52 protein-coding genes, 2 pseudogenes and 1 CRISPR repeat array (1 of these 55 only partly in view) are annotated in these 56,361 nt (G+C 72.9%); of the genes and pseudogenes, 32 read left to right on the top strand and 22 right to left on the bottom strand.

The genetic code is table 11. The annotated features are described in order from the left end of the window. Positions 1-738, bottom strand: the start of a protein-coding gene (locus ABZ990_RS18825; protein WP_361232299.1) for an alpha/beta fold hydrolase. The gene continues 1,545 nt to the left of window position 1, outside the view; 738 of the gene's 2,283 nt are visible here — the first part of the coding sequence; it begins with the start codon at positions 736-738; the stop codon falls past the left edge of the window. Between the two features lie 158 nt (positions 739-896). Between ABZ990_RS18825 and ABZ990_RS18820 the strand changes: the two genes are divergently transcribed. The 5 genes from ABZ990_RS18820 to ABZ990_RS18800 all read left to right on the top strand — a co-directional run bounded on the left by ABZ990_RS18820 (position 897) and on the right by ABZ990_RS18800 (position 5,896). Beyond that, positions 897-1,091, top strand: a complete 195-nt coding sequence (locus tag ABZ990_RS18820) for a hypothetical protein (RefSeq protein WP_359881290.1) — start codon at positions 897-899, stop codon at positions 1,089-1,091. A gap of 190 nt (positions 1,092-1,281) precedes the next feature. After that, positions 1,282-2,292 (top strand): N-acetyl-1-D-myo-inositol-2-amino-2-deoxy-alpha-D-glucopyranoside deacetylase, encoded by a 1,011-nt coding sequence (mshB, locus tag ABZ990_RS18815; protein ID WP_361232296.1) that lies wholly within the window; start codon positions 1,282-1,284, stop codon positions 2,290-2,292. Continuing rightward, a complete protein-coding gene (locus ABZ990_RS18810) occupies positions 2,289-2,633 on the top strand; it encodes a DUF6113 family protein (protein WP_361232293.1) in 345 nt (114 codons plus the stop codon). Before mshB ends, ABZ990_RS18810 begins: the two co-directional genes overlap by 4 nt. Before the next feature lie 91 nt (positions 2,634-2,724). Next, positions 2,725-5,196 carry a hypothetical protein gene (locus ABZ990_RS18805; RefSeq protein ID WP_361232291.1) on the top strand — a complete coding sequence of 824 codons (2,472 nt, stop codon included), beginning with the start codon at positions 2,725-2,727 and terminating at the stop codon, positions 5,194-5,196. A gap of 136 nt (positions 5,197-5,332) precedes the next feature. Continuing rightward, positions 5,333-5,896 (top strand): Uma2 family endonuclease, encoded by a 564-nt coding sequence (locus tag ABZ990_RS18800; RefSeq protein ID WP_361232289.1) that lies wholly within the window; start codon positions 5,333-5,335, stop codon positions 5,894-5,896. Between the two features lie 918 nt (positions 5,897-6,814). Further along, positions 6,815-7,270: a CRISPR direct-repeat array (repeat unit 29 nt; unit sequence GTGGTCCCCGCGCACGCGGGGGTGGTCCC). A gap of 500 nt (positions 7,271-7,770) precedes the next feature. Here ABZ990_RS18800 and ABZ990_RS18795 read toward each other — a convergent pair. Further along, positions 7,771-8,589 carry a transglutaminase-like domain-containing protein gene (locus ABZ990_RS18795; RefSeq protein WP_361232286.1) on the bottom strand — a complete coding sequence of 273 codons (819 nt, stop codon included), beginning with the start codon at positions 8,587-8,589 and terminating at the stop codon, positions 7,771-7,773. Continuing rightward, a complete protein-coding gene (locus ABZ990_RS18790) occupies positions 8,586-9,644 on the bottom strand; it encodes a GNAT family N-acetyltransferase (RefSeq protein ID WP_361232283.1) in 1,059 nt (352 codons plus the stop codon). The genes ABZ990_RS18795 and ABZ990_RS18790 overlap by 4 nt, the downstream gene beginning before the upstream one ends. A gap of 112 nt (positions 9,645-9,756) precedes the next feature. Here ABZ990_RS18790 and fdxA point away from each other — a divergent pair, with 112 nt between their 5' ends. Next, on the top strand, positions 9,757-10,077 hold the full coding sequence (gene fdxA, locus ABZ990_RS18785) for a ferredoxin (RefSeq protein WP_010474859.1): 321 nt from the start codon (positions 9,757-9,759) through the stop codon (positions 10,075-10,077). A gap of 155 nt (positions 10,078-10,232) precedes the next feature. Next, a complete protein-coding gene (locus ABZ990_RS18780) occupies positions 10,233-11,327 on the top strand; it encodes a bifunctional succinyldiaminopimelate transaminase/glutamate-prephenate aminotransferase (RefSeq protein ID WP_361232280.1) in 1,095 nt (364 codons plus the stop codon). Positions 11,328-11,632: 305 nt separating this feature from the next. Here ABZ990_RS18780 and ABZ990_RS18775 read toward each other — a convergent pair whose 3' ends face one another. Both ABZ990_RS18775 and ABZ990_RS18770 read right to left on the bottom strand, forming a co-directional pair. After that, on the bottom strand, positions 11,633-12,106 hold the full coding sequence (locus ABZ990_RS18775) for an ATP-binding protein (RefSeq protein ID WP_361232277.1): 474 nt from the start codon (positions 12,104-12,106) through the stop codon (positions 11,633-11,635). 568 nt (positions 12,107-12,674) lie between these two features. Further along, entirely contained in the window at positions 12,675-13,655 is a 981-nt protein-coding gene (locus ABZ990_RS18770) for a hypothetical protein (protein ID WP_361232274.1), read from the bottom strand. A 38-nt stretch (positions 13,656-13,693) separates the two neighbouring features. On the opposite strand from ABZ990_RS18770, the gene dapE reads away from it, so the two are divergent. Continuing rightward, complete coding sequence (gene dapE, locus ABZ990_RS18765) at positions 13,694-14,824, top strand: succinyl-diaminopimelate desuccinylase (protein ID WP_361232271.1); 1,131 nt, start codon at positions 13,694-13,696, stop codon at positions 14,822-14,824. Positions 14,825-14,917: 93 nt separating this feature from the next. Next, positions 14,918-15,682, top strand: coding sequence for a TIGR00730 family Rossman fold protein (locus ABZ990_RS18760; protein WP_361232269.1), 765 nt, complete (start codon positions 14,918-14,920; stop codon positions 15,680-15,682). Between the two features lie 166 nt (positions 15,683-15,848). Here ABZ990_RS18760 and folP read toward each other — a convergent pair whose 3' ends face one another. Next, positions 15,849-16,709, bottom strand: coding sequence for a dihydropteroate synthase (gene folP, locus ABZ990_RS18755; RefSeq protein WP_361232266.1), 861 nt, complete (start codon positions 16,707-16,709; stop codon positions 15,849-15,851). Positions 16,710-16,813: 104 nt separating this feature from the next. Here folP and ABZ990_RS18750 point away from each other — a divergent pair. Both ABZ990_RS18750 and ABZ990_RS18745 read left to right on the top strand, forming a co-directional pair. Beyond that, positions 16,814-17,098, top strand: a pseudogene (locus tag ABZ990_RS18750) (DivIVA domain-containing protein); the annotation flags it as partial. A 212-nt stretch (positions 17,099-17,310) separates the two neighbouring features. Then, on the top strand, positions 17,311-17,901 hold the full coding sequence (locus ABZ990_RS18745; protein ID WP_361232264.1) for a DNA-3-methyladenine glycosylase I: 591 nt from the start codon (positions 17,311-17,313) through the stop codon (positions 17,899-17,901). Between the two features lie 93 nt (positions 17,902-17,994). On the opposite strand, the gene ABZ990_RS18740 is transcribed toward ABZ990_RS18745, so the two are convergent. Further along, on the bottom strand, positions 17,995-18,798 hold the full coding sequence (locus tag ABZ990_RS18740; protein ID WP_361232261.1) for an enoyl-CoA hydratase-related protein: 804 nt from the start codon (positions 18,796-18,798) through the stop codon (positions 17,995-17,997). A 319-nt stretch (positions 18,799-19,117) separates the two neighbouring features. Here ABZ990_RS18740 and ABZ990_RS18735 point away from each other — a divergent pair, with 319 nt between their 5' ends. Further along, positions 19,118-19,285 (top strand): DUF3117 domain-containing protein, encoded by a 168-nt coding sequence (locus ABZ990_RS18735; RefSeq protein ID WP_009997451.1) that lies wholly within the window; start codon positions 19,118-19,120, stop codon positions 19,283-19,285. A gap of 154 nt (positions 19,286-19,439) precedes the next feature. On the opposite strand, the gene ABZ990_RS18730 is transcribed toward ABZ990_RS18735, so the two are convergent. Further along, entirely contained in the window at positions 19,440-20,078 is a 639-nt protein-coding gene (locus tag ABZ990_RS18730) for a class I SAM-dependent methyltransferase (RefSeq protein ID WP_361232391.1), read from the bottom strand. A 186-nt stretch (positions 20,079-20,264) separates the two neighbouring features. Here ABZ990_RS18730 and sigE point away from each other — a divergent pair, with 186 nt between their 5' ends. The 5 genes from sigE to ABZ990_RS18705 all read left to right on the top strand — a co-directional run bounded on the left by sigE (position 20,265) and on the right by ABZ990_RS18705 (position 25,084). Beyond that, positions 20,265-21,023, top strand: a complete 759-nt coding sequence (gene sigE / locus ABZ990_RS18725) for an RNA polymerase sigma factor SigE (RefSeq protein WP_361232258.1) — start codon at positions 20,265-20,267, stop codon at positions 21,021-21,023. Further along, positions 21,020-21,748, top strand: a complete 729-nt coding sequence (locus ABZ990_RS18720; RefSeq protein ID WP_361232255.1) for a zf-HC2 domain-containing protein — start codon at positions 21,020-21,022, stop codon at positions 21,746-21,748. The genes sigE and ABZ990_RS18720 overlap by 4 nt, the downstream gene beginning before the upstream one ends. A gap of 388 nt (positions 21,749-22,136) precedes the next feature. Further along, positions 22,137-23,804 carry a trypsin-like peptidase domain-containing protein gene (locus ABZ990_RS18715; protein WP_361232252.1) on the top strand — a complete coding sequence of 556 codons (1,668 nt, stop codon included), beginning with the start codon at positions 22,137-22,139 and terminating at the stop codon, positions 23,802-23,804. 94 nt (positions 23,805-23,898) lie between these two features. Then, a complete protein-coding gene (locus ABZ990_RS18710) occupies positions 23,899-24,408 on the top strand; it encodes a sec-independent translocase (protein ID WP_361232249.1) in 510 nt (169 codons plus the stop codon). Between the two features lie 73 nt (positions 24,409-24,481). Next, positions 24,482-25,084, top strand: coding sequence for a hypothetical protein (locus ABZ990_RS18705; protein ID WP_361232246.1), 603 nt, complete (start codon positions 24,482-24,484; stop codon positions 25,082-25,084). A gap of 214 nt (positions 25,085-25,298) precedes the next feature. On the opposite strand, the gene ABZ990_RS18700 is transcribed toward ABZ990_RS18705, so the two are convergent. From ABZ990_RS18700 to ABZ990_RS18690, 3 genes are all read right to left on the bottom strand, one after another. After that, positions 25,299-26,432, bottom strand: coding sequence for an Mrp/NBP35 family ATP-binding protein (locus ABZ990_RS18700; RefSeq protein ID WP_361232243.1), 1,134 nt, complete (start codon positions 26,430-26,432; stop codon positions 25,299-25,301). Between the two features lie 44 nt (positions 26,433-26,476). Beyond that, positions 26,477-27,088 (bottom strand): DUF1003 domain-containing protein, encoded by a 612-nt coding sequence (locus tag ABZ990_RS18695; RefSeq protein WP_361232389.1) that lies wholly within the window; start codon positions 27,086-27,088, stop codon positions 26,477-26,479. A 214-nt stretch (positions 27,089-27,302) separates the two neighbouring features. After that, entirely contained in the window at positions 27,303-28,622 is a 1,320-nt protein-coding gene (locus ABZ990_RS18690) for a CBS domain-containing protein (RefSeq protein WP_361232240.1), read from the bottom strand. Between the two features lie 328 nt (positions 28,623-28,950). On the opposite strand from ABZ990_RS18690, the gene ABZ990_RS18685 reads away from it, so the two are divergent. Further along, positions 28,951-29,787: a hypothetical protein gene (locus ABZ990_RS18685; protein ID WP_361232237.1), complete on the top strand. Its 837-nt coding sequence runs from the start codon at positions 28,951-28,953 to the stop codon at positions 29,785-29,787. A 60-nt stretch (positions 29,788-29,847) separates the two neighbouring features. Here ABZ990_RS18685 and ABZ990_RS18680 read toward each other — a convergent pair whose 3' ends face one another. Together ABZ990_RS18680 and ABZ990_RS18675 are read right to left on the bottom strand one after the other, a co-directional pair. Next, complete coding sequence (locus tag ABZ990_RS18680; RefSeq protein WP_361232234.1) at positions 29,848-30,363, bottom strand: hypothetical protein; 516 nt, start codon at positions 30,361-30,363, stop codon at positions 29,848-29,850. A 72-nt stretch (positions 30,364-30,435) separates the two neighbouring features. Further along, entirely contained in the window at positions 30,436-31,599 is a 1,164-nt protein-coding gene (locus ABZ990_RS18675) for a magnesium and cobalt transport protein CorA (protein ID WP_361232232.1), read from the bottom strand. 470 nt (positions 31,600-32,069) lie between these two features. Here ABZ990_RS18675 and ABZ990_RS18670 point away from each other — a divergent pair, with 470 nt between their 5' ends. The 4 genes from ABZ990_RS18670 (at position 32,070) to ABZ990_RS18655 (ending at position 35,623) form a co-directional block, all read left to right on the top strand. Next, positions 32,070-32,660 carry a suppressor of fused domain protein gene (locus tag ABZ990_RS18670; RefSeq protein ID WP_361232229.1) on the top strand — a complete coding sequence of 197 codons (591 nt, stop codon included), beginning with the start codon at positions 32,070-32,072 and terminating at the stop codon, positions 32,658-32,660. A gap of 213 nt (positions 32,661-32,873) precedes the next feature. Beyond that, entirely contained in the window at positions 32,874-33,515 is a 642-nt protein-coding gene (locus tag ABZ990_RS18665) for a DUF6758 family protein (RefSeq protein WP_361232226.1), read from the top strand. A 303-nt stretch (positions 33,516-33,818) separates the two neighbouring features. Further along, positions 33,819-34,679, top strand: a complete 861-nt coding sequence (locus tag ABZ990_RS18660; RefSeq protein WP_361232224.1) for a PHP domain-containing protein — start codon at positions 33,819-33,821, stop codon at positions 34,677-34,679. 338 nt (positions 34,680-35,017) lie between these two features. Beyond that, positions 35,018-35,623, top strand: coding sequence for a MarC family protein (locus tag ABZ990_RS18655; protein ID WP_361232221.1), 606 nt, complete (start codon positions 35,018-35,020; stop codon positions 35,621-35,623). A gap of 113 nt (positions 35,624-35,736) precedes the next feature. Here ABZ990_RS18655 and ABZ990_RS18650 read toward each other — a convergent pair whose 3' ends face one another. Then, complete coding sequence (locus ABZ990_RS18650) at positions 35,737-35,889, bottom strand: hypothetical protein (protein ID WP_361232218.1); 153 nt, start codon at positions 35,887-35,889, stop codon at positions 35,737-35,739. 241 nt (positions 35,890-36,130) lie between these two features. Here ABZ990_RS18650 and ABZ990_RS18645 point away from each other — a divergent pair, with 241 nt between their 5' ends. Next, positions 36,131-36,970, top strand: coding sequence for an NYN domain-containing protein (locus tag ABZ990_RS18645; protein WP_361232386.1), 840 nt, complete (start codon positions 36,131-36,133; stop codon positions 36,968-36,970). On the opposite strand, the gene ABZ990_RS18640 is transcribed toward ABZ990_RS18645, so the two are convergent. Beyond that, a complete protein-coding gene (locus ABZ990_RS18640) occupies positions 36,861-37,910 on the bottom strand; it encodes an alpha/beta hydrolase (RefSeq protein ID WP_361232215.1) in 1,050 nt (349 codons plus the stop codon). The two genes, ABZ990_RS18645 and ABZ990_RS18640, sit on opposite strands and share 110 nt — an antisense overlap. Positions 37,911-38,076: 166 nt before the next feature. Beyond that, entirely contained in the window at positions 38,077-41,181 is a 3,105-nt protein-coding gene (locus tag ABZ990_RS18635) for a DEAD/DEAH box helicase (RefSeq protein ID WP_361232383.1), read from the bottom strand. Between the two features lie 517 nt (positions 41,182-41,698). Between ABZ990_RS18635 and ABZ990_RS18630 the strand changes: the two genes are divergently transcribed. Beyond that, the gene (locus ABZ990_RS18630; RefSeq protein ID WP_361232212.1) at positions 41,699-42,430 is read left to right on the top strand and encodes a ferritin-like fold-containing protein; all 732 of its coding nucleotides are present in this window, start codon (positions 41,699-41,701) and stop codon (positions 42,428-42,430) included. A gap of 221 nt (positions 42,431-42,651) precedes the next feature. Here ABZ990_RS18630 and ABZ990_RS18625 read toward each other — a convergent pair whose 3' ends face one another. The 4 genes from ABZ990_RS18625 to ABZ990_RS18610 form a co-directional block, all read right to left on the bottom strand. Next, complete coding sequence (locus ABZ990_RS18625) at positions 42,652-42,921, bottom strand: hypothetical protein (protein WP_361232209.1); 270 nt, start codon at positions 42,919-42,921, stop codon at positions 42,652-42,654. Between the two features lie 245 nt (positions 42,922-43,166). Then, on the bottom strand, positions 43,167-43,394 hold the full coding sequence (locus ABZ990_RS18620; protein ID WP_361232206.1) for a DUF3107 domain-containing protein: 228 nt from the start codon (positions 43,392-43,394) through the stop codon (positions 43,167-43,169). A 237-nt stretch (positions 43,395-43,631) separates the two neighbouring features. After that, positions 43,632-44,291, bottom strand: a complete 660-nt coding sequence (locus ABZ990_RS18615) for a TetR/AcrR family transcriptional regulator (protein ID WP_361232203.1) — start codon at positions 44,289-44,291, stop codon at positions 43,632-43,634. Positions 44,292-44,566: 275 nt separating this feature from the next. Continuing rightward, positions 44,567-44,878 (bottom strand): hypothetical protein, encoded by a 312-nt coding sequence (locus ABZ990_RS18610; protein WP_361232200.1) that lies wholly within the window; start codon positions 44,876-44,878, stop codon positions 44,567-44,569. Between the two features lie 218 nt (positions 44,879-45,096). Here ABZ990_RS18610 and ABZ990_RS18605 point away from each other — a divergent pair, with 218 nt between their 5' ends. The 7 genes from ABZ990_RS18605 to moeZ all read left to right on the top strand — a co-directional run bounded on the left by ABZ990_RS18605 (position 45,097) and on the right by moeZ (position 54,413). After that, a complete protein-coding gene (locus tag ABZ990_RS18605; RefSeq protein ID WP_361232197.1) occupies positions 45,097-46,086 on the top strand; it encodes an alpha/beta hydrolase in 990 nt (329 codons plus the stop codon). Continuing rightward, positions 46,083-47,501 (top strand): DUF3152 domain-containing protein, encoded by a 1,419-nt coding sequence (locus tag ABZ990_RS18600; protein WP_361232380.1) that lies wholly within the window; start codon positions 46,083-46,085, stop codon positions 47,499-47,501. Before ABZ990_RS18605 ends, ABZ990_RS18600 begins: the two co-directional genes overlap by 4 nt. A gap of 209 nt (positions 47,502-47,710) precedes the next feature. Further along, entirely contained in the window at positions 47,711-49,585 is a 1,875-nt protein-coding gene (locus ABZ990_RS18595; RefSeq protein WP_361232194.1) for a DUF3492 domain-containing protein, read from the top strand. A 229-nt stretch (positions 49,586-49,814) separates the two neighbouring features. Beyond that, on the top strand, positions 49,815-51,149 hold the full coding sequence (locus ABZ990_RS18590) for a hypothetical protein (RefSeq protein ID WP_361232191.1): 1,335 nt from the start codon (positions 49,815-49,817) through the stop codon (positions 51,147-51,149). A 304-nt stretch (positions 51,150-51,453) separates the two neighbouring features. After that, entirely contained in the window at positions 51,454-52,416 is a 963-nt protein-coding gene (locus tag ABZ990_RS18585) for an NAD-dependent epimerase/dehydratase family protein (protein ID WP_361232188.1), read from the top strand. Further along, positions 52,404-53,156 (top strand): spherulation-specific family 4 protein, encoded by a 753-nt coding sequence (locus ABZ990_RS18580; RefSeq protein WP_361232185.1) that lies wholly within the window; start codon positions 52,404-52,406, stop codon positions 53,154-53,156. The genes ABZ990_RS18585 and ABZ990_RS18580 overlap by 13 nt, the downstream gene beginning before the upstream one ends. A gap of 78 nt (positions 53,157-53,234) precedes the next feature. Continuing rightward, complete coding sequence (gene moeZ / locus ABZ990_RS18575) at positions 53,235-54,413, top strand: adenylyltransferase/sulfurtransferase MoeZ (protein ID WP_361232182.1); 1,179 nt, start codon at positions 53,235-53,237, stop codon at positions 54,411-54,413. Positions 54,414-54,428: 15 nt separating this feature from the next. On the opposite strand, the pseudogene ABZ990_RS18570 reads toward moeZ, so the two are convergent. Further along, a pseudogene (locus ABZ990_RS18570) lies at positions 54,429-54,648 on the bottom strand (IS5/IS1182 family transposase); the annotation flags it as partial. A gap of 163 nt (positions 54,649-54,811) precedes the next feature. Further along, positions 54,812-55,315, bottom strand: coding sequence for a hypothetical protein (locus ABZ990_RS18565; RefSeq protein WP_361232179.1), 504 nt, complete (start codon positions 55,313-55,315; stop codon positions 54,812-54,814). A 376-nt stretch (positions 55,316-55,691) separates the two neighbouring features. Between ABZ990_RS18565 and ABZ990_RS18560 the strand changes: the two genes are divergently transcribed. Then, a complete protein-coding gene (locus tag ABZ990_RS18560) occupies positions 55,692-56,267 on the top strand; it encodes an XRE family transcriptional regulator (protein WP_361232177.1) in 576 nt (191 codons plus the stop codon). The last annotated feature ends 94 nt before the right edge of the window (positions 56,268-56,361 follow it).

Here is a 56,361-nt window from a genome sequence, read left to right as displayed (position 1 = left end):
GACCCGCGCGACCAGCAGGCGGTCCGACGAAGGGGACCACCAGAAGCCGCGCGAGCGGCCCATCTCCTCCGAGGCCGCGAACTCCGCGAGCCCGTACGTGACGCCCTCCGCGCCCTCCTCCGGCTCGGCGAGAACCCGGTCACCCGTACCGTCCGCGCAGGTCAGCCGTAGTGTCCCGGCCGTCGCGTACGCCACGAGGCGACCGTCCGGCGAGGGCCGCGGGTCGATCACCGGCCCCTGGGCGGGCAGTTCGCGGACCGTGCCGGCCCGCAGATCGGCCGTGAACAGCCGACCCGACAACGCGAACGCCGCCGACTCCACGGCCCCGTCCACCGCGTACCCCACGATGCCCGCCGAACCCTCCCGGCTGCGCTCCCGACGGGCCCGCTCCTCGGCCGGCAACTCCTCGGCCGCGCCCGCCAGAAGCGTCTCCGGGTCGGCCACCAGACGCTCCACCGCTCCGGCCGGTCCGGTCAGGTCCAGCATCCACAGCCGGTGCGAGCGGTCCGTCCCCTGCTCCCGCCACTCCTGCCCGGCGGCCGGGTCCGAGGGCGCCCCCGAGGCCGTTCCGGCCCCGAATTCCGGGCCCGAGCGGACGAAGAGCACCCGCTCGCCGTCCGGCGCGACGGTGAAACCGCGCGGTGCGCCGAGGGTGAATCGCTGCGTCCGGGCGTACTGGCGGGGAAACGAGAGCGAGTTGTGCGCGAAAGGCAAGGGGGAAGACAGGGGCGAAGTCATGTGACCGAAACTAGCGGCCGTGCGCCCCCTCGTGCCCCCGTACACCAATCAATGTTCTGGCACGGATAGTTATGATCCGTAGCACTAGGTGGGTAGTAGACATCCACTGGCACATGCCAACCGAACGTCCGACCGAAGAAGTGTGGAGGTGAACCGCCGTGGCACTCTCGATCTCGGTGGTGGTGCTGCTGGCGATCGTCGTCTTCCTGCTGATCCGGAAATCCGGGCTCAAGGCTGGTCACGCGGCGGTCTGTGCTCTCCTGGGCTTCTATCTCGCGAGCTCCTCCATCGCCCCGTCGGTCAGCACGCTGACCACGAACGTGGCGAACATGATCGGCGGCCTCAAGTTCTGACGGGCGCGTCCCGGCCACCGCGTCCTGGCCGCCGCGTCCCGGCCACCGCGTCCCGGCCGCCGTCTCCCGGCGGTCGCGGTCCCTCGTCGTTTCGTGATCGCTCCATGATCGGCACATGATCGTTTCTGCCCGGTGGGCGCCAGGCCCGGCCTGCCGACCCGCCGGGGGCGCCGCCTCGTAGGCTGGAGCCATGACGGAACTCCCTGCCCGTCGTCTTCTTCTGGTGCACGCGCACCCGGACGACGAGTCGATCAACAACGGCGTCACCATGGCCAGGTACGCGGCCGAGGGTGCCCTCGTGACCCTGGTGACCTGCACTCTGGGCGAGGAGGGCGAGGTCATCCCGATCGAACTGGCCCACCTCGCACCCGACCGGGAGAACCGGCTCGGGGAGTTCCGCGTGGGCGAACTCGCCGCCGCGATGCGCTGCCTCGGCGTCACCGACCACCGCTTCCTCGGCGGCGCCGGCCGCTTCCGCGACTCCGGGATGATGGGGGTCGAGCAGAACCACCGCCCGCACGCCTTCTGGAACACGGACGTCGACACCGCCGCCGCGTACCTGGTCGAGGTGATCCGGGAGACCCGCCCCCAGGTCCTCGTCACCTACGACCCCGACGGCGGCTACGGCCACCCCGACCACATCCAGGCCCACCGGGTCGCCACGCGCGCCGCCGAGCTGGCCGCCGACCCCGCGTACCGGCCGGACCTCGGCGCCGCCCACGCCATCGCCAAGATCTACTGGAACCGGGTCCCGCGCCCCGTCGCCGAGGCGGGGTTCGCCCGGCTGCGGGCCGAGGGCTCCGGGTTCCGGGCCGACGCCTCCCTCGCCGACATCCCCGGCATCGTCGATCCGTCCCGGATCACCGCCGAGATCGACGGGGGTACGGAGCTCACGGACGTGGGCATGGACGCCGGTACGGGCCCGGGCGCGGGCCTCGGGGGGTACGCCGCCCGCAAGGCCGCCGCGATGGCCGCGCACGCCACTCAGGTGACCGTGGAAGGGCCCTTCTTCGGCCTCTCCAACGACCTTGGCCAGCCCCTCTTCACCACCGAGTACTACGAGCTGGTCCAGGGCGTCTCCGGCGCCCCCGCCGGCACCCGCGAGACCGATCTCTTCGCGGGCCTCGCGGATGCGAACGCCGACACGGGTGCGGATGCGGGTGCGGGGGCCGACGCGGGTGCGGGAGCGGCGGGCGCATGAAGTTCCGTTACGTCTGGTACGTCCTGCTCGTCGTCCTCGGCGCCCTCGTGGGCATCGCGGGCTCCCTCGTCCAGGCCGCCTGGTTCCCGGGCGGCGTTCTGCTGGCCCTGCTCGCCTCGTTCGCCGTCTTCTACGGCGGGCTGCGCGCCACCGGAACCCAGTTGGGCGTCCTGTCCGCGGGCGCGGGCTGGCTCGTCGCCATCGTGCTGCTCAGTCTCGGACGCCCGGAAGGCGACGGGCTGTTCGGCGGCGGCTTCGGCGAGATGGTGTTCCTGCTGGGTGGCATGGCGCTCGCTGTGATGTGTGCCACGATGTCCAAAGTGGCCCCACCAGCCCCGTGAACAGCCGGAGTTGACGTAGGAACGTCTTGACTTCCCCAGCTTCGTCCCGGCGGATTCCCGCCGGGTCGGGTAGGGACCGGCGGCGGCCAGTATGGTGGTGCGCGCCGCCGGACCCGCCCGGATCAGCATGAGCATCAGCAAGAGCGGGCGGCGGAGCCAACCGGGAGATCCTGCTTTGAGTCGTGAAACTGGTCGAGAGACTGACCGTTCCTCCTCCGGCGCCCAGGGGCGCGGAGGAGCCGCGTACCCCTCGGGCACCACGCCGTACGGGCTTCGCCCCGGCCAGGAGGCGGCCGAGGAGCCTGTCACCGCGCCGCCGGAGGAGCCCAAGACCGAGACGACGCTGACCACCCGGATCCGGATCAACATCCCGGGTTCGCGTCCGATCCCGCCCGTGGTCGTCCGCAAGACGGTCGGCGACGCCCCGGCCGGCGCCGCCGCCGAGGACGCCTCCGGTGCCGGTGCCGGTGCCGGTGTCGGTCCCGCCGGCGCGGGCCGTCCCGCGGCCCCGGCCGCCGTCCGCCCGGAGCCCACGCCCGTGCCCGCGCCCGAGCCGGAGCCGGTCGTCCCGGCCGAGCCCGTCGCGCAGAGCGGTGCGGCGGACGAGAAGCCCACCAGCGACTGGTTCGCCCCGCGCAAGCCCTCCGCCGCCGCGCCGCCGAGGGCCGCCGCGGCCATCGAGGCGAAGCCGGCGCAGGAGTTCGCGTCGGCGCCGGGTCAGGCCGGCCAGGCGGGACCGAACGCGGGCCCGCAGGCTCCCGCCCCGGTCACCGGAACCCCGGGCTTCACCGGCTCCGCCTCCGACGGCGTTCCGTCGGCCGCGAGCACCACCCAGAGCATGCCGGTGTTCACCCCGGGCATGACGGGCGGTCCCGGCCACACACCGGCTCAGGGCACCCCCGTCGTCACCCCGGAGGCCGCGGCCGCGGCCGCGCACATGCCGTACGACGACGGTCCGGGCAGCACTCCGGCCGCGGGCACGCCGATGATCGGCGGCCCGGAGGCCCCCATGGGCCCGACCGCCGCCGTCACCGGCTCCAGCCGTGTCACCGCCGCCCCGACCGGCCCCGGCGCGGGTCCGGCGCAGGGCGGAGGCCCGGGTGGGCGTCAGGGCGGTCCGGCGCAGGGCGGTCCGGCGCAGGGCGGACGGCAGGGCGGACGTAAGGGTGGACGCCAGGGGGGTCCGCAGGGCGGTCGTCAGGGTGGGCCGCAGGCCGGTCCTCACGGTCCCCAGGGCGGTCCGCAGGCCGGAATGGCGCAGGGCGGGATGGCTCGCGGCGGCATGAGGCAGGGCGGTCCGGGGCAGGGTGGTCCGGGGCAGGGCCGTCCGGTCCAGGGTGGTCCGGGTCAGGCGGGCATGGGGCAGCAGCATGCTCCCCGGATGTCCGACGACACCGCGATCCTGACCCCGCAGCCCCCGGTGCCGGTTCCGGTCGGCGGCCCGCTGGGCGGTGGCGCGCAGCGTGGTCCGGGGGCCCGTCCGGCGGACGGCGGCGAGCGCGGCAATGTCTCGGGCGCGACCCTCAACAGCGGTGTACCCAGCGGTCCCAAGGCTCCTCAGGAGCCGGCGCCCCGGCCCGCCCCGGCGCCCGCGGCGAAGGCGGCCAAGCCGGCGAAGAAGCGTTCCAAGCTGGTGCTCGCCTGCGTCGGCGTGGTCGGTCTGGGCGCGGTCGCGTACGGCGCGGGGCTCCTCCTCAACCACTCCGACGTCCCGAAGGGCACCACGGTCCTCGGTGTCGACATCGGCGGCGGCACGAAGGAAGAGGCCATCGCCAAGCTGGAGGGGACCCTGGGCAAGCGCGCCCATGGCCCGGTCCGGCTCAAGGTCGAGGGCAAGACGGTCGAACTGGCCCCGGACAAGGCGGGCCTCTCCCTGGACGCCCAGGAGACGGTGCGCGGAGCCGCGGGCAGCGACTACAACCCGGTCTCGGTCATCGGTTCGCTCTTCGGCGGCGAGCGGGTCGTCCAGCCGGTCATGCCGGTCGACGACGAGAAGCTCGGCGTCGCCCTGAGCGACCTGGCGGGTGCCTCGGGCTCCGTCCGGGAGGCGACGATCCTCTTCGAGCCGGGCAAGGTCACCCCGGTCGAGGGCAAGGCGGGCAAGGGCCTGGACGTCCAGCGCTCGATGATCTCGGTCAAGGACGCGTACCGCACCCAGGTGGCGACGGGCCATGCCAACCCCGTCGAACTGCCGGTGGTGACCCGCCGTCCCACGGTCAGCAAGGCCGAACTCGACAAGGCCATGGAGGAGTTCGCGCAGCCCGCGATGTCCGGCCTGATCACGATCCAGGCCGGCACGGCGAAGATCGACTTCGGCCCGCAGCGGTCGCTGCCGCAGATCCTCTCCGTGAAGGCCGTGGATGGCCACCTGATCGAGGTCTACGACAAGGAGGCCATCACCCGGCTGCTCGATGGCGTCTTCAAGGGCGTCATGGTGACCAAGGGCGACGGCAGCAAGCACGAGGTCTCCGCCGACGACGTGGCGTTCGTGATGCGCGACGCGCTGCGCGGCAAGACCCCGGCGGAGCGGACGCGGTCGATCGACCTCTCGGGCAACGGCTGACGGGCCGCCCGCCCCCGCGCCTGAACAGCGCCCCGCACGGATGCCCGGCATCGGTGCGGGGCGCGCTTTATGCTGGCCGTATGACGCCCGTCGAGGTCACGCCGAGACTGCCGGCCGGACGAGGAGGTGGTGGGAAATGAGTGTCGCCATTGATCACACGGGGCCCTGGACCGTCGCCGATGTCCTGGCACTGCCCGAAGATCGCACCACCCGCTATGAGCTGCTGGGGGAGTCCCTCGTCATGTCCCCTGCGCCCGGCATCCGTCACCAGCGGGCCTCTCTGAGGCTCGCGATGTTGTTGCATGGGGCGGCGCAGGCCGCCAAGGCGCCGGTCGAGGTACTGGAGGCGATCAACGTCATCCTGCCCTCCGGGCTGGTGGTGCCCGACCTGGTGGTGACGGACGCCGGCGCGACGGCTGAGGACGCCGTCAGTGTCGATGCCGAGGGGGTGCAGCTCGTGATCGAACTCGTCTCTCCCGGCAACCGCACAGTGGACCGGAAGTTCAAGCCGATGCTGTACGCAGAGGCGGCCATCCCGTATTTCTGGCGGCTTGAGTTCGACCCCGCTCCCATGCTCGTTGTTCATGAACTGGAGGGCGGCCGTTACGTGGAGCGGACGACCGCTCTGGCGGGCGCGACGACGCGTTTGGACACACCGTTCCCCTTCGAGATCGACCCTGCGAGCCTGACGCGGAGGTAGGGGAGACTCGGATTTGGGCGGGCGCGGGTCAGGGCGGGTCCTATGGGTGGGCGTGTGCAGTGGGTTCGGGTGGTGGCCCGCCCTCTTTCCGAGTGTGGCCCCCTTCGCCGGTCCCTCAAGGGCGCTCCCTTCGGTCGCGTCGCTGCGCGACTCCGCTTCGCTTCGCCCTTGACCGCCCGGCTGCGGGGGGCCTTTTCACACTCGGAGGGCGGGCCCGGGGGGAAGGGTCCACGCGGGGGGTTGTTTTGTCGGCGGGTCGTCGTGGGCGAGTGGCGGGCCGGTGGTCGGGGTGGGGTCCGGGTATCGCTCCGGTGGCTCTGTTGCCTGTGCGCCGGTGGGGTGGGGCTCGGTTTGTGGCCGGGATGGGCGGGACGGTGTCCGCTGGTTCGGGGTGCGCGGTCGTGGAGTGGGGCGGCCCGGGCCGTCTCGGCGGATGATCGCCGTCGGCGGGCTGGGATTCATGCCCCGCTGGTCACCCTTGGTGGGTGGGGCGGGGGGAAACCCCGCTCGCGCGGAGGGAAGGGCCCTGGAATCGCCTCTTGAGTCACACGAGTTCACACCCGCCCCACGGTGGGAGCGGAGTCGCGCCTTCCACCCCGGGTTGGGTGAGTAAGTGCGCTCGCGAGCGTCCGAAGGTGCCTCTGAAGTCACAGGAGTTCACTCCTGCCCCATTTTCGGCGGGGATTTCGACTTACCCATCCGCCGGACGAAGGAGCTGCGCACGCGAGCATCCCCGTTCGCCCCTGCCGTCACGCGAGTCCTGTGCGAGTTAGTGTGCTCGCGAGCGCCCGGGAGGGCCTTTGGAGTCACGGGAGTTCACAATTGCCCTATTTGAGGCTGGAATGCTGGCTTAAGTCGCGCCTTGGCGAAGTGGGTAAAATCCAAGGTCTGGTGATGTGAAGCCGCAGGTCAGCTCCTGTGGTCCCCGCGCACGCGGGGGTGGTCCCATCGCGGAGGCCGGCGCCGCGATCCAGCGTCGGTGGTCCCCGCGCACGCGGGGGTGGTCCCCCTCCACATCGTCGGCGGCGAGGATGGCACTCGTGGTCCCCGCGCACGCGGGGGTGGTCCCCGACGCTGCGGCCACCGCGAGGTCGTCCCGCTGTGGTCCCCGCGCACGCGGGGGTGGTCCCGATCTGGTCGGAAAGGAACTTGAGGTCAACGCGTGGTCCCCGCGCACGCGGGGGTGGTCCCCGAAGCAGCGATCGGTGCTCGCGCAGCAGCAGGTGGTCCCCGCGCACGCGGGGGTGGTCCCGTGTGGGCGACGGACTACACCCGCCGCGCGCTGTGGTCCTCGCGCACGCGGGGGTGGTCCCGGGCTCGCGACGCGCATGTCGTGCAAGGGCACGTGGTCCCCGCGCGCGCGGGGGTGATGTCCATGCGGGCGCTTGCCGGTTCTTCAGTGGCACCGGCGGTGACCAGCGGGGCAGGAATCCCAGCCCACCGACGGCGGTCATTCGCTGAGCCGTGCCGGGCCGCCCCATTGCACTGTTGCGCACCCCGGGTCGGCGGGCAGGGTCCCGCCGGCCCGGGCCGCAAACCGAGCCCCACCCCACCGGCGGACGGCCATCAAGCCGACCGGAGCGATACCCGGGCCCCTCCCCACCCACCGGCCCGCCGCCCGCCTACGGCGGCCAGCGCAAAAGCATCGCCCCCGCGTGGACCTTTCCCCTGGGCCGCCCTCCGAGAGTGTCTTTCGCGTCTGGAGGCGCCGGGTCAAGGGTGGGCGCAGCCCATCGCGCAGCGACGCGACCGAAGGGAGCGCCCTTGACGCGGCGCTGGAAGGCGCGACTCTCGGAAGGAGGGCGGACACCACGTCACACCCACCCGGACCTCGCGCTCAGACACGTACGCCCCGCCCGCCTCCCCCCTGCGGCTCAATTCAGCAGCGCCCGCGCCGCCTTCGCTCTCCGCCGGATCGCCTCCGCCGCGCTCGGCTCCACCGCGTCCATCACCTTCGCGTACGCCTCCATCTCGGCGGCCCCCGTGAGGAAGTCGCCGCGCTGCACGAGGAGTTCGGCTCGCTCGTACCGCAGTCGCGCCGGATGTGATGGCAGCAGTAGCGACAACTCGACCGCCCACAGCGCCACATCGGACCGCTCGGGCCTGGACGACGCCCACGCGCGGATGTTGTTGAGAATGCGCAGCACGATCGACGGCGCCGTCGCCGGCCGCAGCATCGACGGGTCGAGTGCCTCGCCGGTCGCGCTGGTCACGATGAGTTCGGCGTCCTCGCCCGTCATCGGCCGCCCGCCCGCGAAAGGGTCGGCCAGCCGGAGGTCGGCCGGGTCGCCGAAGCCGACGACGAAGTGGCCGGGCAGGCCGAGCCCGTACACCGGCGCCCCCGCCCGGCGGGCGACCTCTATCCACACCACCGACAGCAGGATCGGCAGCCCGCGCCGCCGCTTCAGCACCTCGTGCAGCAGCGAGGACTCCAGGCGCTGGTAGTCGGCCCCGATCCCCTGGAAGCCCTCCCGCCGGCCGAGCAGGTCCGACAGGGCCGCCACCCACGCCTCCGCGCCCCGCGTCCCGTACGGCACCAGCCCCGCGAGCCGGTCGAGTTCGACCTCCGCCAGGTCGAGATCGACCTGGGTCAGCGCCGGGTCCGCGACCGCGCCGACCAGCAGGCAGAGCCGGGCGAGGTCGGGCCGCTCGGACCGCGCCTCCTCCGCGAACTCCTGCCGCCAGTCCGTCACGCGTCCGTCCCCCGGTCGCCCGGCCCCCGATCGGACATCGTCGGGAGGTCCGCCGTCGCGGACCGGTCGAGGTAGTGGTGGTAGTGGTGGTGCACGGTGAAGCCCATCCCGTCGTACAGCGCCCGGGCGCCGTCGTTGTCCGATTCGACCTGGAGCCAGGCCGCCGAGGCGCCCTCCTCCAGAGCCCGGCGGGCGAGCGCCGTCATGACGGCCGTCGCCAGGCCCCGGCGGCGCTCCCCGGTGGCGACCTCGACCGCCATGAAGCCGGCCCAGCGTCCGTCCACCACGCAGCGTCCGATCGCCGCCGGTACGTCTTCGGTGCCCGCGACGGACGCGAACCACACACTCGGGCCACTCCCGAGCACCTTCGTCACATGCGGCCCGGGTTCCGCGGACCGCTGGTAGCGGGCCAGCCACGGAGCGTCGATCGACCGGTCCAGCCGTACCTCCGCGAGGTCGGCTCCGTTGTCGGCCAGCGGGGCGAGGCCCGCGATCCGCACCTCGGCGGACACCTCGCGCACCCAGCCGCGCCGCTCCAGCTCCGCGCACAGCACCTCCTGCGTGCCCTCGGCGCCGGTCGCGGCCTGCACGTACGCGGGAAGCCCGCGCCCCGCGTACCACTCGCGCACGCGATCGAGCGCGGCGTCCAGCGGCAGACCGGGATCGCCGAGCGGAAGCACCGAGTTGGCCCGCCGGGTGAAGCCGCCGGCGGCCCGCAGCGTCCACTCGCCGAGCGGCTCGCTCTCCAGCGGCTGCCAGCCGCGCGCGGTGACCCGGGCCAGTTCGGCGAACGAGGCGGCGGGGCCGCGCCGGCGCGCGGGCGCGGCCGGGACGACCTTGCCCGCGGCGAGGCTCTCCTCGGCGACGCGGACGATCTCCCCCGTCCTCCGTGTGATCACCAACACACCGGACTCCCAGGAGGTGAGCACCCCGACCGCGTCGGCGAACCGCTCGCCGGGAATCCGTGAGTCTGTCACGTACCGAACTGAGACACGTTTTCCCACGTCAGCAGTGGTAATGCGGACATACAGACGTCCGCCACCAATGAATTCCACGCCTTCTGCGCCCCTCCTGTTCGGATCGCCCCCGAGAACGGAGATACTAGGGGCGGGCATCGACGACGCCGCGCTCCCGCGCAGACCAGCCCTATCGAGGAGGAATGACAGCGTGACCTACGTCATCGCGCAGCCTTGTGTCGACGTGAAGGACAAGGCGTGCATCGAGGAGTGCCCCGTCGACTGCATCTACGAGGGCCAGCGATCCTTGTACATCCACCCGGACGAGTGCGTGGACTGTGGCGCCTGTGAGCCGGTCTGTCCGGTCGAGGCGATCTTCTACGAGGACGACACCCCGGAGGAGTGGAAGGACTACTACAAGGCGAACGTCGAGTTCTTCGACGAGCTCGGTTCGCCCGGTGGCGCCTCCAAGCTGGGCCTGATCGAGCGGGACCACCCCTTCATCGCCGCCCTGCCGCCGCAGAACGGCTGAGCATCTCCGATATTCCGCCCGGTCCCGTACGGCCTCGCCGCTGTACGGGACCGTTGCGTTTCCCCCGTCCCTCGTTCTCCGACCTCAGCCCTCCGACCTCAGCCCTCCGACTTTCGACCTTCGTCTTTCGTACGTACGAGGAAGTGAGCCACACCGTGAGCGCCGTCTCTTCGCGTCTTCCCGTCTTTCCCTGGGACCGCCTCGAGCCCTACAAGGCCACCGCGTCCGCCCATCCGGACGGCATCGTGGACCTGTCCGTGGGCACCCCGGTGGACCCGGTCCCCGCGCTGATCCAGGAGGCGCTGGTCGCCGCGGCCGACTCCCCGGGCTATCCCACGGTGTGGGGGACGAAGGAGCTGCGGGACGCGCTCACCGGCTGGTGCGAGCGGCGGCTCGGCGCGGTGGGCTTCGCCCACGAGAACGTGCTCCCCGTGGTCGGCTCCAAGGAACTGGTGGCCTGGCTGCCCACCCAGCTCGGCCTCGGCGCGGGCGACAAGGTGGCCTACCCGCGGCTCGCCTACCCGACGTACGAGGTGGGCGCGCGGCTGTGCGGCGCCGAGCCCGTCGTCTACGACGACCCCACCGAGCTGGACCCGGCCGGCCTGAAGCTGCTGTGGCTCAACTCGCCGTCCAACCCGACGGGCAAGGTGCTCGGCAAGGACGAGCTGACCCGGATCGTGGCCTGGGCCCGCGAGCACGGCGTGCTGGTCTTCTCCGACGAGTGCTACCTGGAGCTGGGCTGGGAGGCCGACCCGGTCTCGGTGCTGCACCCGGACGTGTGCGGGGGCTCGTACGAGGGCATCGTCGCCGTCCACTCGCTGTCCAAGCGCTCCAACCTGGCCGGATACCGTGCCGCGTTCATCGCGGGTGACGCGCAGGTCCTGGGCGAGCTGCTGCTGATCCGCAAGCACGGCGGGATGATGACCGCGGCGCCGGTGCAGGCGGCGACGGTCGCGGCGCTCGGGGACGACGCGCACGTGGCCGAGCAGCGGGAGCGGTACGCGGCCCGGCGCGCGGCCCTGCGGGGCGCCCTGGAGGCGCACGGCTTCCGCATCGAGCACAGCGAGGCCAGCCTGTACCTGTGGGCCACGCGGGACGAGCCGTGCTGGGACACGGTGGCGTACCTGGCCGACAAGGGCATCCTGGTGGCGCCCGGCGACTTCTACGGGACGGCGGGGGAGCGCTTCGTGCGAGTCGCGTTCACGGCGACGGACGAGCGGGTCGAGGCGGCGGTCAAGCGCCTGGGCTGATGCCGGGGCCGGCGGTTCGGGCCGGGCGGTCCGGGCCGGGCCCGCGCCGTCCGGAGGCGGGCGCAGGGGTACGTCCGAGCGTCCCCGCGCCGTCCGGAACGGGCGAAACGGGCCCCGGCCGCCCCGGCACCGCCCCCGGGTACGTCCGGAAGCGCCCTGAGCCGTCCCGAACGGGCCCTGAAGCCGCCCCCGGAGCCCCTGGAGCCCCCGGAACCCTGGAACGCGCCTGGAACGGGCGAGGGCCCGGGAAGCACGTCCGACGTGCTTCCCGGGCCCTTCGCGTTCCACGAGGGTGTGGCGGCTCGTCAGCCACCCAGCGGCAGGCCGCCGAGCAGACCGCCGGCGGCACCGGCCGCACCGGCGGCGGGACCGGCGCCCTTGCCCGCACCCTTGCCCCCCTTGGAGCCCTTGCCGGCGGCACCCGCGGTGTCACCGAGGGCCTTGCCGGCCTGGCCGGCGGTGTCGCCGACGATCTTCTGGGCGGCGGGCGTGGCGGTCTTGCCCGCCGAGCCCACGACCTTGCCGGCGGCCGGGACGGCGGAGTCGACGGCCTTGCCGCCGGTCTTGCCCACGGTGCCGGTGGCGGTCTGCGAGGCGGCGTCGACGGCGTTCCCGGCGCCGGACGTGTCGAGGGAGGTCAGCCCCGTCAGGGCGCCGGTGGTCGGGGCGAGGGAGTGCTCCGCGGCGCTCGCGACGCCGGCCGCGCCGACCACGGGGGTTGCGCCGGCCGCGACGATGAGGGCGGCGCGGGCGATCCGACGGGTCAGGGGGAGGGACATGATGCTCCTTCGGCGGAGTGGATATGACGCGCTGACAACCGGCCTCGGGGCGGGGGAGGTTGCGGACGCCGAAGGTAAAGACTGGGCAATGCGTCGTATTGTCGGGTGGGGAGGAAAGCGGACGAACGCCTCAAGGTGTCGGCGGCTGCCGAACCGTCACTCCCCTTGTCTCGCAAGGGGAGCGAGGGGGTGGGGGAGCGGGTGGTCGGACCCTCTGAGGGAGGCTGCGGGCCGGTGCCCGGGATGACGCGCCCGGGGGATTCGTCGCACGGCTGCCCGAGGGGTCCGTGCGGGGTGCATATGCCGGTTGTGGGCGGTCGTGAGGTGGTCGTGAGGTCGGGATGGCCGTTCCGGGCCGCGCGCCCGTCCCGTTGGGTCGGCATATGCCGTACCGAGGAGCCGTCCGTGGCACATATGCCAGTCGTGAGGCGGTCATGAGCCGGCCGTGATGCCGGGGCGGTCGTCCTCTGCCACGCGCCCGCCCCGACGCGACGGCATATGCCGGACTTCCGACCCGGCCGCCGTACGGGCTCCGCTCGGCGCGTCCGCGTCCGCCCCCGCGCCCGCCCTAACGCGCCAGCGTCAGCCGTACCGACGAACCGTCCGTCCCCCGCACGCCCTTGTCGCCGCGCACCGGTTTCCAGCCGCCCGAGGAGGTGTTCGCGACCCAGATCCGGTCGCCGTAGGCGACCTCGGCGATCCGCAGCTCGTCCGCCCGGGCCACCGCCCACTGCGCCAGCGCCCAGCCGCGTTCCGCACGTGGACCCCGCGCCTCGTGGACCGGTACCGACAGCTCCGCCGGCCCCGTCACCGCTTCCTTGCCGGCGGCCGTACCCCGGGCGCCCGCGCCGGGTGCCCCGGCGCCCTGCTCCGGCACGGTCTCGACCTCCGGCGCGGTCCGCGTGCCGAACGCCTTCACCAGTTCGTCCCGCACCCGCCGCGGATCGCCCGGCCGCCCCTCCGTCTCCGCGACATCGGCCGTGCACGCCAAAGCGGCCTGCGCGCGGCCGGTCAGGGCCGCCGACAGCAGCGTGGCGTCCGGCTCGTGCTTCGCGTACGCCTGCGGGAAACCGCTGCGCTGCACCTTCTGCGCCGCCACCGTCAACGGCAGCCGCGAGTAGCCCGGGACCTTCTCCAGGCCCTCGTAGAACTTCGTCGACGAGTACACCGGGTCGAGGATCTGCTCCGGCGTCCCCCACCCCTGCGAGGGCCGCTGCTGGAACAGTCCGAGCGAATCCCGGTCGCCGTGCTCGATGTTGCGCAGCGCCGACTCCTGCAGCGCGGTCGCGAGCGCGATCGTCACCGCCCGCTCCGGCAGCCCGCGGGAGCTGCCCACCGCCGCGATGGTCGCCGCGTTCGACGCCTGCTCGGGGGTGAACTCGTAACGGCCGTCCCCACTGCCTATCACGCACCGCGGCGCGCCCATGCTGCCCGTGACGTCGTGCAGCGTCACATAGGCGGCCAGGCCGGCGAGCACGGAGAACGCCGCCGTGAACCGGGCGGCGCGCCCTCGGCGGGCGGAAACGGGGACACGGCGGGGCTCGGACACGCGCTCCACCGTACTGGAGGCGGGGTTAGGGTCGGCACATGGCTGACACCGCTCCCTCCACGACCCCCTCCGAACCCGAGCCCGCCTCCGCTCCGGCACCCGTCCTCGACCTCGCGCTCGACGGCGCCGCCCTGACCGCCGCGCTCGTCGACTTCCGGTCCGTCAGTGGTACGGAGAAGCCGCTCGCCGACGCCATCGAGGACGCCCTGCGCGCCCTGCCGCACCTGACCGTCGACCGGCTCGGCAACAACGTCGTCGCCCGCACCACCCTCGGCCGCTCCGAACGCGTGGTCCTCGCGGGCCACATCGACACCGTGCCGATCGCCGACAACGTCCCCTCCCGCCTCGACGACGACGGCATCCTGTGGGGCTGCGGCACCTCCGACATGAAGTCCGGCGTCGCCGTCCAGCTGCGCCTCGCCGCCACCGTGCCCGCCCCCAACCGCGATCTCACCTTCGTCTTCTACGACAACGAGGAGGTCGCCGCCCACCTCAACGGTCTCGGCAAGGTCGCCGAGGCCCACCCGGACTGGCTCGCGGGCGACTTCGCCGTCCTCCTCGAACCCTCCTACGGCCAGGTCGAGGGCGGCTGCCAGGGCACCCTGCGGGTCAAGCTGCACACCGCGGGCGAGCGCGCCCACTCCGCCCGCTCCTGGATGGGCTCCAACGCCATCCACACCGCCGCGCCGATCCTCGCCCGCCTCGCCGCGTACGAGCCGCGCAAGCCGGTCATCGACGGCCTGGAGTACCACGAGGGCCTCAACGCCGTCGGTATCGAGGGCGGCGTCGCCACCAACGTCATCCCCGACGCGTGCGTCGTCACCGTCAACTACCGCTACGCCCCCGACATTTCCCCGGCCCAGGCCCTGGAGCACGTACGGGAGGTGTTCGCGGACTGCGACATCGCCGAGTTCGTGATCGACGACGAGAGCGGCGGCGCGCTGCCCGGCCTGTCCCACCCCGCCGCCGCGGCCTTCATGAAGGCGGTCGGCGGCACCGCCCAGCCGAAGTTCGGCTGGACCGACGTCGCCCGCTTCAGCGCGCTCGGCGTCCCGGCCGTCAATTACGGCCCGGGCGATCCGCTCTACGCCCACAAGCGGGACGAGCACGTGCACGTCGAGCGGATCCACCACTGCGAGGCGCGACTTCGCGACTGGCTCACCGAATGATTCCGTCCGAATGATTCCGGCAATTCGATTCCTCTTCACCTGGCGCGTCCTAATCTGACCGGGACGATCAGTGGACGGTGAGAGGAGCAGGCCATGGGTGTTTCCCGCGAGCCGGTGAAGCCGGTGGAGCAGCGGCTGGGAGCGGTGCTCCGGCGCCGCGATCAGGTCCAGCCCGGCACGACGGACCAGCGGCTGCTCGACGCCGAGGGCGACTCGGAGTGGGTGCACACCGACCCCTGGCGGGTCATGCGCATCCAGTCCGAGTTCGTGGAGGGCTTCGGCGCCCTCGCCGAACTGCCCAGCGCGATCAGTGTCTTCGGCTCCGCCCGTACGCTGCCCGACACCCCGGAGTACGACGCGGCCGAACGCATCGGCCGCGCGCTCGTCGAGGCGGGCTTCGCGGTCATCACGGGCGGCGGCCCCGGCGCCATGGAGGCGGCGAACAAGGGCGCCCGGGCGGCCAAGGGCGTCTCGGTCGGTCTCGGCATCGAGCTGCCCTTCGAACAGGGTCTCAACCCGCACGTCGACATCGGCGTGAACTTCCGCTACTTCTTCGTCCGCAAGACGATGTTCGTGAAGTACGCGCAAGGCTTCGTCGTTCTCCCGGGCGGCCTCGGCACCCTCGACGAGCTGTTCGAGGCGCTCACCCTCGTCCAGACCCGGAAGGTCACCCGCTTCCCGATCGTCCTGTTCGGTACGGAGTACTGGAAGGGCCTCGTGGACTGGCTGCGCGACTCGGTCGTCGCCGGCGGCAAGGCGGCCGAGCACGACCTGCTCCTCTTCCACGTGACGGACGACGTGGACGAGGCGGTGGCGCTGGTGACGAAGGAGGCGGGACCGAAGGAGCACGGGCGGTAGGACCCGCCGGGACGGCCGGGGTGTCCTGCCCCGCCCGTCCCGCCGCTCCGGCGCCCGGTCCGGCTCATCCGCCCGGGTCTCCCCGCCCGCCCCGCGCGCGTACGTCGCGCACACGGCGCATATGCCGACCCGGTGCGGTGCTCCCGGTCCGTCCCGACCCGACCCGCTATGCGAGACCGCGCCGCGCCACGGCCGGCGGCCGGTGACCCGCGATCGACGCCACCATGTCGAGGACCTGCCGCGTCTCCGCGACCTCGTGCACCCGGTACACCTGGGCCCCGAGCCACGCGCTGACGGCCGTCGTCGCGAGGGTGCCGAGCACCCGCTCCTTGACCGGCCGGTCGAGCGTCTCGCCCACGAAGTCCTTGTTCGACAGCGAGACGAGCACCGGCCACCCCGTCTCCGCCATCTCCCCGAGCCGCCGGGTCGCCTCCAGGCTGTGCCGGGTGTTCTTCCCGAAGTCGTGGCCCGGGTCGATCATGATCCCGTCCCGCCGTACGCCGAGCGCGACCGCCCGCTCCGCGAGTCCGACCGTCACCTTCAGGATGTCGGCCATCACGTCCTCGTACTCCACCCGGTGCGGCCGGGTCCGCGGCTCCGCGCCACCCGCGTGCGTGCACACCAGACCGGCGCCGTACTTCGCGGCGACCTCCGCGAGCCGAGGGTCGACCCCGCCCCACGCGTCGTTGAGCAGGTCCGCGCCCGCCTCGCACACGGCCTCGCCGACATCCGCCCGCCAGGTGTCCACGCTGATCACCACCTCCGGGTGGCGGCGGCGCACCTCGGCGACGAAGCCGACCGTACGGCGCGCCTCCTCCTCGGCGGTGACCTCCTCGCCGGGGCCCGCCTTGACCCCGCCGATGTCGATGATCGCCGCCCCTTCGGCCACGGCGCGCTCGACCCGGGCGAGCGCCGGCTCGTCCCGGAAGGTCGCGCCCTGGTCGTAGAACGAGTCGGGGGTCCGGTTCACGATCGCCATGATCACCGGCTCGTGCGGCCCGAATTCTCGCCGTCCCAAGCGCAGCATCCCTTTTGTCCTCCCTCGCGTCCGTTCGCCTGCGACCCTAACCGTCGGTGGCGCATGGCACGATCGGCACCGGACGATTTCCACGGACGGCGAGAGGCGCGCAGGTGTTCTGGTTTCTGCTGATCACGATGGTCGTGGTCGTCGCGGCGGTCACCCTGGCGGTGGTCGGCGGCGGTGAGAGCGAGGTCCTGCCCGAAGTCGCCCCCGAACAGCTGGTGGATCCGCTGCCGCCGAACCGCCCGATCGGCCGGGGCGACATCGAGGCGCTGCGCCTCCCCGTCGGCCCGCGCGGCTACCGGATGGCCGACGTGGACGACGTACTGGACCGGCTCGACGCGGAACTCGCCGAGCGGGACGCCCGGATCGCGGACCTGGAGGCGGAACTGGCGGCCCTCCGGGGGCGGGACGGCGAGACGACGGCGGACGCGACGGCCGGGAACGAGGCCGGGGACGTGGCTGCGGAGGCGGCCGGGGACGCGCGTGTGCCGCTGGACAAGCCGGCGGTCGAGACGGCGGGCGGGACGGCGGCTGAGCCGGCGGACGGCGACGCGGAGACGGCCACCGGCGAGACGGCGGCCGGCGGGACCATGGGGAGCCGATCATGAGCGACGGCAAGGCCATCGCCGGGCCGGACGGCCGGCTGCGCTGCCCCTGGGGGCTGTCCACCGAGGACTACGTGGCGTACCACGACGAGGAATGGGGCCGCCCCGTCCACGGCGACGACGCCCTGTTCGAGCGGCTGTGCCTGGAGGCCTTCCAGTCCGGCCTGTCCTGGATCACGATCCTGCGCCGCCGGGAGACCTTCCGGACGGCGTTCTCCGGCTTCCAGATCGCCGAGGTGGCCCGCTTCGGCGAGGCCGACCGCACCCGGCTGCTCGCCGACGAGGGGATCATCCGCAACCGCGCCAAGGTCGACGCCACCCTCGCCAACGCGCGCGTGCTCGCGGACTGGGAGCCCGGCGAACTGGACACGCTGATCTGGTCGTACGCCCCCGACCCGGCGAGCCGCCCGGCCCCGGCCACGACCGCCGACGTCCCGGCCGTCACCGACGAGTCGAAGGCTCTGGCCAAGGCCCTGAAGAAGCGCGGCCTGCGGTTCATCGGCCCGACGACGGCGTACGCGCTGATGCAGGCGTGCGGGCTGGTCGACGACCATGTGACGGACTGCTTCGCGCGCGGCGCCGGCCGCTGACGGCGCGCCGCGGGACCCGTCCGGGACCCGCCCGGGGGCCGTCCGGGGGCCGGGTGACCGGGCCCCGGACGAGCCGAGTCCTCAGCGGGACGCTCAGCGGCCGACGTACTTCGGCTTCTCCTTGGCGAGGAAGGCCCGCACCGCGATCCGGTGGTCCTCGGACGAGCCCGCCTTCGTCTGGAGCTCGTCCTCCTTCGCCAGGGCCTCGGCGAGCGAGTGGTCCGCGCCGTACGCCAGGGACTCCTTCAGCGCCGCGTAGGCGAAGGTCGGGCCGTCGGCGAGCTTGCGGGCGACCTTCGCGGCCTCCTCGGCGAGCTGCTCCGCCGGGACCAGCCGGTTGACGATGCCCAGCTCGTACGCCTCCTGCGCGGTGAGCGTACGGGGGAAGAGCAGCAGGTCGGCCGCGCGGCTCGGGCCGATCAGGCGGGGCAGCGTCCAGGACATCCCGGAGTCGGCGGTGAGCGCGACCCCGGCGAAGGACGTGTTGAAGGAGGCGGTCTCCGCGACCACCCGGTAGTCCGCCGCGAGCGCGAAGCCGAAGCCCGCTCCGGCGGCCACGCCGTTCACCGCGGCCACGACCGGCTTCGGCATCCCGGCCAGGGCCAGGGCGATCGGGTTGTAGTGGTCCCGCACCGTGTCCATGGTGTGCCGGGTGCCGGACTCCTCGTCGGCCTTGAGCAGGCCCACGTGCTCCTTCAGGTCCTGGCCCACGCAGAACGCCCGGTCGCCGGCCGCGGTCAGCAGCACCGCGCGGACCGCCGGGTCGGCGGCGGCGGCCTCGGCCGCGTCGCGCAGCGCGACCTTGAGCGCCACGTTCAGGGCGTTCATGGCCTCGGGGCGATTGAGGGTGATGGTGGCGAGTCCGTCGCTCACCTCGTACAGCACCGTGTCGGCCATCGCGGGTTCCCTTCGCTTCATCGCGTCGTCGCCCCTTCTCCGGACTCCGTCCGGGGAAGGACCCCCACAGCATGGCGGAGATCACCCCGCGCCCGCCCGGTCCCGGCATGTGAGCTGCGTCAACAAATCAGCACCCGGCAGGGGACCGGCAGCGGCGAAGTATCGCAGGTGGAGCGGTGAAATGTGTGGCTTTGTGAAAGCGCGTTGCGGAAGCGATGCCTGCTGATGTTGGTCATCGGGTCCTGTGATGCGGGATAATGACCGGGAAGCAATCGTGTTCGATGCTGACGATGAGCTGGTTTCAGGAAGGGGAACGAGCATGGCGGCCATGAAGCCGCGGACGGGTGACGGCCCGCTCGAGGTCACCAAGGAGGGGCGGGGCATCGTCATGCGCGTTCCGCTCGAAGGCGGCGGCCGGCTCGTGGTCGAGCTGACCCCTGATGAGGCCGAGGCACTCGGCGACGCGCTGAAGAAGGTCGTCGGCTAGTCACGCCCAGTCGCTTTTTCCGCTTCTGCCCCGGTACGGTTCCGACCGTGCCGGGGCAGAAGCGTTTCCTGAGCCGGAGGCGGGGCGTACGCGCGCGGGGCCGGAGGCCGGACTGGACCGTGACGTGCCGGACCGTGCCGGGAACAGGTAGGGGTCAGGTGTCCCGGCGTACCGCGCACAGCAGGCCGTCGCCCACCGGCAGCAGGGTCGGAAGCAGCTCGCGGCTCTCCCGTACGGTCCGCAGCAGCTCCCGTATGCGCTGCACCTCGGCCGGCTGGGCCGCCGAGTCGACCGTGCGGCCGTCCGCGAACACGCCCTCGAAGCAGACCAGACCGCCCGGCCGCAGCAGCCGCAGCGATTCGACGAGATAGTCGATCAGCTCAAGGCGGTCGCCGTCGCAGAACACGAGGTCGTATCCGCCGTCCGCGAGCCGGGGCAGCACTTCGAGCGCCCGGCCCGGGATGAACCGGGCCCGGTTGCCCGCGAAGCCCGCCGCGCGGAACGCCGCCTTCGCGTGCGCCTGGCGCTCGGGCTCCATGTCCACGGTGGTCAGCACGCCGTCCGGCCGCATGCCGAGCAGCAGATAGATCCCGGACACGCCCGTGCCCGTACCTATCTCCGCCACCGCCTTGGCGTCCGCGGTCGCGGCCAGCAGGCGCAGAGCGGCACCGGTGCCCGAGGACACCGAGGGAACGCCCGCCTCGTGGGCGCGGTCACGGGCCCAGAGCAGCGCTTCGTCCTCGGCGACAAAGGCGTCGGCGAACGCCAGGCTCGTCTGCCGGTTGGCGGTAATGGCCCTCTCCTGTTCCCCTGGCTGTCCCCGTAGTTGACGGACGGCGTCGACTGTATCCGCTGGACGCGGGAACCCGCAGATGGGACCGCGCGTTCACAGAGGCAGGAAGCGGTGTCGGGAGCGCGGAGTGAGCCCGTCCCAAATTCGCGTAAAGAGTTTTATCCGGAGCTAACGGGCGAGGTGGCTATGGTAGGGACTCCACTGGACACCACCAGAGCCGACAGGGGAGGTGCGGCTGCGCCTGTGGATCGGGGAGGAGTGCTTCGGCGTCTTCTCAGGTCGGCGGGTGAGCCGAAATCCGTGACCGACACCGCTGACCGTTCCCGCGCCGCCGTCTCCGCGCCCACCACCGCGACCTTCGCCTCCGAGGCGGAGTCCCAGGCATGGACGCCGCCCAGCTGGGAGGAGATCGTCAGCACCCACAGCGGTCGTGTCTACCGTCTCGCCTATCGCCTCACGGGCAATCAGCACGACGCCGAGGACCTGACCCAGGAAGTCTTCGTCCGGGTCTTCCGCTCCCTGTCCTCGTACACGCCCGGCACCTTCGAGGGCTGGCTGCACCGCATCACCACCAACCTGTTCCTGGACATGGTGCGCCGCAAGCAGCGCATTCGTTTCGACGCGCTCGCCGACGACGCCGCCGAGCGGCTGCCCAGCCGCGAGCCGTCCCCGCAGCAGGCCTTCAACGACACGCACTTCGACGCCGACGTCCAGCAGGCCCTCGACACCCTCGCGCCCGAGTTCCGTGCGGCGGTCGTGCTCTGTGACATCGAGGGACTGTCGTACGAGGAGATCGCCGCGACCCTCGGAGTGAAGCTCGGCACGGTCCGCAGCCGGATCCACCGCGGCCGCTCGCACCTGCGCAAGGCCCTCAAGCACCGGTCGCCCGAGGCGCGCCAGGAGCGTGCCCTCGCCACCGTCGGAGGGGAGGGCGGAGCGGCGTGAGCGGCACCAGTCCGTCACCGACCCCCGCGGAACAGCACCTCGGGGACCGGCTCGCCGCGCTCGTCGACGGCGAGCTCGGCCATGACCACCGCGAACGGGTCCTCGCGCACCTCGCGACCTGCCCGCGCTGCAAGGCCGAGGCCGACGCCCAGCGCACCCTGAAGAGCGTCTTCGCGTCCAGCGCCCCGCCGGCGCCCTCGGCGGGCTTCCTCGCCCGGCTCCAGGGGCTGCCGGGGGGACCGCTCGACGGGGGGCCCGGGGGACCGGGCGGGCCACCGGGCGGACCGGGCGGTCCGTTCGCCGACCTGCTGCGTGAGGGCGGGGTGCGCGCCGACGGCTTCGCCACGGCCGCGCCCGTCACCCCGGACACCGGATTCCGTATCCACGAGGTCGGCGACCGTTCCCCGTGGCGGGGCCGGCGCTTCGCGTTCGCGGCGGCCAGCGCCGTCTCGTTCGCGGCGATCGCGCTGGGCGGCACGATGTCCCTCGACACCGGCCGCGCCGGCCCTGGCGGCAGCAACCTGACCCCGCTGCGCGCGCCGGCGACCTTCGCGTCCGGTTCGCGCCGCGACGCGACCCCGGAGCCCGCGCCGCCGACGATCCTGCCGGTCCGCCTGGAGCTGTCCCCGTTCGCCCGGCCGCCCATGAATCCGACGCTGCGGCTCTCCTACCAGGCCGGACCCGGCCCGACCCCCACCCCGGCCCCGAGCCCCTCCCACCACTGACGGGCGACCTGGTTGAATCCAGGGGGCTAGGGTCCGCCGTCCGCATTCCGGAAGCCGGTTCCTAGGGGGCGCGCCGTCCGACGACGCGGGCGGCGCGGACAGGGTCAGCTGTTGCGGGGAGCGCATGAAGAACGGGAAGCCGACGTGGTGGGGCCGGAGCTCGACCACGGACACAGGCACGGGTACGGGCACGGTCACCACCACAGCTGAAGAGCCGGCCGAACCGGCGGACGACACCGACTTCATGCTCGCGGCACCGGTGTCCGCTGCGGTGTCTGAGCCCGATTCGGTGCCCGCTCCGGAGACCGCTGCGGCATCCGGGCAGGCGCCCGCTCAGGAGCCCGCGCCCGCCGAGCCCGTGGCGGCCGAGACCGCCACGCCGGCGCCCATGACCGCACCGGCACCCGTCGCTCCGGCGGCCGTGGCAGCGCCCGTGCCCGTCGCACCGGCACCCGTGACCGCGCCCGCCCAGCCGGCGGCCGAGACTCCGCACGCCGAACCCGTCACCGACCCGAGTCCGCATCAGACTCCGGGCACGGACGCGCACTCGGCTCCGGACACGGCCCCGGCCCCGGACGCGACTCCGGCCCCGGCCCCTGCCCCGGACATGGCCCGGGCCCCCGAGCCCATACCCGCGCCGCCGCAGCACGCCCCGCAGCAGCCGGTGCCACAGCCGCTGCACGCCCCCGACCCGTACGCGACCCCTCCGTACGGCGGACCGGGGCCCTGGGCGCCCGCGCCGCCCGTCCAGCGGCCCGTACCGCCGCCGGCCATGGCCCCCGCGCCCGCCCCCGGCCACGCGCCCGCCCCCAGCCACACCCCGGCTCACACCCCCGCCCCCGTGCCGATGCCCGCGGCACCGGCCGGGCCGCCGCCCGCCGGTCCCGCGTACGACCCCTGGGGCGTCCCGGGCGACTTCCCGGATCCGAGTGCCGGCAAGCCGCCCCGCAAGCCCCGGCGCGGTCTCGCGCTCGCCGGAGCGCTCGCCTTCGCCCTCGTCACCGGTGTGATCGGCGGCGGTGTCGGCGCGTACGTGGAGCGGCACGGCGGCATCTCCGCCATCGAGCTGCCCCAGTCCGAGGCCAAGGACATCGGCCGCGCCCCCGACAGCGTCGCGGGGATCGCCGCCACCGCGCTGCCGAGCGTCGTCACCATCCACGTCAGCGGCGGCGGCTCGGCCGGGACCGGCACCGGCTTCGTCCTCGACACCCGGGGCCACATCCTCACCAACAACCACGTCGTCGACGCCGCCGCGTCCTCCGGCGAGATCTCCGTCACCTTCAGCAACGGCGAGTCCGCCCGCGCGAAGCTGATCGGCCGCGACGCCGGCTACGACCTCGCCGTCATCAAGGTCTCCGGGGCGTCCGGGCTGAAGCCGCTGGCGCTCGGCAACTCCGACAACGTGCGCGTCGGCGACCCCGTCGTCGCCATCGGCGCCCCCTTCGACCTGTCCAACACGGTCACCTCCGGCATCATCAGCGCCAAGGAGCGCCCCATCACGGCCGGCGGCGAGAAGGGCGACGGCAGCGACGTCAGCTACGTGGACGCGCTCCAGACCGACGCGCCGATCAACCCGGGCAACTCCGGCGGCCCGCTCGTCGACTCCGCCGCCCGGGTCATCGGCATCAACAGCGCGATCCGCGCGGCCGGCAACTCCGACCCGGAGGGCGGCCAGTCCGGCTCCATCGGTCTCGGCTTCGCCATCCCGATCAACCAGGGCAAGCGCGTCGCCGAGGAGCTCATCAACACCGGCAAGGCCACCCACCCGGTCATCGGTGTGAGCCTCGACATGCGCTACACCGGCGACGGCGCCCGGGTCGGCGACAAGGGCAAGAGCAACAGCCCCTCCGTCACCCCCGGCGGCCCCGCCGACAAGGCCGGCTTCCGGCCCGGCGACGTCATCACCAAGGTCGACGGCCAGCGGGTGCACAGCGGCGAGGAGCTGATCGTGAAGATCCGCGCCCACCGTCCGGGCGACACGCTGAAGCTCACCGTGACCCGCGACGGCAAAGAGCAGACAAAGACCTTGACGCTGGGGTCCTCGACAGGCGCCTGACGGCCATGTGGAGGACACCACTCGGTACCCGTCGGACAGATTCGGCGGGTACCGTGGAGCGGGCCGTCCGGGACCGGCGAGAAGGAGCAACAGGGTGTTCAGCGACATAGGCGCACTCGAGCTGGTGACGCTCGTGGTGCTCGCCGTGCTCATCTTCGGCCCGGACAAGCTGCCGAAGCTGATCCAGGACATCTCCGCGGTGATCCGCAAGATCCGCGAGTTCTCCGACAGCGCCAAGGCGGACATCCGCAGCGAGCTGGGTCCGGAGTTCAAGGACTTCGAGTTCGAGGACCTCAACCCGAAGAACTTCATCCGCAAGCAGCTCGCGGAGAACGACGACCTGAAGGAGCTGCGGGAACTGCGCTCCAGCTTCGATCTCCGCAAGGAGATGAACGAGGTCGCCGACGCCGTCCACGGCCGCGAGACCGCGCCCGTGTCCTCCGCGTCCGCTGCTTCCTCGGAGGTCGGCTCGCTCTCCCCGGCTTCGGACACGCCGTCGCAGCCGACCGTCCCGGCGGCCGTCAACGGCTCGCCCGACCTCCTGAAGAAGCAGGACAAGCCGGGCGGCACCGAGCGCCCGCCGTACGACTCCGACGCCACCTGACGACGGCCCGTCACAGCCGCCGCGTCCCGCGGTGGCTATCCTCCCTCTGTCGACGAACGAGGAGGCGGCCGTAATGACGACGACCCGTGGGATGGAAACCGACGGTTTCCTACGTGCCCCCTTCGCCTGGTACGGGCTCGACGAGGCGTTCACCGGGCCGCGCCGGCTGATGCGGGTGGGCACGGCGGCCGACGGCAGCGTCCGGCACGGCTCGCTGGGCCACGGGGACGAGCCGTCGGTGAAGTCCGACGCGAGCGCCACCGAGAAGGAGCGGTTCGCGATCGTCGTGACGGTCGCGGCCCATCCCGTGGGCGGCAGCGGCGACGGTACGGGCGTCCTGGAGGCCACCACGGTCTCCTCGGCCGCCTGGCTGGCCGGCTCCGGCCTCCTCGCCCACACCTGGCCCGCCCAGCTCGACCACGCGCTGCGCGACAACTGGCTGGACCAGCAGACGGAAACCGCCTTCGAGCTCGCCGACGACCTCGACGGGCCCGACTGGACGTCGCTGTCGCTGCCGGTGGACGGCGTTCCGGTGGCCTTCCACTACCGCGAGACCGAGTTCGGCTGGGTGCTCGCGGGCTCGGCTCCGGACGTCCACATCGGTGCGTACGGGCGGGGCATGAGCGCCTACGGCCTCGGCTTCGCGCAGGTGAAGGACCTCGGCCCGTACGGCTGAGGCTGGGTGCTTGAGCGCGTACGTCCGAGTCCGCAGGTCCGGGCCCGTACGCCCGAGCCCCTGAGCGCCCCCTGAGTCCGTACGCCCGAGCGCGTACGTCCGAGGGGCGCGCGCCCCCGCCGCGTACGCGAGAGGGCGCCCCGGACGGATCCGGGGCGCCCTCTCACGTACCTGCGTACCCGCGTACGTACGGATGACGTATACGGGGTGGGACTCAGAACTTGTTGCGCGGCGTGATGCCCAGGCTCAGGCCCGACAGACCACGCTGGCGTCCGCCGAGCTTGTCCGCGATGGCGCGCAGCGCCGAACCGGCCGGGGAGTCGGGGTCGGCCAGGACGACCGGCTTGCCCTCGTCGCCGCCCTCGCGCAGCCGGACGTCGATCGGGATGGAGCCGAGGACCGGGACGGTGGTGCCGGTGGTCCGGGACAGGCCCTCGGCGACCTTCTGGCCACCGCCCGTACCGAACACGTCGACCATCTCGTCGCAGTGCGGACACGGCATGCCCGACATGTTCTCGACGACGCCGACGATCTTCTGGTGGGTCTGCACGGCGATCGAACCGGCCCGCTCGGCGACCTCGGAGGCGGCCTGCTGCGGGGTGGTGACGACCAGGATCTCCGCGTTCGGCACCAGCTGCGCCACGGAGATCGCGATGTCGCCGGTGCCCGGGGGCAGGTCGAGCAGCAGGACGTCCAGGTCGCCCCAGTACACGTCGGCGAGGAACTGCTGGAGCGCGCGGTGCAGCATCGGGCCGCGCCACACGACCGGGGCGTTGCCCGGGGTGAACATGCCGATGGAGATGACCTTCACGTCGTGCGCCGACGGCGGCATGATCATGTTCTCGACCTGGGTGGGCTTGCCGTCCACACCCAGCATCCGCGGCACGCTGTGGCCGTAGATGTCGGCGTCCACGACACCGACCTTCAGCCCGTCGGCCGCCATCGCCGCCGCCAGGTTGACCGTCACCGAGGACTTGCCGACGCCGCCCTTGCCGGACGCGACCGCGTAGACGCGGGTCAGCGAACCGGGCTTGGCGAAGGGGACCTCGCGCTCGGCCGTCGTGCCGCGCAGCGCCGCCGCGAGCTCCTTGCGCTGCTCGTCGCTCATCACGTCCAGGGAGACGTCGACGCCGGTGACCCCCTCGACGCGGGCGACGGCGTCCGTCACGCGCTGGGTGATGGTCTCGCGCATCGGACAGCCGGAGACCGTCAGATAGACCGTCACCGCGACCCGTCCGTCGGACCCGATCTCCACCGACTTCACCATGCCGAGTTCCGTGATCGGCTTGTTGATCTCGGGGTCGTTCACCGTCGCCAGTGCTTCAAGCACCGCGTCTTCCGTAGCCATGCCTCCGATGGTACGGCGACGACCACCGGCCGGTGAAAGCCCCGTCAGCGGTCGGGTAGATCACTCCTGTTCCCGTCGCCGGACGGGAATAGATCTCCGCGCTCTCCATACCGCCCGTCGCGCCGGCCCTCACGCCGCCCGTCGCGCTGTCCGTCACCGGGTCCGTCGCGGTGTCCATCGCGATGTCCGTCCTGGCGGTCGTCGAGGTCCCTCAGGAGGTCCTCCAGCTCGGAACGCATCCAGTCGCGGGTCGCCACCTCGCCGAGGCCCATCCGCAGGGCGGCGATCTCCCGGGTCAGGAACTCGGTGTCGGCGATGGAGCGCTCGTTCTGCTTGCGGTCCTGCTCCAGATTGACCCGGTCCCGGTCGTCCTGCCGGTTCTGCGCGAGCAGGATCAGCGGGGCCGCGTAGGAGGCCTGGAGCGAGAGCGCCAGGGTCAGGAAGATGAACGGGTACTCGTCGAAGCGCAATGCGCCGGGGACGACGACGTTCCACAGCACCCAGAGGATGATGATCACCGTCATCCAGACGATGAACCGCCCCGTCCCCAGGAAGCGGGCGATGCGCTCCGACATCCGCCCGAAGGCCTCGGCGTCGTACTCCGGCAGCAGCCGGACGCGCCGGATGCGGGGCTGGTCGAGCCGGATCCGGGGCAGCGTCCGCTCCCGGTCCCGGTCCTTGTCGCGGTCCCGGTCCCGCTCTCGTTCGCGTTCCCGTTCCCGTTCCCAGTCGCGCTCCCGCTCCCGCTCCCGTTCGCGGTCCCTGTCCCGGTCCCGGTCGCGCTCCCACCAGTGGCTCCGGTTTCCTCCGGCGTGGCCTCCGCCGAGGCCCCCGCTCCTGTCCCCGTCCCGGTTCCTGTCCTGCGGGCGGTCAGCCACCGCGCACCCCCTCGTCCCGCTCCGCGCGCTCCCGTTCCTCACGCTCGTGCGGCTCGTGGAACTCCGTCTCGCGCCAGTCGTCCGGCAGCAGGTGGTCGAGCACGTCGTCCACCGTCACGGCCCCGAGCAGCCGCCAGCTCTCGTCCACCACCGGCGCCGCGACCAGGTTGTACGCGGCGAAGTAGCTGGTCACGGCGGGCAGCGGGGTGTCCGGACCGAGCGGCGGCAGATCGCTGTCGACCAGTGCGCCCATCAGCGTGAACGGCGGGTCCCGCAGCAGCCGCTGGAAGTGCACCGTGCCCAGGTACTTGCCGGTCGGCGTCTCGTCCGGCGGCCGGCAGACGTACACCTGCGCCGCCAGGGCCGGGGAGAGGTCCTGCAACCGCACCCGGGCCAGGGCGTCGGCGACCGTGGCGTCCGGCCGCAGCACGATCGGCTCCGTCGTCATCAGACCGCCCGCGGTCCGCTCCTCGTACGCCATCAGCCGCCGGACGTCCGCCGCGTCGCTCGGCCGCATCAGCGTGAGCAGCCGCTCCTTGTCGTCCTCCGGCAGCTCGGAGAGCAGGTCGGCCGCGTCGTCCGGGTCCATCGCCTCCAGGACGTCGGCGGCCCGCTCCTCCTTCAGCTTGCCGAGGATCTCGATCTGGTCGTCCTCCGGCAGCTCCTCCAGGACGTCGGCGAGCCGGTCGTCGTCGAGCGCGGCGGCGACCTCGGCCCGGCGCTTGGGGGAGAGGTGGTGCAGCACGTTGGCGAGGTCGGCGGGGCGCAGCTTCTCGAAGGTGGCGACCAGGTTCTCGGCGCCCTGTCCGTGCTCCTCCAGGGAGAAGCCGGTGACGGCCGACCATTCCAGGGTCAGGGTCTCGCCCTTGCGCCGCAGCGCGCCGCCCTTGCCGCGCCGTACGAAGACCTTGTCGATCTCCCAGTCGCGGCGCGCGGGCAGCTGCTGGATCGCCACGTCGAGGACGGTGACCTCCTCGCCCTCGCGGCCGTCCGGCTCGACGAGCCGGACCCGCCGGTCGAGCAGCTCGCCGAGGACGAGCCGTTCGGTGGGGCGCTGCTCGAACCGCCGCATGTTGACCACGCCGGTGGAGATGACCTGCCCGGACTCGATGCCGGTGATCCGGGTCATGGGGACGAAGACCCGGCGCCGGGACAACACCTCGACGACCATCCCGAGCAGCCTCGGCGGCCGGCGGCCCACCCGCAGCATGGCCACGAGATCGCTGACCCGGCCGACCTGGTCGCCCACGGGGTCGAAGACGGGGACGCCCGCGAGATGGGAGACGAAGACCCGGGGGGCGCCTGCCACCATGCCGTGCGCCTCCTTCGTGCCGGATGATCCGCTTAATCGCCTGATTGTCTCCGAATGTGCCTGATTCAGGCTAGCCCGTGTCGATCTATGACGCTTCGGCAGCGCCCCCGGACGGCGTTCCCCGGGTGGCTGCCGGGTGCCCGGTCCGGCCCGGGTACGCTGCCGTCGGCCGTCCCCACCGGCCCTCCGGTCCGCGCCGGTTCCCCGCTCCGTACCGGTCCTCCGGTTCGTTCCGGTTCACCGTTTCGTGCCGGTCCTCCGGTTCGGTCCGGTTCCCCGGTCCGCGCCGGTCCTTCCGTCCCCCCTCACCGAACAGAGAGGCGCCCTGGTGACTCTTCTCCGTCCGTTCTCGCGCATCCGCAGGGCCGCGCTGCCCCTGGCGCTGTGCGCCGGTCTCACGGCCACGCTGGCCGGCTGCGGCGGCGACACCGACCCGGACGCGGGGACCAACGGCGTGGGGAAGCTCGACGCGCCCGCCATCGAGAAGAAGGCCAAGGCGGCGGCGGACCGCGCGGATGCCGTACGGCTCGCGGGCACGCTGGTCAGCAAGGGCGGGACGTACAAGCTGAACATGCAGCTCAAGCCGGACGGCGCCGTCGGGTCGGTGACGACGAAGAACGGCACCTTCGAGCTGCTGCGGGTCGAGGACGCGCTCTTCCTGAAGGCCGCCGCGAGCTTCTGGGCGCACGAGGAGCCCGGCTCCGGCTCCGGGTCTGGGGCTGGGTCTGACTCCGGTTCCGGCACGGGCTCCGGCTCAGGCTCCGGGACCGGTACGGGCAAGAGCACCGACAGCGGCGCGCAGGCCGCCGACAAGCTCGACGACAAGTACGTGAAGGTGCCCGAGGGTGACCCCTCCTACAAGCAACTGCGCGGCTTCACCGACATGCGCCTGCTGCTCGACGGGCTGCTCGCGGTCCATGGCGACCTGGTCAAGGGCGACCACGGCAAGATCGGCGGTGTCCGCACCATCAACATCAGCGGCGGTCAGGGCGGCGAGGGCGGCTCCCTCGACGTCGCCCTGGACGGCGAGCCGTTCCCGGTCCGCCTCGCCCGAGGCGGCGGCGCGGGCGTGGTGGTGCTGTCCGAGTGGGACCGGAACTTCGCGCTGGACGAGCCCGCGAAGGGGCAGACCGTGGACTACGGCAAGCAGCTGCCCAGCACCTGACGGCCTGAGTTCCGAGGGGCCGACGCCCCGGGCCGGTGGTGGCTCAGCCCCGGTGGTGGCTCAGCCCCGGCGGCGGCCCCGTCGCAGCAGCAGCTTCGGCAGCGCCGCCGGGACCGGCTCGCGCGTGAGGGCCGGGGACGGCAGCGGTACGGCGGCCAGCGAGCCGTCCGGCAGCTCGGTCGTCGAGTCCCGGGGTACGAGCCGCAGCACCCGGCACTCGCGCGCCCAGCGCTCGGTCATCGTCTCGGCGTCGGGCGCGTTCAGCCGCTTGCCCTTCAGCTCGGCGACCGCCGCGTCCCACTCCTCCGTACCGGGCGCGAGTTCCCGTACGACGGCGGTCCAGGAGACGATCCGGCCGCCCTTGTCCTTGCTGCGGACGGTGACCTCGGCGGTGGCGCCGTCGACGAGGCCGGGCAGCGGCTGCTCGCCGGGGCCGTCGCCGACGACGAGCGCGCCACCGTCGTGCCACAGGTGCCAGAGCGCCCGGGCGGCGGGGGCCTGGCCCCGTACCCAGACGAGGCCGGACTTCTTGGTGGCCTCCTCGACGAGGGCGGGCCCGAACAGCGCGTCGGTCATGCCCGAACCCTATCGACCGCCCGCCCCGCCGACGCCCGCCCCGGCCCCGCCCGGCCCCGCCCGCCCTGGCTCCTACAGCCAGCCGTTGCGCTTGAGGGTGCGGTGGATGGTGAAGCAGATGGCCGCGATGCCCACGAGCACCATGGGGTAGCCGAACCGCCACTCCAGCTCCGGCATGTGCTTGAAGTTCATGCCGTACACGCCGCAGACCGCCGTCGGGACGGCCACGATCGCCGCCCACGAGGTGATCTTGCGCATGTCCTCGTTCTGGGCGACGGTCGCCTGCGCCAGGTTGGCCTGGAGGATCGAGTTCAGCAGTTCGTCGAAGCCGACGACCTGCTCCTGGACGCGGGCGAGGTGGTCGGCGACGTCCCGGAAGTACTTCTGGATGTCGGGATCGACCAGCCGCATCGGCCGCTCGCTGAGCAGCTGGAGCGGGCGCATCAGCGGGGTGACGGCCCGCTTGAACTCCAGCACCTCGCGCTTGAGCTGGTAGATCCGGCCGGTGTCGGTGCCGCGCGTGGAGCCTTTGGCCGGCGGCGAGAAGACGTCGATCTCGATCTGGTCGATGTCCAGCTCGACGGCGTCCGCGACCGCGATGTAGCCGTCGACGACATGGTCGGCGATGGCGTGCAGGACCGCCGAGGGGCCCTTGGAGAGCAGCTCGGGGTCGTTCTGGAGGCGGTGGCGGAGGTTGCGCAGGGAGCCGTGGCCGCCGTGCCGGACGGTGATGACGAAGTCGGGGCCGGTGAAGACCATGACCTCGCCGGTCTCCACGACCTCGCTGGTCGGGGTCAGCTCGGCGTGCTCGACGTAGTGGATCGTCTTGAAGACGGTGAAGAGCGTGTCGTCGTAGCGCTCCAGCTTGGGCCGCTGGTGGGCGTGGACGGCGTCCTCGACGGCGAGCGGGTGCAGCCCGAACTCGGCGGCGATCCCGGCGAATTCGGCCTCGGTCGGCTCGTGCAGCCCGATCCAGGCGAAACCGCCGCTCTCCCGCACCTGGCGCATCGCGCCGCGCGGGGTCAGGCACGCGCTGTCGTCGACGCGACTGCCGTCGCGGTAGACGGCGCAGTCGACGACGGCGGTGGGCGCCGACGGGTCGCGGGTGGAGTCGTAGGTCCCGTACGGGGAGGACGAGGAGGGGCCGGAACCGGTGCCGGGCTTGCGCAGCGGGTGCCGGAGGGACTGCCGCAGGGAGGGGCGTACGGCGGCGCGCAGGTCACGGATCATCGACATGGCGTGCTGCTCCTTCACGGAGAGGCCGTCGGCGACCGTGGCGCAGCCCGGAATGGGGACGTGGAACGTTTCATCCACAAAGCGGGCGGCACCGGGGATCGCGGTGACGGTGTTCGCAACAGACGGGGCGAAGAGCGCGGCTCTCGGGGGAGAGCGGTGCTCTCGGGAGGCGAAGGCAGCTCTTCCGTCGTGCGGGGGGCCGGAGGGAGGACCGCGGTGGGATCCTCGCGTCACCGGCCGCCTGGGGACCGTCCGCGCCGGGGTTACGGCCGCGGGGGCGGGGCGACGGAAGAGCGGCTGGTACTGCCCGATCGACTTCGATCCATCGCAGTCCCACCTCCTCCGGCCGGTCCCTGGTGAGGGATGACGTGTGACGAGCAGTCGGAAGTCCGACCAGTTGCCAAGACTATCAGCCGACTGAAGGTCAATCTTTGACTTTGCCCACTCCATACTCGCTTTATGCTCGGCCCATGGCAGAAATTCTCGCTCTGGTCGAAGCCCGGCTGCGCACGGCCCTCGGCGAGCCCGACGCCCGCGCCGCCGTCACCTTCCTCGGCACCGATCGCATCGAGGTGCTCCGCTTCGTGGACGCCGAGGCCGGCCTGGTGCGCTACGCCACCCTGGGCATGTCCGCCCAGCCGATGACCGACCCGACGGCCGTGCTCGCCGACCCGGTCAAGGGCCCGCGGGCCGAGCTGGTCCTCTCGGTACGGGCCGGGCTCGCCGACACCGACAAGGCGCTCCGCCCGCTCGCGGTGCTCGCCGCCAGTCCGCAGGTCGAGGGTCTGGTCGTGGCGCCGGGTGCCTCGCTCGACGTGGGCGAGCCGCTGTGGCCGGGCGCGCCCTTCAGCTCCGTCCTGGTCGCCGAGCCGGGCGGTCTCGTCGAGGACCTCGACATGGACGAGCCGATGGACCCGGTCCGCTTCCTGCCGCTGCTGCCGATGACCTCGAACGAGGCCGCCTGGAAGCGGGTGCACGGGGCCCAGGCCCTGGAGGAGCGCTGGCTGGCGAACGGGACGGACCTGCGCGATCCGCGGCGTACGTCGGTACGGCTGGACTGAGACGGCTGGGCTGAGGCGTCCGGGGCGAGGGGACGGCCGGTCGGCCCCGGCCCCGGCCCCGGCCCCGGTCCCGGTCCCGGCCCGGTGTGGGAGCCCCGCTCCGGGCGGTCCGTTCGATTCCCCTGCCGGTCCGGGTGAAGGTTCCCGACCGGACGGGTGAACGCCGGTGATCGTCCTTGACGCGGGGCCGCGGAGCTAGGACCGTTGAGCCCTATGAGGGGCGAACCCAGTTGCCCGAAGTGTGGTGGCCGGGTCAGGGCGCCCGGTCTCTTCGCCGATTCCTGGCAGTGCGACGTACACGGCTCGGTGTATCCGCTGCAGCCCGTGATCCCGCCCAGTGTCGAGGCCCTCGGCGTCGTGGTGAACCGGGCCCACGTACCCGTGTGGATGCCCTGGCCGCTGCCCATCGGATGGCTCTTCACCGGGGTCGCGTACGCCGGTGACGACCGCAGCGGCGGCCGCGCCACCGCCGTCGCCTGCTCGGGCCCCGGCCCGCTCGGCGGCATCGGCGAGCTGCTGCTCGTCGCCGAGGAGCTGGGGGTCGGCCTCGGCGCCCGGTTCGCCGGCATCGACGGCCCCGACCCCGGCTCCGGCGGCATGGCGATCGACAAGCCGCCGCAGGTCAAGGTGCTGGCGGCCGGCCGTCCCACCCCGCTCTGGCACGTCGCCGACGCCCCGCACGACCGCGCGGTCTTCGCGGGCGAAGCGCGGGGGCTGTGGCTGTGGGCGATCGTCTGGCCCGAACAGTCCGGCCTGCTGATGTACGACGAACTCATCCTCACCGACCTCCGCGACGCGGGCGCCGAGGTGGACCTCCTGCCGTTCGGCGCCCTGACCCCGAGACTTCTGGGATAGCCGGGACTCCTGGGGCTGCCCGGACCCCTGGGGCGGTCGGGACTCCTGGGGCAGCCGTGGCGGAAGCGCGCGGTGGGACGGTCGGGAAGACTGGGGCGGCCGGGGCGGAAGCGCGCGGTGGGACCGCCGGGACCGCCCGGACAAGCGGGGCCGCACAGGCGCCGGGGCGGCGTGGACGGCCGGGGTAACCGGGGTCACCGCGTAAGGGGTGCCCGGTTCGTCGAATCCGTACGAGCGCGTTCGATTCGCCCGTTATGCTGAGGCGTTGCTCTTGTCCGCCCCGAACCCCTGGAGTCCCGCGTCGTGCGTATCGACCTGCACACCCACTCCACGGCCTCGGACGGTACGGACACCCCCGCCGAGCTGGTACGCAACGCCTCGGCCGCCGGTCTCGACGTCGTCGCGCTGACCGACCACGACACCACCCGCGGGTACGAGGAAGCGATCGCCGCGCTGCCCGACGGGCTCACGCTCGTCACCGGCGCCGAGCTCTCCTGCCGTCTCGACGGGGTGAGCCTGCACATGCTCGCGTACCTCTTCGACCCCGAGGAGCCCGCCTTCGCCGCCGAGCGCGAGCTGGTCCGGGACGACCGGGTGCCGCGCGCGCGGGCCATGGTCGGCAAGCTCCGGGAACTCGGCGTCCCGGTGACCTGGGAGCAGGTCGCCCGGATCGCGGGCGACGGTTCCGTGGGCCGCCCGCATGTCGCGGAGGCGCTGGTCGAGCTGGGCGTCGTCCCGGATGTGTCCGGCGCGTTCACGCCCGAGTGGCTGGCCGACGGCGGCCGGGCGCACGTCGAGAAGCACGAGCTGAACCCGATCGACGCGATCCGGCTGGTCAAGGCGGCCGGCGGGGTCACGGTCTTCGCGCACCCGCAGGCGGTCAAGCGCGGCACCTGCGTGCCCGAGTCCGCGATCGCGCGCCTCGCCGAGGCCGGTCTCGACGGCATCGAGGTCGACCACATGGACCACGACGAGCCGACCCGGGCGCGGCTGCGCGGGCTGGCCGGGGAGCTGGGTCTGCTGACCACCGGCTCCAGCGACTACCACGGCAGCCGCAAGACCGTCGGACTCGGCGACTTCACCACCGACCCCGAGATCTACGGCGAGATCACGCGCCGCGCCACGGGTGCCTTCCCGGTGCCCGGCGCCGGCGGAACCCGCTGACCGAAGGCGCTGGCGGTTCTCCGCCGCTCCGGCTCCTCGGCCGCCGCGCCGCTCCCGTACCCCGGCCCGGTCCTTCCCCGTCACCGCCCGCGGTGACCGGCGGCCAGTGATCGGTGACCGTGTGCCCGCGCGCCGGTGTGGCGGTGCCCGCCCCGGCTTCCCCGGCTGCCGGCCCCTGGCCCGCTCCGACCTGCTCCGACCTGTTTCGACCTGCTCTGACCTGCTCTGACCTGCTCCTCCGTGTGCGACCCCCATCCCGGCCGCATGCTGCCCTTCTTCCGGAACCATTCATTCCGGGTGCTCGTGTACACCCCCTTTCTCCGCAAGGCCCATTCACCGTGTTCGACGTCGCCGTCTTCGGCTCGCTGTTTCTGACCCTCTTCGTGATCATGGATCCCCCCGGGATCACTCCGATCTTCCTCGCCCTCACCTCCGGCCGCGCCACCAAGGTCCAGCGCCGTATGGCCTGGCAGGCCGTCGCCGTCGCCTTCGGCGTCATCAGTGTCTTCGGCGTCCTCGGCCAGCAGATCCTGGCGTATCTGCACGTCTCGGTCCCGGCCCTGATGATCGCGGGCGGTCTGCTCCTGCTGCTCATCGCGCTCGATCTGCTCACCGGCAAGACCGACGAGCCGCAGCAGACCAAGGACGTCAATGTCGCCCTGGTCCCCCTCGGCATGCCGCTGCTCGCCGGACCGGGCGCGATCGTGTCCGTCATCCTGGCCGTGCAGAACGCCGACGGCTTCGGCCAGCAGCTCTCGGTGTGGACCGCCATCATCGCCATGCACCTGGTGCTCTGGGTGACCATGCGCTACTCGCTGCTGATCATCCGGGTCATCAAGGACGGCGGCGTCGTCCTCGTGACGCGGCTCGCGGGCATGATGCTCTCCGCCATCGCCGTCCAGCAGATCGTGAACGGCGTCACCCAGATCATCCAGGGCACCTGACCCGGCGGCCCTCAGCGGAACAGCACTGCGCCCCCGTAAGGATTCCTCCAGTGGAGTCCATGCGGGGGCGCGGTGTCGAAAGGGTGGGTATTGCCTCTGCGGCGGTGTGACCGTTACGACGCCGAGGCGTCGGCCGGCCGGATCCAGATGCGCTGGCCGATCGCTGCGGCCTGCTGCACGATCCCGTTGACGGAGGCGGCGTCCACGACGGTGCGCTCGACGGGCGTACCGTCGATGTCGTCCAGTCGCAGGATTTCGAAGCGCATGTGCTTCTCCCTTCGTCGGAGTTGATCCTCCACGCGGACGTGAAGAACTGGGGTTACATAACTGCTCAACGACTTGCACCACTCAAACATTCCCTACGCTAAGGAAATTTTTCGGATGACTAACTACTCGCTGGTAGGGAACGGCGATCCGGACGAGTCCTCCGACGGGGGACCGGCCACGACGGCCGCGCTGGCCGCCGTCGAAGCGCGCCTGGACCACACCAACGAGCTGCTGCGCCGCATGCTCGCCGAGGTCGCGAAGACCCCGTCGACGCACGCGATCTTCGTCGACGCCGGATACGTCTACGCGGCCGTCGGCCTGCTCGTCGCCGGCACCGAGGACCGGCGCAACTTCGACCTCGACGCCGAGGGCCTGATCGATGCCTTCATCGACACCGCGCGCACGATCTTCGCCGACAGCCGGCTGCTGCGCGTCTACTGGTACGACGGTGCCCGGCGCCGTATCCACACCTCCGAGCAGCAGGCCATCGCCGAGCTGCCCGACGTCAAGGTCCGCCTCGGCAACCTCAACGCCAACAACCAGCAGAAGGGCGTCGACTCCCTCATCCGCACGGACCTGGAGTCCCTCGCCCGGCACCGGGCCATCAGCGACGCCGCCCTCGTCGGCGGCGACGAGGACCTGGTCTCGGCCGTCGAGGCCGCGCAGGGCTACGGCGCCCGCGTCCATCTGTGGGGCATCGAGGCCGCCGAACGCGGCAACCAGGCCGACCCGCTGCTGTGGGAGGTCGACAGCCAGCGCGTCTTCGACCTCGACTTCTGCCGCCCGTACGTGACCCGTAAGTCCGTCACCCTCTACGAGAACGAGGGCACGCCCCTGCCCTCACGCGAGGACGTCGCCTTCGTCGGCGCCCGGATCGCCGCCACCTGGTTCGCCGAACGCGGCCGCGACCGGCTCGCCGAGCTGCTGCCCGGCCACCCCTACCTGCCCGGATCCGTCGACGGCGAACTCCTCACCGAGGGGGAGCGCCTGCTCGGCCGGTCGCTGCGCGGCCATCCGCCGCTGCGCCGGGCGCTGCGGGACGGCTTCTGGCAGCATCTGCGCCGGGTGTGCCAGAGCTGAGGCCGGCGGAGGCCGCGGAGCTGTCATCGGCGGAGTCGGGATCGGCCGAGCCGAGATCGGGGACGCTGGGATCAGCGGCGCTGCGATCCCAGAAGGCGGCGAGCCGCGCCGCCAGCTCCGCCGGGTGCGACACATTGGGGGAGTGACCGGCGCCGTCCACCACCGTGTGGTGGGCGCCGGTCAGGGTGGCCGCCGCCGCCAGCTCCGCCACCGGCCACACCGTCTCCCCGTCCCCGTACGCGATGTGCAGCGGCAGGGTCAGCTCCCGCAGCGCCGCCGTCCCGTCCGGATCGCCGATCAGCAGCCGGCCCGCGCCCGAGAGCTGCGCGATCCGGGTCCCCATCCAGCGGCTGCGCAGGAAGCCCACGATTTCCGGCGGATCCGCCGCCTCCGGCTCCTCGCCCCGGCTGTCCAGCCAGCGCGTCGCCGCCCACACCTGCTCCTTCGAGGCCACCGCGAGCGCCGTGCGCAGCGCGCGGACCCGGGCCCGCTGACCGCGCGGGACCCGGCCGGGCCCGGAGGAGAGCAGCGTCAGCGACACGAACGCCTCCGGTGCGAGGTCCGCCGCCGCGCGGGACACCAGGCCGCCGAAGGAGTGGCCGAGCAGATGCACCGGGCCGTCGCCGAGTGCCGCGGCCTGCGCCACCGCGTCGAGCGCGAGCGCCTTGCGGCGGTAGGCCGCCCGGCCGCGCGGTCCCGGGGACTCGTGCTGGCCCCGGCCGTCGACGGCGACCGTACGAAAACCGGCCTCGCTCAGCGGGGAGAGCAGCCCCAGGAAGTCCTCCTTGCTGCCGGTGTAGCCGGGCAGCAGCAGCGCCGTGCCGTGCCGGGGGAAGTCGGCGGGCGGCGCGGTGTCGAGGACGGCGAACTCGCCCCGCACGGTGGAAAGCCGGTAGGCGCGGGTGCGGGGCGGCAGGGCCAGGGAGCGCGGCTTGCTCATACAAACGACTTTAGGGCCTGTCCGGCCCGCCTTCCGGATCTTGTCCGGCTCCCAGGAGCCAGGAGGCCGTACGCACGGTGGCCCGGTCCCTCCAGGAGGAACCGGGCCACTGTGTTGCTGCCTTCGGCTGCCGGGCCTTCATTCAGGCCGTCGTGCCGTTCGCCGTTTACGCCTCGGGGGCGGCGGCCTTCTTGGTGGCGCGCTTGCGCGGCGCCGCCTTCTTGACCTGCGGCTCCGCGGCGGCCGGAGTCTCGGCCGACACGGTCTCGGCGGCCTTCTTCACCGTACGGCGCCGGGGCGTCGTCTTCGGCTCGGACGCGTCCGGGGCCACGGCGGCGACCGCCTTCTTCGTGGTCGCGCGCTTACGCGGGGCCGCCTTCTTCGGCGCCTCGACGGCGTCGTCGGCCTTGGGCTCCGCGACCGTCTCGGCCGGGGCCGTCTTGGCGACGGTCCGCTTGGCGGTGGCGCGCTTGCGCGGGGCCTTGGGGGCCTCGGGCTCGTCGGCCTTCGCCTCGGTGACGGTGGTTTCGGCGACCGGCTCGGCGGTGGCCTTCTTGACGGTCCGCTTGCGCGGGGCCGCCTTCTTCGGGGCCTCGGTCTTCGGCGCCTCGACGGCGTCGTCGGCCTTGGGCTCCGCGACCGTTTCCGCGACCGGCTCGGCCGCAGCCGTCTTCTTGGCGGTGGCGCGCTTGCGCGGGGCCTTGGGGGCCTCGGGCTCGTCGGCCTTCGCCTCGGTGACGGCGGTCTCGGTGACCGGCTCGGCGGTGGCCTTCTTGACGGTCCGCTTGCGCGGGGCCGCCTTCTTCGGCGCCTCGGCCTGGACCGTCTCCACCTCGGGCGCGACAGCCTTCGGCGCGACAGCCTTCGGCTCCACGACGGGCGCGGTGGCCGGGGCGGACCCGACGATCACCACGGCACCGGTGCCCGCGGTCGACGTCACCGGGCTCGACGCCCGACGGGTCGCCCGGCGGCGGGCCGGCTTCGGCTCCTCCACCGGCGCGGGGGCGGCCTGCGGAGCCACCGGCTCCTCGGCCTTCGGCGCGGCGGCCGGCTCGGTGGTGTTGGTCGCCGGACGGGTCGCACGGCGCCGGGCACGCGGCCCGGACGTGGCCGGGGCGGCGGTCGCCTGAGCCGGGACGGCGGCCGTGGCGGCGGCGGGGGCCGCGGCCTTACGGGCCGGCTTCGGCTCCTCGACGGCCTGGGCCGGGACGGCCTTGGCCGCGCCCCTGGTGGACTTGGTGGCGGCCAGCGCGGCGGCGGCGGTCTCCACCGTCTGGAAGCCCACGCCCTCCTCGGACCGGCGCGGACGCACCGGACGCTTGCGCGGCGCGGAGACGGGCGCGGAAGCGGCCCGCTGGCGCGGCTCGGCGACGGCGGCGGTACGCGGGGCGGCGGGCGCCTCGGCCGTACGGCCACGGCCACCACGGGAACGGCGGCCACGGCCCTCGGCGGCGGGCGCCTCGGCACGCTCGACCGGCTCGGCGGCCTCCGCACGCGCACCACGACGGCGACGCGGCGCCTCCTCGGCGGGAGCGGCGGCCGGCGCGGAGTCGGCCACGGTCTCGGCGGTCGCCTCGGCCGTACGGGCCTCGGCACCGGCGCCACGGCCGCGACGGCGGCGGGGCCGGCTCTCGGCGACAGGGGCCTCGGCGGCCGGGGTCTCGACGACAGCCGGGGCCTCGACAACGGGGGCCTCGACGACCGGGGCCGGAGCCTCGACCGTCTCGACGGGCGCGGGCTCGGCCTTCACGGGCGCGGGCTCGACGGGAGCCTCCACGGGAGCGGCCTCGGCGGCCGGCTGGGCCGTCGCGGCACCCGCGACCGGCACACCGGCACCGACCCCGCCACCGCGGGTGCGGCGACGGCGCGGGCGGCGCGGACCGGCCGGGGTCTCGGCCCCGTCGGTCGTCACCTCGGCGGTGGTCTGCTCGGTGGCGGTCTGCTCGGCCGTCACGCCCTCGGCGCCCTCGCCACCGCGGGTGCGGCGACGCTGACGCGGGGTGCGGGTCCGGGCCGGACGCTCCTCGGTCTTCTCACGGTCCTGGCGCTCCGGACGCCCGGAACGGCCACGACGGCCGCCCGGCTCGCCCAGGTCCTCCAGCTCCTCGGCGTCCAGACCGGCACGGGTGCGCTCGGCGCGCGGCAGTATGCCCTTGGTGCCGGCGGGGATGTCGAGGGCCTCGTAGAGGTGCGGCGAGCTGGAGTACGTCTCGACCGGGTTGTGGAAGTCGAGGCCGAGCGCCTTGTTGATGAGCTGCCAGCGCGGGATGTCGTCCCAGTCGACGAGGGTGATCGCCGTACCGCTCGCGCCCGCGCGGCCGGTGCGGCCGGTGCGGTGGAGGTACGTCTTCTCGTCGTCGGGGATCTGGTAGTTGATGACGTGGGTGACGCCCTCGACGTCGATGCCGCGCGCGGCGACGTCGGTGGCGACGAGCACGTCGACCTTGCCGTTGCGGAAGGCGCGCAGCGCCTGCTCACGGGCGCCCTGGCCGAGGTCGCCGTGGACGGCGCCGGAGGCGAAACCGCGGCGCTCCAGCTGCTCGGCGATGTCGGCGGCGGTGCGCTTGGTCCGGCAGAAGATCATCGCGAGACCGCGGCCGCGGGCCTGCAGGATGCGGGAGACCAGCTCCGGCTTGTCCATGTTGTGGGCACGGAAGACGTGCTGCGCGATGTTGGCGTGGGTCACACCCTCGTCGTCCGGCGCGGTGGCGCGGATGTGCGTGGGCTTCGACATGTAGCGGCGGGCCAGACCGATGACCGCGCCCGGCATGGTCGCCGAGAACAGCATGGTCTGACGCTTCGCCGGAAGCATGTTGATGATCTTCTCGACGTCGGGCAGGAAGCCCAGGTCGAGCATCTCGTCGGCCTCGTCGAGGACCAGGGTCTTGACCTTCGACAGGTCGAGCTTGCGCTGGCCGGCCAGGTCGAGCAGGCGGCCGGGGGTGCCGACGACCACGTCGACGCCCTTCTGGAGCGCCTCGACCTGCGGCTCGTACGCGCGGCCACCGTAGATGGCGAGGACGCGCACATTGCGCACCTTGCCGGCGGTCAGCAGGTCGTTGGTGACCTGCTGGCACAGCTCACGGGTGGGGACGACGACGAGCGCCTGCGGGGTGTCGGTCAGCTCCTCGGGCTTGGCACGCCCGGCCTCCGCGTCGGCGGGGACGACGGTGCGCTCGAGGATGGGCAGACCGAAACCGAGGGTCTTGCCCGTACCGGTCTTGGCCTGGCCGATGACGTCGGTGCCCGAGAGGGCGACCGGGAGCGTCATCTCCTGGATGGGGAAGGGGGTCACGATGCCGACGGCTTCGAGGGCCTCGGCGGTCTCGGGAAGGATCCCGAGCTCTCGGAAGGTCGTACTCAGGGTGCTGCCTCTTCTGTGAGACGCGGTACGAGGCGAACGAAGGGGGTCTCACCGTGCCGCATGCCGTCGGCGGGATCGCGAGGATCGCCGCCCGGTAGGGCGCGGGACCACTGCCGTCGCTCGAGCGTCGTATCCGCTTGAGGGGCCCTTCCGCGGGTCCGCCGGAAGGGTTGTCGGGCCGGAGCCGATCGGGCCACCGACCGGGCATCCTCATTCATGTCGGCCCACCGGGTACGTCCGAACGTGCGAAAACTTGTCCGCATACTCGGCAGGCGCATTACCACTGTACCCCGTAATCGCGCATGTGTGTCGGGAAGATTCCGGACGAGGTCGCGGTCGCGAGCCCGTACCGGGGCCGTACCGGGGCCGCACCGGTGCGGGCCGGGCCCCGGACGGACCGGCGGAGCGGGCTATTGTGCGGCTCATGGAGACGCCTGACAACGCCACACCCACCGGAATCGCCGCCCAGGACTGGGCCACGGCCTCCGCCGTGCCGCAGTACCGGGCCGCCGTGATCGACCTGCTCGGCGCCCTCGCCTACGGTGAGCTCGCGGCCTTCGAGCGGCTCGCCGAGGACGCCAAGCTGGCGCCGACCCTCGCGGACAAGGCGGAGCTGGCGAAGATGGCCTCCGCCGAGTTCCACCACTTCGAGCGGCTGCGCGACCGGATCGCCGCCGTGGAGGCCGAGCCGACCGAGGCCATGGAGCCGTTCGCCCGCGCGCTGGACGACTTCCACCGCCAGACCGCCCCGTCGGACTGGCTGGAGGGCCTGGTCAAGGCGTACGTCGGCGACTCGATCGCCAGCGACTTCTACCGTGAGGTCGCGGCCCGGCTCGACACCGACACCCGCGCCCTGGTGCTGTCGGTCCTCGACGACACCGGCCACGGCAACTTCGCCGTCGAGAAGGTCCGCGCCGCGATCGACGCCGACCCGCGGCTCGGTGGACGGCTCGCGCTGTGGGCCCGCCGGCTGATGGGCGAGGCCCTGTCGCAGGCCCAGCGGGTGGTCGCCGAGCGCGACGCGCTGTCGACGATGCTGGTCGGCGGCGTGGACGGGATGGCCGCGGGCTTCGACCTCGCCGAGGTCGGCCGGATGTTCTCGCGGATCACCGAGGCGCACACCAAGCGGATGGCCGCCCTGGGCCTCGCCGCCTGAGGCGTTCCGCTCCCCGCCGGTTCACGGCTCACGGTTCACGGCTCACGGCTTTATGGGGTTACGGCCCCGGCCACCGATCGCGTACGTACGCGGCCGGACGTCCCGCGAGGGAGGTCCGGCCGTTCGTGTGCGCGGACGCGCCCGTGAGGGCCCACGTGGGCGCCCGCCGTCATGCCGTAACGATTCGTCAGCCGTCGTACCGCCGACCGCCGCCGGGTTCGTCAGGCCGCCGCCGAGCTTCGTAGCCGCCGAGCGGCCGGCCGCAGCAGCAGCGACAGCAGGACGGCCGAGATCACGACGGCGCCGGTCAGGGTCACCAGGAAGTGCCCGGGACCGATCGCCCCATGGGTCACGAGGGCGCCGAAGACGGCGCCGAGCGCACCGGTGAGCAGTACGGCGGCACGTGCGGGGAGGCGGCCGGCGAACCGATGCGCGGCGGTCCAGGCCAGGGCGGCACCGAGCAGGGCGGAACCGAGGGCTTCCAGGAACACGGGGGATCACCTCGCGGAGGATGCGGGGCGGGCAGTGCGGTCACATCCGTACTACCCGATCACTCCGGACGACAATCCTCCCGCCGACCCTGAGACACCCCTGAGAGAACCCTGATCCACACCCCTGATCCACATCCCCGACACGCGCCTCGGCCGCCCGCCCCGGATACGGCGAAGGGCCCGGTGGACACGTGTCAACGCGTCCGCCGGGCCCTCTCGTTCGCCTGCCCGTTCCGGGCGGTGCCTCAGACCGCGCCGAAGCCCACCCGGCGCACCGCCGGCTCGCCGAGCTCGACGTAAGCGATCTTGTCGGCCGGCACCAGGACCTTGCGGCCCTTCTCGTCCGTCAGGCTGAGCAGCTGCGACTTGCCGGCCAGCGCGTCGGCGATCGCCTGCTCGACTTCCTCGGCGGACTGTCCGCTCTCCAGCACGATCTCCCGGGGTGCGTGCTGCACGCCGATCTTGACCTCCACGGCTATGTCCCTCCGAACGGTCAGCCTTGCGCGAGGATCCCGCGCCGTACCCGCCCACATTAGCCCGGTGAGGGGACGGGTACGGCCCGCGCATGGCACGCCAAGAGCGAACAGGGCCTGTCATCCGCCCGGTGAGGGGTGGAGGACAGGCCCTGCTCGGCTATTCGTCCGGAGCCCGCGAGACGGAGCCGGGGCCCGATGACGGGCGACCCGGGGCCGGTGCCTCGGGGCCGATGCTCAGTGGCCCTCGGCGGTCAGCTGTCCGTCGGTGGCGTGCAGCGGGAAACCGGCGATGCCGCGCCAGGCCAGCGAGGTCAGCAGCGTCACCGCCTTGTCGCGGGGGACCGGGGAGGAGCTGGACAGCCAGTAGCGGGCGACGACCTGCGAGACGCCGCCGAGACCGACGGCCAGGAGCATCGATTCGTCCTTCGCGAGCCCGGTGTCCTCGGCGATGACCTCGGAGATCGCCTCCGCGCACTGGAGCGAGACCCGGTCGACGCGCTCGCGCACGGCCGGCTCGTTGGTCAGGTCGGACTCGAAGACGAGACGGAAGGCGCCGCCCTCGTCCTGGACGTACGCGAAGTAGGCGTCCATGGTGGCGGCGACGCGCAGCTTGTTGTCCGAGGTCGACGCGAGCGCCGTGCGCACCGAGTGGAGCAGGGCCTCGCAGTGCTGGTCCAGCAGGGCGAGGTAGAGGTCCAGCTTGCCCGGGAAGTGCTGGTACAGCACCGGCTTGCTGACGCCGGCCCGCTCGGCGATGTCGTCCATGGCCGCCGCGTGGTACCCCTGGGCGACGAACACCTCCTGGGCCGCGCCGAGGAGCTGGTTCCGTCGGGCACGGCGCGGCAGGCGCGTGCCCCGAGGGCGTGCTGCCTCTGTCTGCTCGATGGCGCTCACGCCGCCTCCCAAAGTTTCGATCCATGTGCGCACTGGCGTCGCGCCCGACATCGTACTTTTCGGTAACGCGGCCGTGCGCGGTGCGCACGCAGAATTTCACGGACCGGACGCTCAGGGCGAGGGGGAAAGGTCATCTCCCTGATCCGAGGGTCCGGGGCCCGGGCGTCCGGGGCCTGCCCGGCGCCCTTCCGGGTCCGGCCCGCGCCGGGGCCGTACCGGCCAGGCCCGTACCCGTACCGGGTTCGCGCCGGCTGGGTCCGCACTGGGTCCCGTCCTCAGCGGTAGTCCTCCTCGTCCACCGCGACGACCCGGCCCTGCTCGACGATGTCCGCCTCGTTCGCCTGGTCGCGCCGCCGCCGCAGCCGGCTCAGCGGTTCGTCCTCGCGCTGGAGTACTTCCTTGCGCTGGTCGGCCGCGTCGGCCTCCGGCACTTCCTTTTCGATCGGGACGTCGTGCTCCGAAGGGAACGTGTCCTTCTCCCCGGCGCCGCCGGGGAGCCGCGCCTCGACCGGTTCGCGTGCCTCATCCGTCTTGTCGGCCGTGCCGGCCTTGCCGGTCTTGGTCTTCTCGTTCGGGTCGGCGGTCATGCGGCTCCTTCCGTCGAGCGGTCCACGGGCCGGGGCCGGTGGGCCAGGGGCCATGAGCGCCATGGGGTGCATGAGGGTCATGGGGACCGTGGGGCCGGACCGACGGTCGTCGCCGGTGCCCTTACTTCCGAGCGTAGGAGCTTCGCCGGAGGGGCGCACCCGAGCCTGTGACGGCACCCACACACGCCCCGGCGTGATCGTCTCGTAATATCGCTGCCATGTCCTCGACCGAGCTGCCGGAAACACGGACCGCGGCCGCAACTCCCGTGACGGTGCCGCCGGGCACCGGCCGGATCGCCGACGGCGAGGAGACGCGGTCCGTCACCCTCCCCGGCCTCACCCTGAACCTGCGGACCCGCCCCGGCGACCGTCCCGGACTGCCGCCCGCGCTGTACGTGCACGGGCTCGGCGGCTCCTCGCAGAACTGGTCGGGCCTTATGCCGCTGCTGTCCGACCTGGTCGACGGCGCCGCGGTGGACCTGCCCGGTTTCGGCGACTCGCCGCCACCGGACGACAGCGACTACTCGGTGACCGGTCACGCCCGCGCGGTCATCCGGCTGCTGGACGCCGAGGGCCGGGGCCCGGTGCACCTGGTCGGCAACTCGATGGGCGGCGCGGTCGCCACCCGGGTCGCCGCCGTGCGCCCCGACCTGGTGCGCACCTTGACGCTGGTCTCCCCGGCGCTGCCCGAGCTGCGCCCGCAGCGCACCGCGTGGCCGACGGTGCTGCTCGCGGTGCCCGGGGTCGCGGGCGTGCTCGCGAAGCTCACCCGGGAGTGGACGGCCGAGCAGCGGGTGCTCGGTGTCCTCTCCCTCTGTTACGGCGATCCCCGCCGGGCCACCGAGGAGGACCTGCGGCAGGCCGTCGAGGAGATGGAACGCCGCCTTGAACTGCCGTACTTCTGGGACGCGATGGCCCGTTCCTCGCGTGGCATCGTCGACGCGTACACCCTGGGCGGGCAGCATGGCCTGTGGCGTCAGGCGGAACGGGTCCTCGCCCCCACCCTCCTCGTGTACGGCGGGCGCGACCGCCTCGTGTCGTACCGGATGGCGCGCAAGGCGGCCGCCGCGTTCCGCGGCTCGCGGCTGCTCACGCTCCCCGAGGCGGGACATGTGGCCATGATGGAATATCCGCGCACCGTCGCCACGGCGGTACGGGAGCTGATCACCGACGCCGAGGGCGGGGCGGCGGCCGAGGGCGGGAGCTGAACCGGACCGTGGGACGACATCGTCGCAAGAACCCCGAGACACCGGTGGACGACACCGGGACGACGGGGCAGGGGGAGAGCACCGGGCCGAAGAACGGGCCGGGGCCGGGTCGACGCAGGCGGGACGAACCGCCACCCCCACAGCAGGGACGCGATCAGGGACAGTCCCCTTACCCGGGACCTCCTTCGCATCAGGGACACCCTGGGAACGCAGCGAATCCCGGGAACCCCGGAAATCCGTATCAGGGACACCCTCCCCACCAGGGTCAGGGGCAGGGTCCGGGGCAGGGCCAGGGGCCGCATACCGGGCAGACCGCCGTTCCGCGGCTGCGGGCGCCGTTCGAGCCGGCCGCACCCGGCCCGGCCGCCGTACGCGGCGGTGGGCACCCGGTCCACGACGAGAGCACGGGGCCCGTGCCACCGGCCCGCTACCCGTATACGAAATCCGGCCCGGCGGCCCCGTTCATACCCGGGCCGCGCCGCGAGACCCCGCCGCCCGCCGAGGGCGGGACGGCCGGGACCGGCGACGCGTGGCCGCCGGATCGGGAACAGGCAGAGAGCCCGGCCGATCGACCGTCCGAGCGGTCGGAGGGCCGGAGCGGCGGGATGGGCCGTACCTTCACCGGGATCGCCGCAGCCGCGATCACCACGGTCCTCGCCGTGGTCGTCGCCGGCCAGGTCGCCGACAGCCCGTCCGACGGGGCGGCGCAGGCCCGTTCGGCCGACGACACGGGCCGGGCGGGCGCACAGTCCCCGGCCTCCCGTTCCGGCGACCGGGACGGCAAGGACGGCGCTACGGATCAGGCCGCGCCGCCGACGTACGACCAGCTGATGGCCCGTACCTTCCCCATCGACCCGAAGATGAAGGGGCCGGGGCGGTTCGAGACCGTTCCCGGCGCCGACAAGGCGCCCGGCAAGGGGCGCAAGTACCGCTACCGGGTCGACATCGAGAAGGAGCTCGGGCTCGACGGCTCGCTGTTCGCGCAGGCCGTCCAGCGCACCCTCAACGACCGGCGCAGCTGGGCCGGCGACGGCGAGATGACCTTCGAGCGGGTCTCCAGCGGGCCGGCGGACTTCGTGATCACCCTGGCCAGCCCCGGTACCACCGGCGCCTGGTGCGCCAAGTCCGGCCTGGACACGACGGTCGACAACGTGTCGTGCGACTCCGCCTCCACCGAGCGCGTGATGATCAACGCGTTCCGCTGGGCGCAGGGTTCGCCGACCTTCGGGCAGCAGGCGATGCACGCGTACCGGCAGATGCTCATCAACCACGAGGTCGGGCACCGGCTCGGGCACGGCCACGAGAGCTGCCGTACCCCGGGCAAGCTCGCGCCGGTGATGCAGCAGCAGACCAAGTCCCTCGACATCGACGGCATCAAGTGCCTTCCCAACTCCTGGGTGCACCCCGACGCGTGACGCCTCGTCAGGCGTGTGCGCACGGTGATTCGCCCGCCCCGTAGCGCGACGAAACGCGCGCGGGGCGGGAAAGTTACGTGCATTCACCCCTTCCGGTGGTGCGTGGGACAACCGTCCATCGCGGCCCCCATCGGTCCGCTTACGTTCTTCCCGCCGCGGGTCACCGGAACGACCGGTGACCGCCGTCATGGGAGAGCGGGGGTGCACGCATGCGGATCGGACTGCTCACGGAGGGTGGCTATCCGTATGTCACGGGTGAATCCGCCCTCTGGTGCGACCGGCTCGTGCGCGGGCTCGCGCCGCACACCTTCGACCTCTACGCGCTGACCGGCGGCCCCGGCGAGGAGGCGGCCGGCCGGCTGCCGCTGCCCCCGCACGTCCTGAGCACGCACACCGCCGCGCTGTGGGGCGCCGGAGACGAGGAGCCCCGCCGGGGCGCGGGCCGGAACGGGGGCTGGGCCGGGGGCAGGGGCGGGTACGGGCGCCGTGAACGACGGCGGTTCGAGGCCGCGTTCACCGAGTTCGCGCACGGGGTCTGCGCCGCCGACCCCGATGCCGTACCCGACGTCGTACCCGAGCCGGAGCAGGGGCAAGGGCAGGGGCAGGGGCCGGTCCAGGAGCCGGTGCGGGGGCAGGCCCAGGGGCAGGAGCGTGCGGCGGGCGCCGGGCGGTTCGCCGCCGGGCTCTACGCACTCGCCGAACTCGCCCGCGAATACGGGGGACTTCCCGCCGCGCTCCGCTCCGAGACCGCGCTGCGCGTCCTGGAATCGGCCTGCCGCGCCCCCGGCGCCCGCCGGGCCGTCGCCGCCGCGGGCCTGCGCGACCACCTCGCCTTCATCGAGCGGATGGAGCGCGTCCTGCGCCCGCTCTCCCTCGACTGGTACGACGGACCGGACGGCCGGGGGTTTACCGGCGGCGATGGCGATGGCGAGGGCTGCGGTCTCGGGTACGCCGACCTCTGCCACGCCCTCTCGGGCGGCCCCGCCGCCCTCCCCGGGCTCCTGGCCAAACGCTTCTTCGGCACCCCGCTCCTCGTCACCGAGCACGCCGTCCGGCTCCGCGCCCACTACCTGGAGGCCGCCGAAGCTCCGCTCACCACCCCCGTCCGCGCCCTGCTCGCCGGTCTCCACGGACGGCTCGCCGGCGAGATCGGCCGCCGGGCCGATCTGCTCGCCCCCGGCAGCGCGCATGTCCGCCGCTGGCAGGAGAAGTGCGGCGCCGACCCAGCCCGGCTGCGCACCGTCCATCCGGGCATGGACGCCGGACGCTTCGCCGAGGCGGGCGAGCACGAGGACAGCGGCGACCCGGCCACTCTCGCCTGGATCGGCCGCGTCGAGCCTTCCAAGGACCTCGTCGCCCTGCTGCACGCCTTCGCCGGGATACGGCACCGCCGGCCCGACGCCCGGCTGCGGATCATCGCCACGCCGGTACGGGACGGGGACGCGACCGCCGCCGCGTACCTCGCGACCTGCCGGGACCTGGCCGACCGGCTCTTCCCCGCCGCCGCGGGTCCCCACGAGGGTGAGACGGGCGCCGGGGCCGCCGGGGCGGGCACCCGTGCCGTCGCAGAGCGCCCCGTCTCCTTCGAGGAGCTGGGCGGCCCCGGGGCGCCCACCTTGGAGGATGCCTACGCCTCCAGCGCGGTCGTCGTGCTCTCCAGCGTCGCCGAGGGCTTTCCGGTCGGTCTGGTCGAGGCCATGTTCTGCGCGCGGGCCACCGTCTCGACCGACGTGGGCGCGGTCGTCGAGATCGTCGGCGGCACCGGACTCGTCGTCCCGCCGCGCAATCCCAAGGCGTTCGCGGACGCCTGCCTCGCGCTGCTGCGCGACCCCGAGCGCCGGCGCCGCCTGGGCGCGGCGGCCCGCGCGCGGGCCCTGGAGCTGTTCACGGTGGAGCAGAACCTTGCGGCGTACCGGGGCGCCTACCTCGAACTGCTCTCGCACGCCCCCGTCCGCCCGCACCGCACCACCCCCGGTGTGCTCTTCGCCCACCCGGCCGAGGCCCATGTACCGGGCCGCTGGGCGGGCCGGCCGGTCGCCACCCCCGCGAGCGCCGCCGCCCCGGGAGACCTCGATGTCCGATGAAGGAGGCAGGCCCATGCGCGGCTCCGCCACTCCGATCAGCCCCGGCCCGTGGGATCCGAGCTCCGAGGCGTTACTCGCGCCCCCGGGGCCGGTACGGCCCGCCGCCAGTGCTGCCTCCGCCGGCCCCGCCGCCACCGCCGCCACCGCCTCCGCGCCCGTTGTCCCGGCCGTGATCGCTGTCGCTGCGGAAGCGATTCAGCAGGTGCGGGAGATGTCGGAGGTACGGGAGGTGAGTGAGGTGCCAGAGGCGCGGGAGGTACGGGAGGGGTCGCCCCGGCCGGCGGCCGATGCCGTACGCACGCCCGCGCCGGGAGCCGTAAGCCAGGGGCAGGGGCAGGGGCACGGTCGCGGGCCCGAGCGGTCCGCCGACCCGGTCAAGGCGCTCCTGCACCGCCACCGCGATCTGTGCCGGCGCGCCGTCGACCCGCTGGAGATCGCCGCCGGACTCGAAGCGCACGGCATGACCGATCGCACCGCCGCGTGGTTCCGGCACCGGGACGTCTTCTCTCTCGCCGAGGAGCTGTACGCGCGCGTGCCCCAGGACGACACAGACGACACGGACGACACAGACGGTACGGACGGTACGGATGGCGTGGGTGACGGGGACGGCAGGGCCGGTGCCGACGGCACGGCCAGCCCCGCCGCTCCCCGTACGACCACCTGGGCCGCCTGGACCGACCGGGCCGGCTGGGCGCTCGCCGCCTGCGCGCCCGGCGCCGCCGCCCTCCTCGCCGCCGCCGGACTCGCCCTCACCACCGGACCCGCGCGGCTCGCCGCCGGTGTCCTCGGGGCCCTCGCGACCGGCGCGGCGCTGTTCCTCGCCGTACGCCGGGGCCCGCTGACGGCCACCGGACCGCTCCTGCCCGCCGCCGGGCTGTGGACCCTGTGGCTGCTCGCGTACGCGGCGGCCGGCGACGGCTTCCTCGACCAGGTGCTGCGCGGCGGACCCGACCACGCGCCGGCCGTCGTCACACCGTTCGTCACACCGTTCGTCACACCGCTCGACCCGGCCGGAGCCGGGGGCGGGGACGCCTGGGCGGCGGGCGCCGGGGGTGCCTGGGACGTGGACACCGGACCGCTGCTCGCCCTGGCCCTCGCGGTCGCCCCCGCCGTCTGGTGCGCCCGGATGTTCGCCGTCCGGGCCCGGCGCCGGCTCGCCGTCAGCCGAGGTCCGGCCGCCTTCGCCGCGGGCACCCGCCCGCTGCTGCTCGGAGCCGTCGCCGTCCCGGTCGTGGTCCTCGCCGGGCTGCTCGCGCTCACCGGCTTCCACCCCGGCGCCCTCGCGCTCGGCGCGCTGCTGCTGACCGCCCGGCTGCTCGTCGCGTACGGCTTCACCGAGGCGGCCTCCCTCGCCCTCGGCGTGACCTGCGCCGCCGAGGCCCTCGCCGTCGCGAGCGTCCTCGCCGCCCGCCTCCCGGGCTGCGCCGTGCTCGGCATCCCCGTCCGCGCCGTCACCGGACTGTGGGGCCCGGCGGCGCTGCCCGTCCTGCTGTGCGGCACGGCGGCGCTCGCCCTGCTCGTCCATGCCACCACGGCGCTGTCCCGGGCCTCGGCCCACTCCTGAGGGCGCGTCGCCCCTCCCGGGCCGCCGCCCCGGCGGAGCCGTACCCCGTACCCCGTACCGCCGCCACGGACCGCCCGGCCCCGTACCACCACCGCGAACCACCACCCCGAACCACCCCGAACCACTCCTGACCACCCTGAACCACCCCCGAACCATCCCCGAATCACCCCTGAACCACCCCGTACCGGGACCTCTCCGGGACCGGAACCTTCCAAGGAGACGAAACAGACATGACGCACCACCTCCCCACGACGGCCGCGCGCGCGGCCACGGCCGAGGCCGGCCGCCACGAGGGGGCCGCGCGATGAGGGTGCTGCTGCTCGGAGCCAACGGATTCATCGGCCGGTTCGTCGCCGACCGGCTGCTCGCCGACCCCGCCGTCCACCTCACCGCGCTCGGCCGAGGCGACGACGCCGACGTGCGGTTCGACCTCGCCACCGGCAGTCCTGGCGCGCTGACCCGCTTCTTCGACGCCGTCCACCCCGGAGTCGTTGTCAACTGCGCCGGGGCCACCCGGGGCGGCGCCCGCGACCTCACCCGGCACAACACCGTGGCCGTCGCCACCGTCTGCGAGGCCCTGCGCCGCAGCGGCTGTGGCGCCCGGCTGGTGCAGGTCGGCTGCGCCTCCGAGTACGGGCCCAGCCAGCCCGGCTCCTCGACCGCCGAGGACGCGGTGCCCCGCCCCGGCGGGCCGTACGGCGTGTCCAAGCTCGCCGCGACCGAACTGGTCCTCGGCTCCGGGCTCGACGCGGTCGTGCTGCGGGTCTTCTCGCCGGTCGGCCCCGGCACCCCGGCGGGCTCGCCGCTCGGCCGGCTCGCGGAGGCGCTGCGCCGGGCCATGCAGGCGGGGGACAGCGAGCTGAAGCTCAGCGGGCTCGGTGTGCAGCGCGACTTCGTGGACGTACGGGACGTGGCGCGGGCCGTGCACGCCGCCTCGCTCTCCGCCGCCCAGGGCGTCGTCAACATCGGCACCGGCCGGGCCGTGAAGCTGCGCGACGCCGCCGCCATCCTGGCGAGGGTCGCCGGATACGCCGGCCAGCTCCACGAGCTCGACGGCCCGCCGCCGCGCGCGGTGATCGGCGCCCAGCGCACCGAGGCCACCATCGCCGAGCAACTGGCCGCCGCGCCGTACCCGTACCCCGACGGCTGCGGCCCCTGGCAGCAGGCCGACGTGCGCACCGCGCGCGACCGGCTCGGCTGGCGTCCCCGGATCAATCTGGAGGAGTCCCTGGCGGACATCTGGATGGAGGCGGCGTGCCGCATCTGACCGCCGCCGGGGTCGCCGGGACGGGGACGGCGGTCGGGATGGGGGTGGGCGTCCCCGGGTACGCCCACCCCCTGGTCGCCCCCCTGGAGTGGGCCGAACTGGCCCGCCCCGGCGCCCCGGTGCACTGGGCCGTCCTCGATGTCGGGGGCGGCCCGGGCGACCGGCCCGACCCGTACTGCCGGGAGGCGGCCGGGATGCTGCGCCGGGCGGGGGTCCGTCTGCTCGGCCACATCGGACTGGCGGACGGGGCGCGGCCGTACGACGAGGTCGTCGCGGACGCCGTCCGTTTCCTCGACTGGTACAAGGTCGATGGTTACTACCTGGACAGCTGTCCCACAGGTCGGACGGATCTGGCGGGGGTACGGCGGATCACCGCGACCCTGGAAGTACTGACGGACGGCGCGGCCCATCTGGTCCTCGGGCACGGCGCTCATCCGTATCCGGGGTACGCGGAGATGGCGGACCAACTGGTCACCTTCTCCGGCCCCTGGGCGGAATATCGCTGGTCACAGGCGCCGGAGTGGACGGCGGAGCATCCGGAGCGGAAGTTCGTCCATCTGGTGCACGGGGTCCCCCGGACCCATCTGGAGGAGGCGTTACGGGTCGCCCGTTGGCAGGGCGCGGGGACGGTCTTCATGACCGACCGCCGGGCCGCGCCCGAACAAAACACCCCATTCCAGGCCCTGCCCGGCTACTGGGACGAAATCGTCTCGCGGATCGGACAGGGAGTCTCGGAATGAAATAAGGCGTGGCACTGTTGCACGGAGAACGATGACTGTCCCGTTCCCCGTCACGGCGGGGATGACCTTGGAGTCCCCGTGTCGCTGCCACCCCTGGTCGAGCCGGCTGCCGAGCTCACCGTCGACGAGGTCCGTCGGTATTCGCGCCACCTGATCATCCCGGATGTCGGGATGGACGGCCAGAAGCGCCTGAAGAACGCGAAGGTGCTCTGCGTGGGCGCCGGCGGCCTCGGCTCGCCCGCCCTCATGTACCTGGCCGCCGCCGGTGTCGGCACGCTCGGCATCGTCGAGTTCGACGAGGTCGACGAGTCGAACCTGCAGCGCCAGATCATCCACAGTCAGGCCGACATCGGCCGTTCCAAGGCCGAGTCCGCGCGTGACAGCGTGATCGGCATCAACCCGTACGTGAACGTCGTCCTGCACGAAGAGCGGCTCGAAGCCGACAACGTGATGGACATCTTCAGCCAGTACGACCTGATCGTCGACGGCACGGACAACTTCGCCACCCGCTACCTCGTCAACGACGCGTGCGTGCTGCTGAACAAGCCGTACGTGTGGGGCTCGATCTACCGCTTCGACGGCCAGGCCTCGGTCTTCTGGTCCGAGCACGGCCCCTGCTACCGCTGCCTCTACCCGGAGCCCCCGCCGCCGGGCATGGTCCCCTCGTGTGCCGAGGGCGGCGTGCTGGGCGTGCTGTGCGCGTCCATCGGTTCCATCCAGGTCAACGAGGCCATCAAGCTTCTCGCGGGCATCGGCGAGCCGCTGGTCGGCCGGCTGATGATCTACGACGCCCTGGAGATGCAGTACCGCCAGGTCAAGGTCCGCAAGGACCCGAACTGCGCGGTCTGCGGCGAGAACCCGACCGTCACCGAGCTCATCGACTACGAGGCCTTCTGCGGCGTCGTGTCCGAGGAGGCCCAGGAGGCGGCGCTCGGCTCCACGATCACTCCGAAGCAGCTCAAGGAGTGGATGGACGAGGGCGAGAACATCGACGTCATCGACGTCCGCGAGCCGAACGAGTACGAGATCGTCTCCATCCCCGGCGCCCGCCTGATCCCGAAGAACGAGTTCCTGATGGGCACCGCCCTCCAGGACCTCCCGCAGGACAAGCGCATCGTCTTGCATTGCAAGACGGGTGTCCGCAGTGCGGAAGTCCTGGCCGTCCTCAAGGCCGCGGGCTTCTCGGACGCGGTGCACGTGGGTGGCGGCGTGATCGGCTGGGTGAACCAGATCGAGCCGCAGAAGCCGGTGTACTAGGAGCTGTCCGGTCGATCATGCTCGTAGCCAGATGGTGAGGGCTGCGGCGGTTGCGGTGCCGAGGTGGACATAGCCGCGTTTGCCGTAACGGGTAGCGACGGCTCGGAACTGTTTCAGGCGGTTGATCGCTCGTTCGAGGTGTTGCGTTTCTGTAGCGGTCCTCGTCGAAGCCGGGTGGCCGTCCGCCGCGTGAGCCTTTACGCAGGCGGGCGGCCTGGCTGTCGGTCTTCTCCGGGATCGTGTGCCGGATACCGTGTCGCCGCAGGTGTCCAGGTATGACGCTCAGGTATTCGCTGGAACAGGAAGCGCCTCGGCCCTGCATGACGGGGGGCGAGGCGCTGGTACACACTGCTGTCAACGACCTTCGTGAATCGATGGAAGGCGTTGACGGAAACCGACTACAACCAGTTGAACCGGACGGCTTCCATGGGGCGCGCTTCACCGGTGGTGCCGAGGATTGCGTAGTAGTTCCAGTCGGGGCGGTAGGTGTAGGTCCGGTAGTGCGGAACGTCGCCCTTGTCCCGGAGGTGGGCGGTCGAGAGCACATAGCCGCCCGCGCTGCCGGATCGCTCGACGTACTCGATCGCCTCGATCGGAGTGTTCATGCCCTCGGTGCCGATCTGTATCGTCTTCCCCGGCTTGGCGCACTGCTCTGTGGAGTCCCAGCCGTAGCGTGACCGGTGTGCGCGCAGGCAGATCTCCCCGTAGTTCGTCTTGACGCGCAGGGCTTCCAGGTTCTTGCCCTCGCCTCGTGTGCCTGCCCAGGCTCCATCGCACGCCCAAGGCAGCCAACCCCGGTCCTGGACATGGGCCTGGTAGCAGATCTCTTGGCCGGTGCTGGCCTGGGCCGGACCACTAAGGGTGAGTGTGGCGGCGGTGGCCAGCGCAACAGTGGTGCCCACCCGCATTGCTCGCTTCAGCATCGGTTCGTTCCCCCCGAAGATATCTTGATCACGGAACGGGAGATGCTAGCTCGTCGCCGCCAACTCGACCAATCCGTAACGCCGTCCGCGAGTGGAGAGACCCCGGCAGAGCGCCGGGACTGGGGGGAGCCGGCTAGCCGTCGGCTGAAGGTGTGGGAAGGGGGCCGGATCCGCCGCTGGTTGATCCGGCCCCCTTCGTCATGTCGTCATGCGCGGGGGTTCTCGGCCGGCGGTCGCGATGTCCGGTGTTGTCGCGTGCGTGCGCGCGTGCGCCGGTGGACGCGCGGGCGAAGTGGGGTATCTGCCCCCTGGGACTCGTGAAGACGCCGCACGCGCGCAGGGAATGGACGAAGAGATGCCGTGGCCACAGGCAGTGAAGGGCCGGATCAAGACCGGCGGTGACCGGGAGATCGTCCACAGCTATCCGTATCGATCGGCGTGCCCGTCCACGGTGTGGGCGGAGCTCGTCGCCGGGGCCGGGGAAGAGCTGTTCTTCGCGGGCTACACCAACTACTTCTTCTGGACCCAGGTCCCGACGTTCTCCGAGACGATCCGCCGGAAGGCGGAAGCGGGCTGCCGTGTGCGGTTCCTCCTGGGGGACCCGGAGGGCGAGGTGACGCGGCAGCGGGAAATCGTCGAGGACGTCGCCCTGTCCGTCTCGGCGCGGATCCGGATGACGCTGGGGGAGCTGGCCCGGCTCGGCGCGGTCGACGGGGTGGAGGTGCGCTACAGCGCACCCGAGGACGCGGCCAATCACGTCAGTCTCTCCGTCTTCCGCTTCGACGGCGACGCACTCGTCACTCCGCATCTGGCCCGCTTGGCGGGACACGACTCGCCTCTGCTGCATCTGCGGCGGCAGGGTCCGGGCGGGATGTGGTCGCGATTCGCGGAGCATGCCGAGGAGTTGTGGGAGCGGGCCAGGCCCGTGTGAGTCGGCGGAGCGGGACGGCACCTCGATCGCCCCGCTGATCACCTCCCTGAACCGGATCAGACGCCGCCATCCGGCCCTGCGCCGGCTGCGCGAT

It is taken from the genome of Streptomyces sp. NPDC046203, from assembly GCF_040646255.1.
GTDB lineage: Bacteria > Actinomycetota > Actinomycetes > Streptomycetales > Streptomycetaceae > Streptomyces.
Note: the sequence above shows the minus strand (reverse complement) of the source record. Positions and strands in the feature narration are given on the sequence as shown.

Coding starts and splice junctions, on each gene's coding strand:
- mshB (WP_361232296.1), top strand. CDS start 1,282: ATGACGGAACTCCCTGCCCGTCGTCTTCTTCTGGTGCACGCGCACCCG.
- ABZ990_RS18810 (WP_361232293.1), top strand. CDS start 2,289: ATGAAGTTCCGTTACGTCTGGTACGTCCTGCTCGTCGTCCTCGGCGCC.
- ABZ990_RS18805 (WP_361232291.1), top strand. CDS start 2,725: ATGGTGGTGCGCGCCGCCGGACCCGCCCGGATCAGCATGAGCATCAGC.
- ABZ990_RS18800 (WP_361232289.1), top strand. CDS start 5,333: ATGAGTGTCGCCATTGATCACACGGGGCCCTGGACCGTCGCCGATGTC.
- ABZ990_RS18775 (WP_361232277.1), bottom strand. CDS start 12,106: ATGTCCCTCCCCCTGACCCGTCGGATCGCCCGCGCCGCCCTCATCGTC.
- dapE (WP_361232271.1), top strand. CDS start 13,694: ATGGCTGACACCGCTCCCTCCACGACCCCCTCCGAACCCGAGCCCGCC.
- ABZ990_RS18760 (WP_361232269.1), top strand. CDS start 14,918: ATGGGTGTTTCCCGCGAGCCGGTGAAGCCGGTGGAGCAGCGGCTGGGA.
- folP (WP_361232266.1), bottom strand. CDS start 16,709: ATGCTGCGCTTGGGACGGCGAGAATTCGGGCCGCACGAGCCGGTGATC.
- ABZ990_RS18745 (WP_361232264.1), top strand. CDS start 17,311: ATGAGCGACGGCAAGGCCATCGCCGGGCCGGACGGCCGGCTGCGCTGC.
- ABZ990_RS18740 (WP_361232261.1), bottom strand. CDS start 18,798: ATGGCCGACACGGTGCTGTACGAGGTGAGCGACGGACTCGCCACCATC.
- ABZ990_RS18735 (WP_009997451.1), top strand. CDS start 19,118: ATGGCGGCCATGAAGCCGCGGACGGGTGACGGCCCGCTCGAGGTCACC.
- sigE (WP_361232258.1), top strand. CDS start 20,265: ATGGTAGGGACTCCACTGGACACCACCAGAGCCGACAGGGGAGGTGCG.
- ABZ990_RS18715 (WP_361232252.1), top strand. CDS start 22,137: ATGACCGCACCGGCACCCGTCGCTCCGGCGGCCGTGGCAGCGCCCGTG.
- ABZ990_RS18705 (WP_361232246.1), top strand. CDS start 24,482: ATGACGACGACCCGTGGGATGGAAACCGACGGTTTCCTACGTGCCCCC.
- ABZ990_RS18700 (WP_361232243.1), bottom strand. CDS start 26,432: ATGGCTACGGAAGACGCGGTGCTTGAAGCACTGGCGACGGTGAACGAC.
- ABZ990_RS18690 (WP_361232240.1), bottom strand. CDS start 28,622: ATGGTGGCAGGCGCCCCCCGGGTCTTCGTCTCCCATCTCGCGGGCGTC.
- ABZ990_RS18680 (WP_361232234.1), bottom strand. CDS start 30,363: ATGACCGACGCGCTGTTCGGGCCCGCCCTCGTCGAGGAGGCCACCAAG.
- ABZ990_RS18675 (WP_361232232.1), bottom strand. CDS start 31,599: ATGTCGATGATCCGTGACCTGCGCGCCGCCGTACGCCCCTCCCTGCGG.
- ABZ990_RS18670 (WP_361232229.1), top strand. CDS start 32,070: ATGGCAGAAATTCTCGCTCTGGTCGAAGCCCGGCTGCGCACGGCCCTC.
- ABZ990_RS18665 (WP_361232226.1), top strand. CDS start 32,874: ATGAGGGGCGAACCCAGTTGCCCGAAGTGTGGTGGCCGGGTCAGGGCG.
- ABZ990_RS18650 (WP_361232218.1), bottom strand. CDS start 35,889: ATGCGCTTCGAAATCCTGCGACTGGACGACATCGACGGTACGCCCGTC.
- ABZ990_RS18645 (WP_361232386.1), top strand. CDS start 36,131: ATGCTCGCCGAGGTCGCGAAGACCCCGTCGACGCACGCGATCTTCGTC.
- ABZ990_RS18640 (WP_361232215.1), bottom strand. CDS start 37,910: ATGAGCAAGCCGCGCTCCCTGGCCCTGCCGCCCCGCACCCGCGCCTAC.
- ABZ990_RS18635 (WP_361232383.1), bottom strand. CDS start 41,181: ATGACGCTCCCGGTCGCCCTCTCGGGCACCGACGTCATCGGCCAGGCC.
- ABZ990_RS18630 (WP_361232212.1), top strand. CDS start 41,699: ATGGAGACGCCTGACAACGCCACACCCACCGGAATCGCCGCCCAGGAC.
- ABZ990_RS18610 (WP_361232200.1), bottom strand. CDS start 44,878: ATGACCGCCGACCCGAACGAGAAGACCAAGACCGGCAAGGCCGGCACG.
- ABZ990_RS18605 (WP_361232197.1), top strand. CDS start 45,097: ATGTCCTCGACCGAGCTGCCGGAAACACGGACCGCGGCCGCAACTCCC.
- ABZ990_RS18595 (WP_361232194.1), top strand. CDS start 47,711: ATGCGGATCGGACTGCTCACGGAGGGTGGCTATCCGTATGTCACGGGT.
- ABZ990_RS18585 (WP_361232188.1), top strand. CDS start 51,454: ATGAGGGTGCTGCTGCTCGGAGCCAACGGATTCATCGGCCGGTTCGTC.
- ABZ990_RS18560 (WP_361232177.1), top strand. CDS start 55,692: ATGCCGTGGCCACAGGCAGTGAAGGGCCGGATCAAGACCGGCGGTGAC.